The 56656-nt window shown below is 67.2% G+C and carries 45 protein-coding genes and 9 pseudogenes; 24 read left to right on the forward strand and 30 right to left on the reverse strand.

The window, feature by feature from the left end; all coding sequences use genetic code 11:
- Positions 1–323 precede the first annotated feature (323 nt).
- Entirely contained in the window at positions 324–866 is a 543-nt protein-coding gene (locus tag G205_RS22705) for a hypothetical protein (protein WP_009357901.1), read from the forward strand.
- Positions 863–1171 (forward strand): metallophosphoesterase family protein, encoded by a 309-nt coding sequence (locus tag G205_RS22710; protein WP_235046851.1) that lies wholly within the window; start codon positions 863–865, stop codon positions 1169–1171. Before G205_RS22705 ends, G205_RS22710 begins: the two co-directional genes overlap by 4 nt.
- A gap of 82 nt (positions 1172–1253) precedes the next feature.
- Here G205_RS22710 and G205_RS10040 read toward each other — a convergent pair.
- Positions 1254–2842 (reverse strand): annotated as a pseudogene (locus tag G205_RS10040) (alkaline phosphatase D family protein).
- Between the two features lie 221 nt (positions 2843–3063).
- On the opposite strand from G205_RS10040, the gene G205_RS10045 reads away from it, so the two are divergent.
- Positions 3064–3375 carry a hypothetical protein gene (locus G205_RS10045; protein WP_009372918.1) on the forward strand — a complete coding sequence of 104 codons (312 nt, stop codon included), beginning with the start codon at positions 3064–3066 and terminating at the stop codon, positions 3373–3375.
- A 97-nt stretch (positions 3376–3472) separates the two neighbouring features.
- Here the strand turns inward: G205_RS10045 and G205_RS10050 are convergent, their stop codons facing one another.
- From G205_RS10050 to G205_RS10060, 3 genes and pseudogenes are all read right to left on the reverse strand, one after another.
- Entirely contained in the window at positions 3473–3832 is a 360-nt protein-coding gene (locus tag G205_RS10050; RefSeq protein WP_235046852.1) for a hypothetical protein, read from the reverse strand.
- A 115-nt stretch (positions 3833–3947) separates the two neighbouring features.
- Positions 3948–4447 (reverse strand): annotated as a pseudogene (locus G205_RS10055) (GNAT family N-acetyltransferase).
- Entirely contained in the window at positions 4444–5313 is an 870-nt protein-coding gene (locus G205_RS10060) for a ribokinase (RefSeq protein WP_009372921.1), read from the reverse strand. Before G205_RS10060 ends, G205_RS10055 begins: the two are co-directional and overlap by 4 nt.
- A gap of 152 nt (positions 5314–5465) precedes the next feature.
- Between G205_RS10060 and G205_RS10065 the strand changes: the two genes are divergently transcribed.
- Both G205_RS10065 and G205_RS10070 read left to right on the forward strand, forming a co-directional pair.
- Complete coding sequence (locus G205_RS10065; RefSeq protein WP_009372922.1) at positions 5466–6908, forward strand: MFS transporter; 1443 nt, start codon at positions 5466–5468, stop codon at positions 6906–6908.
- Between the two features lie 36 nt (positions 6909–6944).
- On the forward strand, positions 6945–7946 hold the full coding sequence (locus tag G205_RS10070) for a nucleoside hydrolase (RefSeq protein WP_009372923.1): 1002 nt from the start codon (positions 6945–6947) through the stop codon (positions 7944–7946).
- Positions 7947–7980: 34 nt separating this feature from the next.
- On the opposite strand, the gene G205_RS10075 is transcribed toward G205_RS10070, so the two are convergent.
- The 3 genes from G205_RS10075 to G205_RS10085 all read right to left on the reverse strand — a co-directional run bounded on the left by G205_RS10075 (position 7981) and on the right by G205_RS10085 (position 11240).
- A complete protein-coding gene (locus tag G205_RS10075) occupies positions 7981–8628 on the reverse strand; it encodes a VldE C-terminal domain-containing protein (protein WP_235046853.1) in 648 nt (215 codons plus the stop codon).
- Between the two features lie 130 nt (positions 8629–8758).
- Complete coding sequence (locus G205_RS10080; protein WP_009372925.1) at positions 8759–9559, reverse strand: GntR family transcriptional regulator; 801 nt, start codon at positions 9557–9559, stop codon at positions 8759–8761.
- A 139-nt stretch (positions 9560–9698) separates the two neighbouring features.
- Positions 9699–11240 carry an alanine/glycine:cation symporter family protein gene (locus G205_RS10085; RefSeq protein ID WP_009372926.1) on the reverse strand — a complete coding sequence of 514 codons (1542 nt, stop codon included), beginning with the start codon at positions 11238–11240 and terminating at the stop codon, positions 9699–9701.
- A 243-nt stretch (positions 11241–11483) separates the two neighbouring features.
- Between G205_RS10085 and G205_RS10090 the strand changes: the two genes are divergently transcribed.
- Positions 11484–12068 carry a class I SAM-dependent methyltransferase gene (locus G205_RS10090; RefSeq protein ID WP_235046854.1) on the forward strand — a complete coding sequence of 195 codons (585 nt, stop codon included), beginning with the start codon at positions 11484–11486 and terminating at the stop codon, positions 12066–12068.
- A 141-nt stretch (positions 12069–12209) separates the two neighbouring features.
- Complete coding sequence (locus G205_RS10095; RefSeq protein ID WP_009372928.1) at positions 12210–12896, forward strand: acetate and sugar kinases/Hsc70/actin family protein; 687 nt, start codon at positions 12210–12212, stop codon at positions 12894–12896.
- Between the two features lie 43 nt (positions 12897–12939).
- On the opposite strand, the gene G205_RS10100 is transcribed toward G205_RS10095, so the two are convergent.
- Both G205_RS10100 and G205_RS22715 read right to left on the reverse strand, forming a co-directional pair.
- Positions 12940–13743: an alpha/beta fold hydrolase gene (locus G205_RS10100; protein ID WP_052014095.1), complete on the reverse strand. Its 804-nt coding sequence runs from the start codon at positions 13741–13743 to the stop codon at positions 12940–12942.
- Positions 13744–13802: 59 nt separating this feature from the next.
- Positions 13803–14188, reverse strand: a pseudogene (locus G205_RS22715) (TfoX/Sxy family protein).
- 279 nt (positions 14189–14467) lie between these two features.
- Between G205_RS22715 and G205_RS10105 the strand changes: the two are divergent.
- Together G205_RS10105 and G205_RS20600 are read left to right on the forward strand one after the other, a co-directional pair.
- Positions 14468–14671 (forward strand): cold-shock protein, encoded by a 204-nt coding sequence (locus G205_RS10105; protein WP_009372930.1) that lies wholly within the window; start codon positions 14468–14470, stop codon positions 14669–14671.
- A 125-nt stretch (positions 14672–14796) separates the two neighbouring features.
- Positions 14797–16074 (forward strand): plasmid pRiA4b ORF-3 family protein, encoded by a 1278-nt coding sequence (locus G205_RS20600; protein ID WP_009372931.1) that lies wholly within the window; start codon positions 14797–14799, stop codon positions 16072–16074.
- A 7-nt stretch (positions 16075–16081) separates the two neighbouring features.
- On the opposite strand, the gene ctaD is transcribed toward G205_RS20600, so the two are convergent.
- Both ctaD and G205_RS10120 read right to left on the reverse strand, forming a co-directional pair.
- Positions 16082–17830 carry an aa3-type cytochrome oxidase subunit I gene (gene ctaD, locus G205_RS10115; protein WP_009372932.1) on the reverse strand — a complete coding sequence of 583 codons (1749 nt, stop codon included), beginning with the start codon at positions 17828–17830 and terminating at the stop codon, positions 16082–16084.
- Positions 17831–17939: 109 nt separating this feature from the next.
- Positions 17940–18673 (reverse strand): annotated as a pseudogene (locus tag G205_RS10120) (FadR/GntR family transcriptional regulator).
- Between the two features lie 189 nt (positions 18674–18862).
- On the opposite strand from G205_RS10120, the gene G205_RS10125 reads away from it, so the two are divergent.
- From G205_RS10125 to G205_RS10135, 3 genes are all read left to right on the forward strand, one after another.
- Positions 18863–19408, forward strand: coding sequence for a gluconokinase (locus tag G205_RS10125; RefSeq protein WP_035752688.1), 546 nt, complete (start codon positions 18863–18865; stop codon positions 19406–19408).
- Positions 19409–19456: 48 nt separating this feature from the next.
- Complete coding sequence (locus G205_RS10130; protein ID WP_009372934.1) at positions 19457–20860, forward strand: GntP family permease; 1404 nt, start codon at positions 19457–19459, stop codon at positions 20858–20860.
- A 173-nt stretch (positions 20861–21033) separates the two neighbouring features.
- The gene (locus tag G205_RS10135; RefSeq protein WP_009372935.1) at positions 21034–21858 is read left to right on the forward strand and encodes an SDR family NAD(P)-dependent oxidoreductase; all 825 of its coding nucleotides are present in this window, start codon (positions 21034–21036) and stop codon (positions 21856–21858) included.
- Between the two features lie 122 nt (positions 21859–21980).
- On the opposite strand, the gene G205_RS22720 is transcribed toward G205_RS10135, so the two are convergent.
- Together G205_RS22720 and G205_RS10145 are read right to left on the reverse strand one after the other, a co-directional pair.
- Complete coding sequence (locus G205_RS22720) at positions 21981–22748, reverse strand: hypothetical protein (RefSeq protein ID WP_235046855.1); 768 nt, start codon at positions 22746–22748, stop codon at positions 21981–21983.
- Between the two features lie 122 nt (positions 22749–22870).
- A complete protein-coding gene (locus tag G205_RS10145) occupies positions 22871–24277 on the reverse strand; it encodes an aminotransferase-like domain-containing protein (RefSeq protein WP_009372937.1) in 1407 nt (468 codons plus the stop codon).
- Between the two features lie 90 nt (positions 24278–24367).
- Here G205_RS10145 and G205_RS10150 point away from each other — a divergent pair, with 90 nt between their 5' ends.
- Positions 24368–25210, forward strand: coding sequence for a DMT family transporter (locus tag G205_RS10150; RefSeq protein ID WP_009372938.1), 843 nt, complete (start codon positions 24368–24370; stop codon positions 25208–25210).
- 28 nt (positions 25211–25238) lie between these two features.
- Positions 25239–25859 (forward strand): FMN-binding negative transcriptional regulator, encoded by a 621-nt coding sequence (locus tag G205_RS10155; RefSeq protein ID WP_009372939.1) that lies wholly within the window; start codon positions 25239–25241, stop codon positions 25857–25859.
- Positions 25860–25866: 7 nt separating this feature from the next.
- Here G205_RS10155 and rlmC read toward each other — a convergent pair whose 3' ends face one another.
- The gene (gene rlmC, locus G205_RS10160; protein ID WP_009372940.1) at positions 25867–26994 is read right to left on the reverse strand and encodes a 23S rRNA (uracil(747)-C(5))-methyltransferase RlmC; all 1128 of its coding nucleotides are present in this window, start codon (positions 26992–26994) and stop codon (positions 25867–25869) included.
- A 316-nt stretch (positions 26995–27310) separates the two neighbouring features.
- Between rlmC and G205_RS10165 the strand changes: the two are divergent.
- Positions 27311–28746 (forward strand): annotated as a pseudogene (locus G205_RS10165) (amino acid permease).
- Positions 28747–28892: 146 nt separating this feature from the next.
- Positions 28893–29660, forward strand: a complete 768-nt coding sequence (locus G205_RS10170; RefSeq protein WP_035752691.1) for an IclR family transcriptional regulator — start codon at positions 28893–28895, stop codon at positions 29658–29660.
- Positions 29661–29673: 13 nt separating this feature from the next.
- Here the strand turns inward: G205_RS10170 and G205_RS10175 are convergent, their stop codons facing one another.
- From G205_RS10175 to G205_RS10185, 3 genes are read right to left on the reverse strand one after another with little or no spacing between them, the layout of a single operon-like run.
- The gene (locus G205_RS10175; protein ID WP_009372942.1) at positions 29674–30438 is read right to left on the reverse strand and encodes an IclR family transcriptional regulator; all 765 of its coding nucleotides are present in this window, start codon (positions 30436–30438) and stop codon (positions 29674–29676) included.
- A 39-nt stretch (positions 30439–30477) separates the two neighbouring features.
- On the reverse strand, positions 30478–31230 hold the full coding sequence (locus tag G205_RS10180) for a cyclase family protein (RefSeq protein ID WP_009372943.1): 753 nt from the start codon (positions 31228–31230) through the stop codon (positions 30478–30480).
- Positions 31227–31721 (reverse strand): YqfO family protein, encoded by a 495-nt coding sequence (locus G205_RS10185; RefSeq protein WP_009372944.1) that lies wholly within the window; start codon positions 31719–31721, stop codon positions 31227–31229. Before G205_RS10185 ends, G205_RS10180 begins: the two co-directional genes overlap by 4 nt.
- A 55-nt stretch (positions 31722–31776) precedes the next feature.
- On the opposite strand from G205_RS10185, the pseudogene mmuM reads away from it, so the two are divergent.
- Positions 31777–32732 (forward strand): annotated as a pseudogene (mmuM, locus tag G205_RS10190) (homocysteine S-methyltransferase).
- Positions 32733–32788: 56 nt separating this feature from the next.
- On the opposite strand, the gene G205_RS10195 reads toward mmuM, so the two are convergent.
- Positions 32789–33283, reverse strand: coding sequence for a hypothetical protein (locus G205_RS10195; RefSeq protein WP_009372945.1), 495 nt, complete (start codon positions 33281–33283; stop codon positions 32789–32791).
- A 247-nt stretch (positions 33284–33530) separates the two neighbouring features.
- Between G205_RS10195 and G205_RS10205 the strand changes: the two genes are divergently transcribed.
- Positions 33531–36491: an AfsR/SARP family transcriptional regulator gene (locus G205_RS10205; protein WP_083875041.1), complete on the forward strand. Its 2961-nt coding sequence runs from the start codon at positions 33531–33533 to the stop codon at positions 36489–36491.
- A 10-nt stretch (positions 36492–36501) separates the two neighbouring features.
- Here the strand turns inward: G205_RS10205 and G205_RS10210 are convergent, their stop codons facing one another.
- On the reverse strand, positions 36502–37053 hold the full coding sequence (locus G205_RS10210; RefSeq protein ID WP_009372948.1) for a dihydrofolate reductase family protein: 552 nt from the start codon (positions 37051–37053) through the stop codon (positions 36502–36504).
- 208 nt (positions 37054–37261) lie between these two features.
- On the opposite strand from G205_RS10210, the gene G205_RS10215 reads away from it, so the two are divergent.
- Positions 37262–37744 (forward strand): hypothetical protein, encoded by a 483-nt coding sequence (locus G205_RS10215; protein ID WP_009372949.1) that lies wholly within the window; start codon positions 37262–37264, stop codon positions 37742–37744.
- A gap of 18 nt (positions 37745–37762) precedes the next feature.
- Here the strand turns inward: G205_RS10215 and G205_RS10220 are convergent, their stop codons facing one another.
- The 6 genes and pseudogenes from G205_RS10220 to G205_RS10235 form a co-directional block, all read right to left on the reverse strand.
- Positions 37763–38671: a GGDEF domain-containing response regulator gene (locus tag G205_RS10220; protein ID WP_009372950.1), complete on the reverse strand. Its 909-nt coding sequence runs from the start codon at positions 38669–38671 to the stop codon at positions 37763–37765.
- A complete protein-coding gene (locus tag G205_RS22725; protein WP_338058410.1) occupies positions 38668–39147 on the reverse strand; it encodes an Hpt domain-containing protein in 480 nt (159 codons plus the stop codon). Before G205_RS22725 ends, G205_RS10220 begins: the two co-directional genes overlap by 4 nt.
- Before the next feature lie 6 nt (positions 39148–39153).
- Positions 39154–39783, reverse strand: a pseudogene (locus tag G205_RS22730) (response regulator); the annotation flags it as partial.
- Positions 39666–41627: an ATP-binding protein gene (locus tag G205_RS23770; RefSeq protein ID WP_052014097.1), complete on the reverse strand. Its 1962-nt coding sequence runs from the start codon at positions 41625–41627 to the stop codon at positions 39666–39668. The gene G205_RS23770 and the pseudogene G205_RS22730, both read right to left, overlap by 118 nt.
- Positions 41628–41770: 143 nt before the next feature.
- Positions 41771–43908 (reverse strand): annotated as a pseudogene (locus G205_RS10230) (putative bifunctional diguanylate cyclase/phosphodiesterase).
- Positions 43909–44153: 245 nt separating this feature from the next.
- The gene (locus tag G205_RS10235) at positions 44154–44423 is read right to left on the reverse strand and encodes a GlsB/YeaQ/YmgE family stress response membrane protein (protein ID WP_009372951.1); all 270 of its coding nucleotides are present in this window, start codon (positions 44421–44423) and stop codon (positions 44154–44156) included.
- Positions 44424–44640: 217 nt separating this feature from the next.
- On the opposite strand from G205_RS10235, the gene G205_RS10240 reads away from it, so the two are divergent.
- Complete coding sequence (locus tag G205_RS10240) at positions 44641–45507, forward strand: HAD hydrolase family protein (protein WP_009372952.1); 867 nt, start codon at positions 44641–44643, stop codon at positions 45505–45507.
- 6 nt (positions 45508–45513) lie between these two features.
- Here the strand turns inward: G205_RS10240 and G205_RS10245 are convergent.
- A pseudogene (locus tag G205_RS10245) lies at positions 45514–46928 on the reverse strand (UDP-glucose dehydrogenase family protein).
- Positions 46925–48097: a glycosyltransferase family 4 protein gene (locus G205_RS10250; protein WP_009372953.1), complete on the reverse strand. Its 1173-nt coding sequence runs from the start codon at positions 48095–48097 to the stop codon at positions 46925–46927. Before G205_RS10250 ends, G205_RS10245 begins: the two are co-directional and overlap by 4 nt.
- Before the next feature lie 259 nt (positions 48098–48356).
- Between G205_RS10250 and G205_RS10255 the strand changes: the two genes are divergently transcribed.
- Together G205_RS10255 and G205_RS10260 are read left to right on the forward strand one after the other, a co-directional pair.
- Positions 48357–49217 (forward strand): PRC and DUF2382 domain-containing protein, encoded by an 861-nt coding sequence (locus tag G205_RS10255; RefSeq protein WP_009372954.1) that lies wholly within the window; start codon positions 48357–48359, stop codon positions 49215–49217.
- 414 nt (positions 49218–49631) lie between these two features.
- Positions 49632–50945, forward strand: a complete 1314-nt coding sequence (locus G205_RS10260; protein WP_009372955.1) for a cell division protein PerM — start codon at positions 49632–49634, stop codon at positions 50943–50945.
- Between the two features lie 21 nt (positions 50946–50966).
- On the opposite strand, the gene G205_RS10265 is transcribed toward G205_RS10260, so the two are convergent.
- Entirely contained in the window at positions 50967–51398 is a 432-nt protein-coding gene (locus tag G205_RS10265) for a hypothetical protein (RefSeq protein ID WP_009372956.1), read from the reverse strand.
- A gap of 39 nt (positions 51399–51437) precedes the next feature.
- Here G205_RS10265 and purN point away from each other — a divergent pair, with 39 nt between their 5' ends.
- Positions 51438–52007, forward strand: a complete 570-nt coding sequence (gene purN, locus G205_RS10270; protein WP_009372957.1) for a phosphoribosylglycinamide formyltransferase — start codon at positions 51438–51440, stop codon at positions 52005–52007.
- Between the two features lie 142 nt (positions 52008–52149).
- On the opposite strand, the gene G205_RS10275 is transcribed toward purN, so the two are convergent.
- Positions 52150–53502, reverse strand: a complete 1353-nt coding sequence (locus tag G205_RS10275) for an MFS transporter (protein WP_009372958.1) — start codon at positions 53500–53502, stop codon at positions 52150–52152.
- 141 nt (positions 53503–53643) lie between these two features.
- Between G205_RS10275 and purH the strand changes: the two genes are divergently transcribed.
- Positions 53644–55329 carry a bifunctional phosphoribosylaminoimidazolecarboxamide formyltransferase/IMP cyclohydrolase gene (purH, locus tag G205_RS10280; RefSeq protein ID WP_009372959.1) on the forward strand — a complete coding sequence of 562 codons (1686 nt, stop codon included), beginning with the start codon at positions 53644–53646 and terminating at the stop codon, positions 55327–55329.
- Positions 55330–55609: 280 nt separating this feature from the next.
- On the opposite strand, the gene G205_RS10290 is transcribed toward purH, so the two are convergent.
- Positions 55610–56572, reverse strand: a complete 963-nt coding sequence (locus G205_RS10290; protein WP_009372961.1) for a trypsin-like serine peptidase — start codon at positions 56570–56572, stop codon at positions 55610–55612.
- Positions 56573–56656 lie beyond the last annotated feature (84 nt).

The following is a 56656-nucleotide window of genomic DNA, read 5'->3' on the forward strand; positions in this document are numbered from 1 at the left end:
CGGAACAGCGTCCTCGAACCGTTCCGGCATCCCCGGCACACCACCCAACAGCAGTGCCCGCCCTTGACAGCCTGCCGGGCCCTTACGAGTATCAAAGGGTGCCGGGCGGTGGCTGGGAGCCGCTACCCGGCAGGTGGTCCGAATTTTCGGAGGGTAACGGATGCGGTCAGCACTTCCCCGCGGCAGACGCTTCCGGAGTGCGGCCGCAGCCCTCGCAGCCGTTTTGGCAATTACCGTTTCGGGGTGCACCGGCGATCCCGATCCGCCCCCGCCAACTACCGCACCGGTGGACGTCCGCGTCGCCGCCGTGGGGGACATGAACGGTGAGGAGAACATCGACGGAGAGCCCGTCAGGCCGGAACGCCGCGGCGATCACCGAACTGGTGGAGAACAACGAGATCGACGCGTTCCTGGGGCTCGGGGACTTCCAGTACGACACCGCCTACTGCGAGGACCTGGTGGACTACTGGACGCCGCTCTGGGGCGGCACGATGAGCAAGCTGTACTGGGTGGCGGGCCCCAACCATGACTGGGAACCGGGCCGGAACGAGGACCTGGACAACTTCATGAACGGCCAGTGCCCGGGGTCCACGGCGAAGGCCGCCATCAACCAGGAGCTGGGCTTCATCGGCAACGGGAAGGCGTACTCGAAGGACTTCGGGAACTGGCACTTCGCCTTCTTGCCGTCCGGGCAGTGGCGGTACAACCCCCGGGAGGCCCGGGCGCTGACGAGGTGGCTGGACAAAGACCTCGCTGCCGCGAAGGAAGCGGGCAAGCACCTGGCCGTGGTGCACCACGAGCCTACTTCACCTCGGAGACGGAGGCGCATGAGCGGGCCGAGGACCACAAGCCCTGGATCGACGTGATGTGGAAGCACCGGGTCCGCCTGACCCTGTCCGGGTCGCAGCACAACTACGAACGGTCCTGTGCCGTGAACAACCGGGACCGGTGCGACGATGACGGGATCACGGCGTTCCAGGTGTCCACGGGCGGCATCGAACTCCGCCCCTTCACCAGCAGCCCGCGGTACATCGAGAAGCGGTTCAGCGACACCCACGGTTTCCTCCGGCTGACGCTGCGGACCGACGGGTCCTTCGACTGGAACTTCGTGCCGACAACGGGGGAGGGCACGGACGAGGGGACGCGCCCGGCGCCCGAGCCGGACAACTAGCAGGACAACCAGCAGGACGTACGACGGCGGGCTGCGGCAGGTAAGCCGGCGCCCCGCCGTCGTACGGGCGTTGTTCCGGTGGTTACCCCTGCGCCGACAGGCCGGGCACGCCGTCCTGGATCCGGAAGGAGGCCTTCGTGGACACGGGGGCGCCCGGCGTCGTGACGTAATCCAGTACCCGGAAGTCGGCGGTCATCGCGTCCCTGGTGATCTTGGTGTTCACGTAGCCGCGGTTGTCGTTGAAGAACTTCAGGTGCGGGTTCCAGGCCATCACCGGGTCCGTGGTGGAACCGGTGCCGTTGCCGGTGGAGGTGATGGAGGTGCAGACCAGCTCCGAGCCGACCACGGGGGAGGCCGGGTCCTTGTAGTCCACCTTGAGGTCGCAGGCCCAGTTGCGGTGCACGTCGCCGGTGAGGACGACGGCGTTGCGCACGTTCGCGTCGATCCAGCCCTGGGTCATGCGGCGGCGGGAGGCGGCGTACCCGTCCCAGCCGTCCATGGAGACGTCGTCGATCTCGGGGGCTGCGTTGCGGTCCCGTTCGGCAAAGAACACCTGCTGGCCCAGGATGTCCCAGCGCTGGGTGGACTTCCGGAACCCGTCCAGCAGCCACTTTTCCTGCTCGGCGCCGGTGATGCTGCGGTCCTCCGCGAGGCGCTCGGCCACGTTCTTCTTCCAGCCGTCGCCGGCGAGCTGGTCGTCGCGGTACTGCCGGGTGTCCATCATGTGGAAGTTGGCCAGCAGGCCCCACTGGATGGTGCGGTAGATCTTCATATCGAACCCGGCCGGCACCGTGGAAGCACGCAGCGGCATGTTCTCGTAGTACGCCTGGAACGCGGCGGCACGGCGCTGCCGGAAACGCTCGGTGGTGTCATTCATCTGGCCCGCGTCCGTGTTTTCCGGGACCTCGTCCGCCCAGTTGTTGTCCACCTCGTGGTCATCCCAGACCACCAGCCACGGTGCGATCGCGTGCGCTGCCTGCAGGTCGGCGTCGGATTTGTACTGGGCGTGCCGCTGCCGGTAACCGGCCAGCGTGACCGTCTCGGGGCCCTGGTGGTCGCGCGGGTTGCCGCCGCCGATCACGTAGCTGTCCTTCTTATACTCGTAGAGGTAGTCGCCCAGGTGCAGCACCAGGTCCGGGTGGTCCTCGGCCAGGCGGGTGTAGGCGGTGAAGTAGCCGTGCTCGTACTGGGAGCAGCTGGCGAAGGCCATCGCCAGCGCGGCTGGCGTTTCGTGCGGCGCGGGGCTGGTGAGGGTGCGGCCCACCTCGCTGATGTGGCGGCCGCTGCGGAACCGGTAAAAGTATTCGCCGCCGGGCTTGAGGCCCTTGAGCTCGACGTGGACCGAGTGCCCGGTTTCGATCCGGGCCTGCTCGACGCCGCGGGCCACCACGGTGCGCATGTTCCGGTCTTCGGCTACTTCCCACGCGACGGGGACCTGCCGCGATGGCATGCCGCCCAGCCCGTCCTCGGCCAGCGGGTCCAGCGCCAGGCGCGTCCAGATCACGAAGCCGTCCGGCCACGGCTCGCCCGAGGCGATGCCGAGCATGAACGGTCGGTGCGGAGTCCGGCGTCGTCAGCGGTGGAAACCGCGACGGCGGCACCCGGCAGGGCGGCGACCAGGCCTGCCCCGAGGCCGGCGGATATGAGGGATCTGCGGGAAATGTTGTCCATGCCTCCGACCGTAGGAAGGCCGGTTGGACAGGTTCCGAGAAGGACGTGAATGGCCGGTGAACAGCGTGGCAAGGCTGGCCGACGAGGCCCTACAGCCTGCGGCGGTAGGCCCTCCCGGGTCGTAGCCTTGCAGAAAAATTGCGTTGCGGGGGGCGTCCTGCCGGAGCTTAATGATCCTGGGCACGCCCGTGCCCGCTCATAAAGCAGGGAAGGAAAAGACGATGTCACGGATCAGGACGCCAATCATGGTTGGCGTCATAGTGCTAGGAACAGGCCTTGGATTCGCTCCGGCCGCATCGGCCACTATCCACCCGATCGTGGAATCCTTTGACTGTGCCAGCGACGTGGCCTTCGACCATCATCCCCTCGGGGACGTAGCCGATCCGGCCGGTGTTACGCCTGGCTATGGCGAACATTCGACGAACAGCGACCTCGCTTCGCTGGACGCCACTTCCAAAGGGTTCACCGATTTCTCCAGCCCGTCGTGGTTTGGCCACAAGCTGGACGGCGAATGCGGGCACGTGAACCGCTGAGAAGTGAGTCGGCAACTGCGTAATCGTCAGGACGAGGATGGCCCCCGTGAGGTTGGGCCATCCTTTTTGCTTTGTCAGCGTTGGGCTCCCAACAAAGCTACAGATTGCGGCGGTTCAGCGCGTCGAATTGTTCCTGCCAGTCGGCCAGGTCCCGGTCCACGTAGCGCCGGTGCGCCGCGTTCCACTTGGGCATGATGTCCGGCGTCAGTTCAGGGGCCGGTAGTTTCGGCGCGGGCGGTTTTGGCGCGTGCGGTTTGCGGGCCGGCGTGGCATTCCGTGGGGGAGCAACCGGCCTCGGTGCTGGCCGGACGTTGCGGTTCGGGCCGGCAACCGCCTTCGGGCGGGTCGCAAGGCCGACGAGGGACACAATCCCGATGATCGTGTGGCCGACGACCCAGATGACTCCGAAGAGAACCGCAAGGGCGAGAAGGAAGCCGACCCAAAGCAGGATACCCATAGCTGAGAAGAGCACAACCATGGCCTATTTTATCTTCTGAACCCCCGCTTTGGGGCGGGAATCCGGGCTGCGACCGGGTCGGTTTCGACAGGCTCAACCACCGGTTTCGACGGGCTCAACCAGCGAGGTCCAGCCGGAACACCCACAGCAGCACGTCCTCGCCCGGCACATACCAGTCCCGCTCCGGGGCGCGGCGGAAGCCAGGGACTCGTACAGGGCGTGGGCGCGCTCCATGAACGTGGCGCTGGTGATGCTGATCGCGCCGATCTCCGGCAGTGACCGGGCATGCTCGATGACGCGGCGCACCACCGCCCTTCCGACGCCACCGCCTTGGATGGCGGGGTCCACGGCGAGCATCCGGAACTCCAGCTCCCCGTCTTTCGCGATCTCGCTGTAGGGCTGGCCGGCGAACGTCAGCGTCACAGCCGCAACCACCGAATCGGACTTCTCGGCAACCCACACCTCGGCATGCTCGGCCCGGTGTTCCACGTCCTCGAGCACGCCCATGTACGGGTGGTCTGCGGCGAAGTGCCCGGCGGAAAGGTAGGCGTCCCGCGTGACCCGCCGGACGTCGTCGTAATCCGCCGGGGCCGCCGGCCGGAACGTCAGGCTCACTGTCCGGCCACGTCCGCCGGCGAAACCCGTGCCACGTACGAGGCCAGCGGGGCCAGCGCGGGCTGGGATGACGGGTCGCCCACGGCGTCCGCGCCCACGGCGTTGGCGACGGCAAGCGCCGCTGCGTAGTCCAGCCCGGATCCGAGCGCCAGCACCAGGGCCGCGCAGAACGCGTCGCCCGCACCAACGGTGTTCACCACGGTCGCGGCGGCGGCCGGCGCCTCGGCGACCTTCCGGCCGCGCTCAAACATGGCGGACCCCTCGCCGCCGTACGTCACCGCCACGAGCTTCGCACCGGCAAGGGCGGGAATCAGGGCGTACTCGCTCTCGTTGACGATTACCAGGTCGCAGCGCTCCAGCAGTTCCGCTGGCAGGTCCATGGCCGGGGCCGCGTTCAGCACGAAGACACCCTGCGCCTTCCGGGCCGCCTCCAGGACCACTGGCAGGCCCACCTCCAGCTGGCACAGCACCGTCTCGTCCGGGCCGAACTCCACGTCGTCCACCGAGAGGTGCGAGTTGGCGCCCGGGCACACCACAATCTGGTTTTCGCCGTCGCTGTCCACCACGATCAGCGCGGTGCCGGTCGCCTCGGGCAGGACGGCCACATCGGCGGTGTCGACGCCGGCACCCGCCAGGGCATCCAGCATCCGCTGGCCCTGCGCATCCTTGCCCACCGCACCGACCATGCGGGCCGTGCCGCCCAGCCGTGCCACGGCCGCGGCCTGGTTGGCGCCCTTGCCGCCGGGCTGCTCGGAGAGCACACCGCCGCCGATGGTTTCACCGGCGGTGGGAAGCCTTTCGGCGGTGGCGATCAGGTCCAGGTTGATGCTGCCGACCACGGTGACGGCAGGAAGTCGATTGCTCATGGAAAGTCTCTTTCGGAGGGGTGCCGGAAGGGGCAGGAACAAAATTCAGTGTACGGCATGGGTTGTACTTGTCAGTCATACATGGTTGTATAACAACTCGAATCTTGCCAAACAAAGATGCAAGAACCCCTGCTCGAACAAAGGAGTTTGATGTGAACACCCCAGCCCCGGCGGCCGCCGCACCTCCCGCGGACGCCGCATCCGCCGTCGTCCTTCCCGAGGGGGACGCCAAATTCTCCGGCCGCCGTGCCGCCCTGCTCATCTCCACCCTGCTGCTCGGTGTGCTGTCCTTCCAGCTCAACGCCAGCATGGTCACCCCCGCGCTGCCGCAGATCGCGGCCAGCTTCGGCCGGAACGCCGACGCCGCGGCCCCGGTCCAGTCCATGTTCTTCCTGGCCGGCGCCATCGCCGGGCCGGTGATCGGCCGGTGGAGCGACTTCATCGGCCGCCGCGCCGCCCTGCTGCTGGTCCTCGGCATCATGGGCGCCGGCACCATCCTCTGCATCACCGCGCCCACGCTGGAACTGCTCATCACCGGCCGGTTCCTGCAGGGCGTCTCCAGCGCGGTCTTCGCCTTGGCCTACATCGTCCTCAGCGAGAACCTGCAGGCGAAGGTGTTCGGCACGTCGGTGGGCATCATCGCTGCCATCAACGGGGGAGTGGGCGGCGTGGACGGCTACGTGGGCGGGCTCATGGCCGAGACGCTCGGCTTCCGGTCCATCTTCGTCGTCGTCCTGGTCCTGACCGCTATCGCCGCCGCCTGCATCATCCGCATCGTTCCGGCCGGGCGTCCGAGCGGCATCCGCGGCGCCATGGACTGGTGGGGCGCCGGCTCGCTCTCGCTGTTCCTCGTATTCACCACGTACTTCGTCTCCGGCGGATCCGCCGCGGGCTGGACCGCGCCCGGCACCCTGGCGCTGCTGGCCGCCACCATCGCGTCCTTCGCCGCGTTCTGGTTCATCGAAAAGCGGCGCAGCCACCCGCTGATCGCCGTCCACCACCTCCGCTCCCGCCAGGTGTGGCCGGTCATCGCCACCACCGTCCTGACGCTTGCCGGCATCTTCGCGGTCATCAACTTCACCGTGGTGCTGCTCAGCCAGGATCCCGACGGCGGCTTCGGGCTTTCGGCGTCCGTCTCGGCCCTGCTGTTCCTCACCCCCGCCGCGCTGATCGGCGTGTTCGCCGCGCCGCTCGCCGGCTGGCTGGCCGACCGCCGCGGCTGGATCAAAACCCTGCGCGCCGGAACCGGACTGAGCCTTGCCTGCGCCATCGCCGCGGCCGCGTTCTCGGAGAGCCAGGTGGCGGTGCTCGTGGCCGTCGCGGCCCTCGGCATCTTCTACAACGGTTTCTTCCTCACCGCCATCAACGGGCTCTCGGTGCTGCTTTCGCCCAAGGAAGCCCCGGCCGCGCTGCCCGGCATCAACGGTGCCTCCTTCGGCATCGGGGCGAGTCTCGGCGTCGTGCTTGTGGCACCCTTCGCCGCCCTGTCCACGTCCGCCGGGTACGCCACCGCCCTCTGGATCTCGGTGGGCATCACGGCCGCCGCATTCATCGTCAGCCTCTTCGTTGCCGCCCCCAAGGGCGAGACCGTCTGATCCCTCATTCCCTTCACCGAACCTGAAAGAAGACCCATGACTGCCACTGCCCCGTTCTACCTGGACTGCGACACCGGGATCGACGATGCCCTCGCCCTCGCCTACCTGCTCGCCGCCCCCGCCGCCGACCTGGTGGGGATCGGGGCTGTCAGCGGCAACGTCAGTGCCGCCGTCGGGGCCCGCAACACCCTGGACCTGCTCCAGCTCGCCGGCGCCGCGGACATTCCCGTTGCCCTTGGTGCGCATGATCCGCTGGCCGGCTCCTTCGGGGGAGGGGCGCCGTGGGTGCACGGGGAGAACGGCATCGGGGAGGTTTCGCTGGCCGCCTCGCCTGCTCCGCTGGCTTCCGAGTCCGCGGCGGAGATGCTGGTGCGGCTGGCCCGGACGTATCCCGGGACGCTGCGCGTGCTTGCCATCGGCCCACTGACCAACATCGCCGAGGCCCTGCGGCTGGAGCCCGCGCTGCCTTCCCTGGTGCACTCTGTGACGGTGATGGGCGGGGCCGCGCTGGCGCCCGGCAACATCACGCCCGTTGCCGAGGCCAATATCTGGAACGATCCCGAGGCCGCCGCCCTGGTGCTCGCCGCAGACTGGGACATCACGCTGGTGCCGCTGGACGTGACCATGGGGTCCGTCCTCGAGGATCACCACCGGCAGGAGCTGCTGGCCTCATCCGCGCCCGTGCCGCGGGCGCTGGGGGAGATGCTGGGCTACTACTTCCGCTTCTACGAGGGCATCTACGGCCGGCCCTGCTCGGCGATGCACGATCCGCTGGCCGCGGCGCTCGCCGTCGGCGCTGTGCAGGCGGCGGTGGCGCCGGTGGTGCGTGCCGCCGTCGACACCTCCACCGGACCCTCCCGCGGGCAGACGGTCTGCGACATGCGCGGGCTGTACGCCGGCTACCCGGAGGTGCGGGGTGCACGGTGCCGCGTGGTGCTGTCGCTGGAACAGGACTTCGCGCCGCACCTTGTGGAGACGCTGCTTGGGCACTTTTCGATGGTTGAGTCTGCCGGATCCCTGGTGGTTGCGCCGGTCTAAACCTCGAGTGATGTGGAGGGGAGGGCCAGCTCCCTTAGCCGGGACTTCCGCCCAGCACATCCACATGCACATGGTCGAGATGGCGAAGGATCTCGTTACCGGGTTCAGGTGCGTCGTAGTCCCGCCACTGCGCCCGGGAGCTGTGTGCGCTCCAAAACCGGTCGTCGAAGATCACGTACTGGATGTCCAGGTCCTCGGCGTGGGCGACGAGCCAGTGAGCCAGGATCCACCCCTGACGGCGGTTCTCCTCAGTCACCGGGCGGAAGAAGACGTCGATGGCGCGGCCGTCGTAGTGCGTGGAGTCCGCCCCGTGGCCCTGGTCAACACCGCCCGGGGCGAACCCGCCCAGGCTTTGGTTGCCGAACGCTTCGGTCAATGCTCCGCGCAACTGCTCGGCGCGGGGTGTCAGGCCGGTGGCGCCGATGTCTTCTACCGGCAGGTCCCTGGCGGCCGAGCCCCGGCAGGCCAGGGAAGGGCCGGCACCGCCGGAAGGACCGTCGGCCAGCCGCTGCAGCACCGCCGAGTCGATGCCGGAGGTGTCCGGCGCCGCAACTCCCCGGGCCTGGAGTGCCACCGCAGTTGTGGCCAGCTTCGCTTGGTCCCGGCTCAGCCCCACTTCCCCCTCCGGCGTGTCGACGACGCACTCCGGCCGCCAGAGCAGAGAGCCGTCCCCGGTGCGCAATCCACTGAGTATGGCGGGGCCGAAGACAGCCAGCAGTGTCGCGAGCCCTACGAGCAGAAAAATGCTTAAGAGCAGCCGACGCGAGCCGTGCTGGCGCCGATGGGTCTTGTTGCCGTTCATCGGCAGTCTCTTAGGACGGGAACGACTGCATGATGGACAGATGCCCTGCCCGGGCGGCGATCAGGCATTTGGCCAGGTAGAAGGGCCGGTTGTTCTGGCGGACGTACTGGGTGAGGACCAGCACCGGGTCCGAGCCGCGGAGGTCCAGCAGCTTGGCGCGGCTGGGGCCCACCTGGCTCAGGCTGATCTGGCATTCGCCCGGACCCGGAACCCGGCCCAGCTGGGTGGTGAGTGCGGCAAGCAGGGTCGCGCCGCCGTCGTCCTTTATTTCGAGGGGTGTGGCCGCGCCCTTGCCGAGGCTGACCGCCTGGGCGGTGACGTTTTCCTGCAGGTGGGCGATGGCTTCGCCGTCGCGGAGGAGGACGGATTCCCAGAGCCAGCATTCGGCGCCGGGGTCGACGCCGATGCCGGGGGCGACGAACTCGGAGGCCTCCTGCCGGACCACCTGGACGCGTTTGACCTCGATCTGCTGGCCCGGGCTGCCCAGGACCTCCTCGAACGGGCGGATCCGTTCGATGCCGATGCGGGGGAGGGTGTCCGAGACGAAGCGTCCGACGCCGCGCCGCGCCCTGATCAGGCCGTCCTCCTCGAGGAGCATGAGGGCTTCGCGGACTACAGTGCGGCTGACTTTCATGTCGGCGCCGAGTTCGGTTTCGGTGGGGATCATGGAGCCGGGCGTGAGGAGGCCGTTGCGGATGGCTTCGGCGATGCGCGAGTAGACGGCAACGCGGAGCGGCGATCCGGGCTGGGCTGCCACCGGCTGGGACAGGAACCGGGCGGCGTCCTGATGCACGTTTGCCTCGCTTTTCATGGTGGATCCGGGGAATTCCAGCCTAACAAGTGCTACGCGTTTGTTGGACAAGCCTGAGCGGGGACTAAGCGCCACCAACGCAGCAGGCCGCGCACCGCGCGTGGACGCGGCACACGGCCTGCTGCATCTGGGGTGTGCGCTAGCTGCGCGCGGATTCCTTCTCGCGCTCGGCCGTCTTGTAGGACTCCCAGAAGGTGGCCCCGGTGATGCCGAGGGGCCGCGGGTCGAAGACGGGGTCGAGGCCGAGCTTCTGCTGCCGCTCAAAGTCCTTGAGCGCCTTGAAGGCGGGCTTCTGCAGGACCAGGATGCCGACGATGTTCAGCCAGGCCATGAGCCCGACGCCGATATCGCCCATCACCCACGCGTCGGCGGCCGTGTTCACGCAGCCGTAGGCGGAGGCAACGAGGATGGCCACCTGCAACGCGACGGTGGTCGCGCGGCCGAGGCTGGTCCGCAGGCCCGGAATCATCTTGGCCGACGAGCTGCCCAGGAGGAAGCGCAGGTTGGTCTCGGCCATGTAGTAGTAGGCGATGACAGTGGTCAGGCAGAAGAAGACCAGCGTGATCGCGATGAACGCGGCACCGACGCCGGGGAAGACGGAGTCGAAGCCGGCCTGGACATATTGCGGCCCGACGACGGCGCTCGCCGAGAGCAGCCCGCCCTCGGCAAGGACCTCGCCGTCTTCGCTGCCGCCGGAGAAGACGCGGTAGGCGCCGGTGGAGAGGATCAGGAAGCCGGTGGCCGAGCAGACAAACAGTGTGTCGATGTACACCGCGAAGGCCTGGACCAGGCCCTGCTTTGCCGGGTGCGAGACTTCGGCGGCAGCGGCCGCGTGCGGGCCCGTGCCCTGGCCGGCCTCGTTCGAGTAGACGCCGCGCTTGACGCCCCACATGACGGCCAGGCCGATGATGGCGCCGAGGGCGGAGTCCATGCCGAAGGCGCTGCGGAACACCAGCGAGAGGATTTCCGGCAGCTGGGCGGCGTTGATGACGACGACGATCAGGGCGAGCAGGATGTAGCCGGCGGCCATGAACGGCACCACGAACGATGCCACGCTGGCGATGCGCTTTACGCCGCCCATGACGACAAGTGCCAGGAGGATGACGGAGCCGACGGCCACGACCCACGACGGGATGGTCCAGGCGCCGCTGATGGCGGTGGCCATGGAGTTGGTCTGGACGCCCGGCATCAGGACGCCGCAGGCAAGGACAGTCACGGCGGCGAAGACGTAGCCGTAGACCTTGAAGAAGCCGGCGCCCTTGGTGTGGGCGAAGGCGCGGGAGAAGTAGTAGGCCGGGCCGCCGCGGTACTCGCCGGTCAGCGGGTCGCGGGTCTTGTACATCTGGCCGAGGGTTGATTCGACGAACGACGTGGACGCGCCCAGGAAGGCGACGGCCCACATCCAGAACAGGGCGCCCGGTCCGCCGAAGGCAATGGCGGTGGCGACGCCGGCGACGTTGCCGGTGCCGACGCGTCCGGACAGGGACATGGCCAGGGCCTGGAACGAGGAGACGCCCGAGGCGGACTTCTCACCGTGGAGGAGCTGCTGGAACATGCCCTTGACGTGGCGGACCTGAAGGAAGCGTGTCCGGACGGAGAAGTAGACTCCGGTGGCAAGGCAGAGATAGACGAGCCAGTCGCTCCAGATCACGTTATTGATGGCTGATAAGGCATCGCTCATAAGTGTGGGTTCCCTCCATAAAGAGCGTGTCAGATGCGGGTGGTGCTTCTGCGCCACCGGTGGATGTCGTGGCGCGCACCACACAAAACCTGTGAAGCTTCTCACAAAGCGCCGGGGGAGTCCATTTGGCCCACCCTAGGCGAATAATGGTGGGCAACCAGGAAAGGAGTGGTCATGGAACCTGGGATGCGCCGCTTTCAGCACCCCTGCTTTGCGCGTGCCTTCGCACGGGGGGTGGAAGGGATGGACCGCCGCGGGGCAACTGAGCACCGCCGGCGCATGCTGGCCGGCCTGCACGGTTCAGTCATCGAAATCGGTGCGGGGACTGGATCCTCTTTTGCGCTCTACCCGCCCGCTGTCACCCACGTCCTGGCGCTGGAACCCGACGACTATCTGAGGAGCCTGGCCCAGGAACAGGCCGCCAATGCCAGTGTCCCAGTGACTGTGGTCTCGGCTGCAGGGGAGCACATCCCTGCCGAAAGCGGAAGCGCGGACGCCGTGGCTGCGAGCCTCGTTCTGTGCAGTGTTGAGGACCAGGCCGCCGTTCTCGCGGAAATCCGGCGCGTCCTGCGGCCCGGCGGAACTCTTGCCTACTACGAACACGTCCGTTCCGACCGCCCTTTCCTTGCAGCAGTGGAAGACCTGATCACGCCCGTCTGGCGGCGTTTCATGGGCGGGTGCCACCTCAACCGGGACACGCTGCAGGCCATCACCGCAGCAGGTTTCACGGTCCAGGACAACGAGCGGTTCAGGTTCGTGGTGCAGCAGCTGAACCCGCCCCTGGCCCACATCCTGGGCACCGCCACGAGCCCCGGGCCGCCCGGCTGACACCACCGGTGCGTCGCAGTTCAGCAGCAGCCGGCCGACGAAGACGGGGGCTTTTGACCCTACTTCAGGTTCCGGCGCCGCCCCTAGCCTGAGAGAAGAAGGGCGGCGCACGGCCGCCTGCCGGACTCCGGGAGGCACAGGGTGAAATCGGCAAACACAAGCATCGTCGGAGGCATCGTCCTGATGCTGGTGGGTGTGCTGTGGCTCCTCGACCGGCTGGGCGTGGTGGAGAGTGCAGCCCTCCTGGCGCCGCTGGTCTTCGCCGGCGCCGGGGTGTTGTTCCTGTCCCTGTTCGCCCGACGCCGGGAGAACTGGTGGGCGGCCATCCCCGGTTCGGTGTTCCTGGGCCTGGCTGCCGTAGCCACCGCCACGCGGTTCACCGGGAACAGCGCGGCCGGCGCCTTCCTGTTCCTCTTCATGGCCGGGGGCTTCGCAGCCGTCTACCTTCGGGAACGCGGGAATTGGTGGGCCCTGATCCCGTGCGGGGTGATGCTGACACTTGCACTGATCGTGACCATCCCGCAGCAGCTGCAGGGTACCCCCGTCGCGGCCGTCCTGTTCCTGGGGCTGGCGGCCACTTTCGGTGCGCTGTCCCTCGTCCCGGTCCGGACTGCCGACCGCGTGGAGCGCATGAAGTGGCCCTTGATTCCGGCTGCAGTCCTTGCAGTGCTGGGAGTGATTTTCGCGCTGCAGTCGATGGCGCAGCTCATCCCCCTGGACTTCGCCGTCCCCGCGGTCATGATCCTCGCCGGGATCACCCTGATGGTTTACGCCTACTTCGCCCGTCACGGCAGGCAGCACAACATCCAGGGACCCAGCGCCGGCTGACCCTCAGATCCCCGGCGGCTGGCATGCCGGCTGGGGCGCCGACTTACCCGGTCCGGGATTCCGCGGCCACGTGCCGTCCACCGGTTTCCGCCTCGGCCAGTTCCCAGTGCCGCCGGAGCCCGTCGGCGAGCCGCTGCGGCTCGATGCGGTGCGGCGGGTCGAAGTGGTGGCGCCGGGGGAAGACCTCAAGGTGGAAGTCCGGGAAGAAGACCCGGGCAAGCCTGGCTGCAGTGTCACCGTAGTCATCCGGATGGCTCAGGCCGCCGAGGGCGAAGAAGACGGGGTGGCTGAAGGCGGCCAGCCGGGACCTGTCCAGGTCGTAGTTGTCGAAGTTCCTGAGGAACGCTCTGATGCCCGCGGGACGCTTGGCCATCCAGGGCGGCGGGGGACCGGGCTCCGGCGGCGGAAGGACGACGTCGGGCCTTACTCCCAGCCGCATGAAGGCGGGGAGGAACTGCTCGGGAGGGAGGGATTCCAGGTGCCTGTACCCCTTCCGGTGTTCGGCGTAGGCCGGGCTCCAGTCCCAGTTCCCCGCCCAGGCCGGCTCGAGCAGGGCCAGGCTCTGCAGCCTTTCGGGGTGTTTGGCGGCCACCGCCAGCGCTACGGAGCCGCCCCCTGAGTAGCCCGCCAGGTGGAACGTGTCCCAGCCCCGCGCGTCCGCCTCGCGCAGGACACCAGCAACCTCCGTGTCCAGGGTCCAGTCCGCGGGCGGTGCATCGCCCCTGTAGAGCTCGAGGTCTTTGGCGACCGCCTCCACGCCCGGCCCGAGGGCCTCTATAAGGGCCGAGTAGGCCAAGGGTGCGGGCAGGACGGCACCGGGTAGCAGGATGGCCCGAATCGGTTGCATGGGAAAACCCTACGCCGCAACCGGCAGTAAACAAGGGGGCTTGAGACGCGGCTGCGCAGCTACTTCCCGGCGGTCTTCGGCGCCCGGACCTTGGGTTCCTTCGCCGGGAGCGTGGACACGAATTCGTAGGCTTGGTGACCCAGGCCTTGGCCCGGGCATCGTCGCCGTCGCCCTCCTCGTTCCACACCTCGGGAAGCCCGGAGTAGCCGGCCATGGGGCGGTCTGCCGGACCGAAGGGGACAGTCCGTTCAGAGGATTCCAGCATCACCCGGTCCTCGTCCGAGAGCTTCACGCCGATGGTGGGGCCGAAGAGCCCGGCAAACATGTTGCCGTTGACGAACGCGCCCAGGTTGCCGAACATCGGCTTCACCACGACGTCGGGCTGGTCCGGCACCACCGACCGGAAGCGTTCCTTGTCTTCTTCGCTTGCTTTGGGCATCTCCATGGCTGGTTCCCCCGTTCAAAGAGTGCTGCTCGATGTGAGTGCAGACTATGCCATTCGCCCGGCCGGTCGAGGGGCCTGCCGGTGCCCTGTGACGTGCTTGGCTAGGCAAATCTGAAAAGTCCTGTAGTGTTGAACCCGTTGTTGTGTTTGCATTTGGTAGTTCAGGCAGTACGCGCGGTCGAAAGTCCGCGTTCTTCTGAAGTAGCGGTTTTGAACACCCCACACCGGAGGGCCCGAAAGTCGGGACTTTCCCTCCACCTTCACGAAGGACAAAAAATAATGGCTACTGGCACCGTCAAATGGTTTAACGCTGAAAAGGGCTTCGGCTTCATCTCCCCGGACGACTCCTCGCAGGACGTTTTCGCGCACTACTCCGCGATCAACTCCAACGGCTTCCGCTCCCTCGAAGAGAACCAGAAGGTTTCCTTCGACACCGAGCAGGGCCCCAAGGGTCCCCAGGCCACCAACATCCAGGCTCTCTAATTTCCTAGAGTTCCGGGACCGTTAGGTTTCTCGAAGCAGGGCTTGCCGTCATGGCAAGCCCTGCTTTTGTTAACCCGGCTGTGCTGCTTCTTCCTTCATCCCATCCTCCTGACAGAATGGCCAGCATGGACAGCACCGAAACCGTTCCGGCCCTCGACCTGCGGATCAGCATCGAAGATACCGAACCGCTTATCTGGCGAAGGCTGCTGGTTCCTGAAGCGCTGACAGTGGAGCAATTCCACCTGGTCGTCCAAGCCGCCTTCGGCTGGGAAAACCGCCATCTATACGGCATCCAGACCACGGACAGAACTGGCAGGAAGCGGACAATCACCGATCCCGACGACGGCCAGGACGGTTTCCGCGCAGAGGCCCCATCCGGCGTCGTACTTTCCGAGCTCCTGGACCCGGCGAAGGCGGGCATGGCCTTTGACTATGACTACGACTTCGGCGACAACTGGACACACCATGTGGAGCTGGTGGGCAGCGGCAAGCTTAATCCGGCCGAGCTACGGTTCGTGGATGGGGCCAACCGTGGCCCGGTGGAGGACTCTGGCGGACCGTTCGGCTACAGGCAGTTGATGGAGGCCTTGGCGGATGATCACCATCCGGAGCATTCCGAGGCACGGTCCTGGACTTTTCAAGTGACAGGCGAGTTTAGGCCGTTCGACCCCACGGCTCTGGATCCAGAGGCCATCAACCGCCGGCTCCGGATGCTGAGCCTGCAGTGGTGGCCGCAGCCACTCACTGATCAGGAACGCAGCATGGCGCTGGGCCCCATCTTGTGGTTCCTGCACGCTGCCTCCGGTGACGGGCTGGAGCTGACCAAGGACGGCTACCTGAAGCCTGCTGTGGTCAAACAGGCGCTGGAAGAGCTGGGGTGGGACAGCAGGATCGTCGGCAAAGGCAACCGTGAGAGCCAGACCCCGCCCATCCTCGAACTGCGGCAGCACATGCTTGACTGGAAGCTGCTGCAAAAACGGAAGGGCCGGCTGCTCCTGGCGCCGCGCGGGCGCCACTACATCGGCCGTCCGGACGAGCTTTGGGACTACATGGTGGAGACCATCGCGCTCCCGGAACACCCTGCCGTATACCTGACCACCCGGCTCTATATGGACTGGCTCATCAGCGGCATCGCACCGCCGCTGACCGAGCGGGTTGACGTGATCCGCAGTGAACTGGAAGCGGCAGGCATGGTCACCCGGTCCGGTCATCCGATACCGGCGGAATGGGCCGTGGACATTAACCGGACGGTCCGCTGGAACCTCAAGTGTCTGCAGCTCATGGGTCCAAAAAAGAACTACTTCGACCGGGCACTCGTCACCGACGGCGGCCTGAAGTTCGCCCTGCAGGCCCGGGAGTTCGCCGGGCAGCACGTTCCCGAGGGTCTGCTGCTCCCAAGATAGCTTTCAGCTATTCGTCGGGGTTTGGACTGCGGACATCCTTCTCGCCGATGTCGGCCGCACCCAGGGCGGCGGCTGCGGGGCTGTGCGTGGTCTCATGCTCGCGAACGCGGATTTCAGGGTGGTGCAGGTCCAAGGCCGGACGTTCTGAGCGGATGCGCGGGAGCGATGTGAAGTTGTGCCGCGGCGGCGGGCAGGACGTGGCCCACTCGAGCGAGGCCCCGAAGCCCCAAGGATCATCCACCGCAACCTTGCGGGTGCTGCGGGACGTGATGAAGACGTTCCAGAAGAACGGAATCAGCGAGGCACCCAGCAGCATGGATGAAATGGTGGAGAACTGGTTCATCCAGGTGAAGTTGTCCTCCACCAGGTAGTCGGCGTAGCGGCGGGGCATGCCCTCAACGCCCAGCCAGTGCTGGATCAGGAAGGTGCCGTGGAAGCCCAGGAAGAGCATCCAGAAGTGGATCTTGCCCAAGCGCTCGTTCAGCATCCTGCCCGTGAATTTCGGCCACCAGAAGTAGAACCCGGCGAACATCGCGAACACCACGGTGCCGAACACCACGTAATGGAAGTGGGCCACCACGAAGTAGGAGTCCGAGACGTGGAAGTCCAGCGGCGGGGAGGCCAGGATGATGCCGGTCAAGCCGCCGAACAGGAACGTGATCATGAAGCCGATGCTCCACAGCATGGGCGTCTCGAACGTCAGTGAGCCGCGCCACATGGTGCCGATCCAGTTGAAGAACTTCACCCCGGTGGGCACCGCGATCAGCATGGTCATGAACGCGAAGAACGGCAGCAGCACCGAACCGGTGACGTACATGTGGTGCGCCCATACAGTCATGGACAGCGCGGCGATGGAAATCGTGGCGTACACCAGCCCCTTGTAGCCGAAGATCGGCTTGCGGCTGAAGACCGGAAAGATCTCGGACACGATGCCGAAGAACGGCAGCGCGATGATGTAGACCTCGGGATGGCCGAAGAACCAGAACAGGTGCTGCCACAGAATGGGCCCGCCGTTTTCCGGATTGTAGATGTGGGCGCCGAAGCGGCGGTCCGCACCGAGCGCGAACAGGGCTGCCGCCAGGGGCGGGAACGCCATGATCACCAGCACGGAGGTGATCAAGGTGTTCCAGGTGAAGATCGGCATCCGCCACATGGTCATGCCGGGGGCGCGCATGCAGATGATGGTGGTGATGAAGTTGACGGCGCCCAGGATGGTGCCGAAACCGGAGAGGGTCAGCCCGAAGACCCACAGGTCCCCGCCCAGCCCCGGGCTGAACGTGGTGTTGGACAGCGGGGTGTAGGCGAACCAGCCGAAGGACGCGGCACCCTGAGGGGTGATGAAGCCGGACACGGCAATGGTGGAACCGAACAGGAAGAACCAATATGCCAGGGCGTTGAGCCGCGGGAACGCCACGTCCGGGGCGCCGATCTGCAGCGGCATGATGAAGTTCGCGAACCCTGCAAACAGGGGCGTGGCGAACATCAGGAGCATCACGATGCCGTGCATGGTGAACAGCTGGTTGTACTGCTCCTTGGTCTGCAGGATCTGCATCCCGGGTTCGAAGAGCTCCGCCCGGATCAGCAGGGCCATCACACCGGCCAGGCAGAAGAACACGAACGACGTGATCAGGTACAGGAACCCGATGGTTTTGTGGTCCGTGGTGGTGATCCAGTTGACCACCACGCGGCCCTTGCTCCGCGGAACGACGGCAGGCGCCGTTACTGATCCTGTACGTGACTGTCCGGTGATGGCCATTGTGCACCTCACAGCTGTTCCTGCACGGCAGGGCCTCTTGCATGGGCCCTACTAGCAGGCTACTCAGGATCGGGACAACCGGAAAGAGGCCAGACGGCCTTCCTGTTACCTAGTGCAGCCCCATCGCCTCGCGCACCTCGTCCAGGATGTGGTGCATGGCCCGTTCTGCCACCACGGTGTCCCCGCGCGCCACCGCCGCCGCCACATCCTCGTGCGCCTGCAGCGCCTCATTCCGCGGCTTGAACGGCATCAGCCTTGCCTGGTGCGGCTGGTCAACACCTCAGCCACCATATCCTCCAGTGCCCGGAACATCTCGTTGCCGCAGCTCCTCAGCAGCAGCTGGTGGAACTTGATGTCCGCGGCAAGGAATGCCTGCAGGTCGCCCGCCTCGCCCAGCCTGCGCAGTTCAGCCCCCAGGGCAACGAGCTGGGCACGCTCCGCCGCGCTCGCCCGGCGCGCGGCCCCGGCAGCGGCGATGGGTTCGACGGCGATGCGCAGCTCGGTAAGGCTGCTGTACTGTTCGGCACGCCGCTCGGAGGCAAGGCGCCACCGCACGAGCTTGGGATCGTAGACGTTCCAGAGACCAGGCTCCTGCACCACGATGCCCACCCGGCGGCGCGAGTAGACCAGGTTCATGGATTCCAGGACTTTCATGGTGTCCCGGGCAACCGTGCGGGAAATGCCGTATTCCTGCTGCAGCCCCTCAAGAGTCAGCCGGCTGCCGGGGGCCAGCCTGGCGGAGGCGATGGCAATGCCGACCGCCTCCAGGACACGCTCATGCATCGCGGGGGAGGCCCCGCCGTCGTTCGCGTCATCCGCGTCCTGTACTGTCGCCGTCGACATTCTTTTCCGCCTTCCCGCGCCGGAGCGCAACCTCAGGATAGCCAAGAATGCTGAAAAGGTATGACTTGTGACACGGAAAGATAGTATCTATCGATCAAAAAGGTGATACCTTATGGCGTAGCCCACTTCATCACGGGCACGCAGCGAGCTTCTTCGAAAGCCAACGACGTCTTCTCCGGAGGTATGACCATGCAGTATCCACCCACGCACCTCGTGGTGATGGGCGTTGCCGGATCCGGCAAATCCACCCTCGCAGCAGCCCTGTCCAAGCAGTTGGGCTGGGCCTGCGCCGAGGCGGACGAATTCCACCCCCAGGCCAACATCGCCAAGATGACGCAGGGCATCCCGTTGCAGGACGAGGACCGCTGGCCGTGGCTGCGCGAGATCCGCGACTGGATGACCGCGCAGGCCCAAGCCGGCTGCAGCACGGTCCTGACCTGCTCGGCGCTCAAGAAGAGCTACCGAAACCTGCTGTCCGAAGCCGAGGGCCGGGTCCTCTTCCTCCATCTCGACGGCGGCGCGGACCTGATCAGCCAGCGCATGCAGGGCCGGGAAGGCCACTTCATGCCGCCCACGCTGCTGCCCAGCCAGCTCGCCACGCTGGAGGCGCTCAGCCAGGAAGAGCTCGACGCCGGAAGCCTCCGCCTCGATATCTCCCGCTCGCCGGAGGAGCTGGTTGCCGCCGTCGTGCAGGCACTGAAGCTTCCCTCCGGACAGGCGCCCTGCGCCTCCTAACGCCCCAAACCCAACCCCAACACAAAAGTTCTGTTTCAAAGGAGAACCATGACCATCGAAGGATGGACCCAGACGCTGGGAGCAGGTCCCCTGCTGCTCATCGCCGCAGCCGCGATCCTCGCGCTGCTGTTCCTGATCATCAAGCTGCGCGTGCACGCCCTAATCGCCCTGATCCTGATCAGCCTCGCCACCGCCTTCGCCACCGGCATCCCGGCCAACCAGGTGGTCCCGGTGCTGATCAACGGCTTCGGCACCACGCTCGGCACCGTGGCACTTCTGGTGGGCCTGGGCGCCATGCTCGGCCGCATTGTCGAAACCAGTGGCGGCGCCAAGGTGCTGGCCGACTACCTCATCGGCGTGTTCGGTGAAAAGCGCGCCCCGTTCGCGCTGGGCCTCGCCTCGCTGATCTTCGGCTTCCCCATCTTCTTCGACGCCGGCCTGGTGGTCATGCTGCCGGTCGTCTTCGCTGTCGCACACCGCCTGGGCGGGGGAGTGCTCCGCTACGGCCTGCCCGCCGCCGGCGCGTTCTCCGTGATGCACATCTTCCTGCCGCCGCACCCGGGCCCGGTCTCCGCCTCCGCGTTCTTTGATGCCAACATCGGCCTGGTGACCATCGCCGGACTCATCGTGGCCATCCCCACCTGGTACGTCACGGCCTACCTGTACGGCCTGTACACCGGCAAGAAGCTGGTCCTGCCCGTGCCCGAAATCCTGGGCCACGCCTCCGCAGAGGCCGAATCCCACCCGCCGCGCTTCCGCACCATCGTGGGCCTGCTGCTCCTGCCGCTGGTCCTGATCTTCATGAACACCGGCCTGAACACCCTCGCTACCTCCGGCGTCCTGCCTGAGGGAGTCAAGGACGAGCAGTGGTACCAGGTGCTCCGTACCCTCGGCGAAACCCCGGTTGCCCTCCTGATCGCTGTCCTGGTTGCCCTGTTCGTGCTCGGCGCCAAGCGCGGCAAGGACGCCGGTGCCCTGGAGAAGCTGCTCGAGTCCTCCCTCGGCCCGGTCTGCTCCGTCATCCTGATCACCGGCGCCGGCGGCATGTTCGGTGGCGTGCTCCGCACCTCCGGCATCGGCCAGGCACTCGCCGACGTCCTGGGCAACCTGGGCATCCCGCTGATCCTGGCAGGCTTCCTGATCTCGTCCATCCTCCGCATTGCCCAGGGTTCGGCTACGGTTGCCCTTACCACCACCGCCGGCCTCATCGCCCCCGCCGTGGCAGCGGCCGGGCTGAACGGCATGCAGGTGGCCGCCATGGTCCTGGCAGTTGCCGCCGGCTCCGTGGTGGTGTCCCACGTCAACGACTCCGGCTTCTGGCTGGTGGGCCGGTTCTTCGGCATGGACGTCAAGACCACGCTGAAGACCTGGACCGTCATGGAAACCCTGATCGGCGTGATGGGCTTCGCCATCGCCGCGCTGATCTTCCTGCTGGCCGGGCTGGCGGGCTGACCCCTTCCCAACCAGGTAGCGCCAACTGCCGTTTTGTATCCTCAAAACGGCAGGAGGCGCTACTTGCTTTTGCAGCGGCGGTCCGGCGGCGGGAACACCTGCCGGGCCGCCGTCGTTGTTTATCTTTGTGCGTCTCCGCCAGGAGCGCCGTCCGCCAGACCAAAGGAACTCACTTGACTCCTCGCACCATCGTGATCACCGGCGCCAGCGACGGCATCGGCGCAGCAGCCGCCCGGGCACTCGCGAAGGCGGGGGAGCAGGTTGTCATCGTGGGCCGCTCCGCCGAGAAGACCCGCGCCCTCGCCAAGGAACTGGACGCGGATTACTTCCTCGCCGACTTCGCCGAGCTGGACCAGGTCCGCACCCTCGCCGCGCAGCTGAAGTCCGACTACCCGCGCATCGACGTCCTCGCCAACAACGCCGGCGGCATCATGGGCAAGCGCACCCTCACCGTGGACGGCAACGAGTCCACCTTCCAGATCAACCACCTGGGCCCGTTCCTGCTCACCACCCTCCTGATGGACACCCTCACGGCCAGCAACGCCAAGGTCATCAACACCGCCAGCGCCGCGAACGGCTTCGGCAAGCTGGACCTCTTCGACCTCACTTCTGAGCACGGTTATTCCACCAACCGCGCCTACGGCACCGGCAAGCTCTCCAACATCCTCTTCACCTCCGAACTGCACCGACGCTACGGCGATCAGGGAATTACGACGGCGGCATTCCACCCGGGCGTGGTCCGCACCAACTTCGCCGCGGAGTCCACCAGCCCCTTCCGGCACGCCTACAAGACCCTGCTGAACCGGTTCATGCTGAGCCCGGAGCAGGGCGCGGACACCATGCTCTGGCTCATCAACGGCACCCCGGGCACCGACTGGATTTCGGGTGCCTACTACGCCAAGCGCGCCCTGGCCAAGGCCAACCCGCAGGCCTACGACGCCGAGCTGGCCCGGGGCCTGTGGGAGAAGAGCGCAGAGCTGGTCCGCGCCGGCGGCTAGAGGTTTCGGCCTGACCGGAATGCGTGACTTTTAGTGTGTCAGCGTTCCAAACCGAGTCGATCCGGGGATTCCCGTCAGCCCATTGAGTCAAAAGTGACGCATTTTGGTCAGGGATCAGTAGATCATTCGCATGCTAAGCCATCGCCGTCCCGGTCCAGGCCATAGATGTCGCTGCCCGTGACTTGTACTGGACCTCGCACGTAGGCTGGCCCATTGCCACTGCCCCCAGCGCAGTCGACGTCCGACGCAATAGGGACGCACCCTGAATAGTTAGGGTCGCATCCTGAAGGCGCGGCAGCCGCCGGTGGTGCCACGTATTGCGGTGCAGGTGCAGGTATTGCGGCAGCCGCTGACGCCGCGGCCGCTTGGGCTGCCGCCGCGTCCTGTGCGGCCTTTTCTTCGGCAGCTTGCCGGGCAGCAGCCTCGGCTGCTGCCGCATCTGCAGCCGCCTTGTCGGCGGCGGCTTTCTCTGCGGCTGCCTTTTCTTCGGCCGCCTTGGCCGCTGCAGCTGCGACGAGCTTTGCCTTGAGGCTCTTGGCCTCCGAAGCCTCGAGCCAGAGAAGTCTGCCGGCTTCGTCTTTGGTGCAGATGTAGGTGGCGCCTTCTGAAGTCCTTTGACTGTCAACGGTGACACAGGACGTCTTGGCGATGGGTGTCGGCTTGGGAGTCGCCGTCGGAGCAGAGCTTGCTGTTGCCGTGTTTTCGTCCGCCTTGACTGCACTGACCGATGCCGGTGCACCTCCGCATGCGGAAACCAATAACGCCAGAGTGCCGGCGATTGATGCCGCGGTAATGCTCCTTCTTACCGTTGTCCGTGCGCCACCGACCCTGGAGATCTCTCCCACATTGTGCCCGCGTTGCGGCTTGCCAACTGCTTTAGTTGTGTTCATTGATGTCCCCAAGGCTTGGTCCGGATGCGAAGCGCAGAGCCAGCGTAGACATCCAACTACGGGCGGAGCCGTGTAAATGATCAAAGCTTGATCAATTCCTTGGTCAACCTTGAAGATGCGTCCTACCCCTGCCTTGCCAGGGCCTCGCCAATGAGTCGGGCGCCCTCCGGATAAGCGCCCGGGTTGGGCCCGGCGAAGTTCAGCCGGACAAATGCCCCGGGGGGTTCCGCGGGGAACCACTCGGTGCCGGCGGCGATGATCACGCCGTTGTCCTCGCAGTCGCGGGTCAGCCGGGGCAGGTCCGTTCCGTCCGGCATACGCAGCCACAGGTTCAGCCCGCCCTTGGGCAGGAGCTCGACGTGGGCCTGCGGAACGTGCTCGCGGATGCTGGTCACGAGGAGGTCCCGCCGCGACTGCAGCTGCTGGCGCAGGCTCCGCAGATGCGTCTGCCAGCCCGGCTGTGTCACCACATCCAGCGCCGCGGCCTGCAGCAGTCCGCTCACGTACATCGACTCCGCCGCCCGGTGGGCCAGGATGCGCTCGCGGGCGGGACCGCGGGCCACCACCGCCGCGACGCGGATGGCCGTGGAAACACTCTTCGTCAGCGACCGGATGTAGACCACGTGCCCCGCATCATCCCTTGTGGCCAGCGGCACCGGATCCGAGGTGATGCCGAAGTCGTGCGCCCAGTCGTCCTCGACCACAAATGCACCGTGCGCGCGGACCACCTCCAGCACCTCCTCCCCGCGCCCCGGCGCCCACTGTGCACCGGTGGGGTTGGCGTAGTTGGGCTGCGCGTAGAACACCCGGGCCCCGGTTTCCGCAAAGGCCCGGGCCAGTTCCGCCGGATCCGGTCCCTCCGGCCCGCTCGGCACCGGAACCACGCGCACGCCGGTCTGGGCCGCGGCAAGGATCGCACCCCAGTACGTGGGCGACTCCATCAGCAGCGGCTGGCCGGCGCCCACCAGCGCCCGGAAAATCGAGCTGAGCCCGCTCTGGCTTCCTGGCAGCACGATCACATCACTCGGCGTCGGGGGAGTGAAGCCGGCAGGAGTAGCGGAACCCAGTTCATGGGCAAACCATTGCTGCAGTTCCGGCATCCCGGCGGCAGGCGGGCGGGACAATGCGGCGGTGCCGCGCGCGGCCCGGGCCAGGGCGCCCCGGACCAGCCGCTCGGGCAGGAGTTCCCGGTCCGGGTATCCGGCGTGGAACGAGATGGCGCTGTTCGGTACATCCCGCATGGTGCTGGAGGAGGGCAGGACCGACGACGGCGACCGCAGCGCCGCCGTCTGCCAGCCGAAGTCGGAGGGCCGGGCCGTCCGGACAGCACGCACGAAGGTCCCCACGCCCGGCCGGCTCTCGATCAGCCCCTGCGCCGTCAGCGCCTGCAGCGCCTTCTGGACGGTCACCGGGCTGGCCTGGTACTCGGCCACCAGTTGCCGGGTGGAGGGCAGCCGGGCACCCGGGGCAGCACCGGAAATCCACTCCCGGAGTGCCAGGACGATCCGCGAACTGCTATCGTTGTTCATGAAAGACAATAGTAGCGCTACCGTCCAAGTCCGCCCACCGGTACCGCCCCGTGCCAAGGCGCAGACCGGCTCTGGTGGGGACTGCTGGGTGTGGCGGCATTTTCCTTCACGGTTCCCTTCACCCGCGTGGCCGTTGAGGGCCTGGATCCGCTGTTCATCGGCTCCGGCCGCGCCGTCATCGCCGCCGGCCTGGCAGCCGCGGCCCTGGCACTCACCCGGCAGGGGCTTCCCCGGCCGCGGACCTGGGCCAGGCTCGCGCTGGTGGCCGGGGGCGTCGTCGTCGGCTTTCCCCTCCTCACCTCCTACGCCCTGACCGCAGTACCCGCCGGGCACGGTGCAGTGGTCATCGCGCTTCTGCCCGCCGCCACGGCCACGGCAGCCGTGCTGCGGACGGGCGAGCGGCCGCCCCTGGCGTTCTGGCTGGTCACCGGCCTCGGCTCGCTGGCGGCACTCGGCTTCGCGTTCCTGCAGTCCGGCGGCATCGGGCACCTGCACTCGGCCGACCTCCTGCTGCTGGGCGCCGTGGCCTGCGCCGCCGTCGGCTATGCGGAAGGCGGCCTCCTGGCACGGGAAGTGGGCTCCTGGCAGACCATTGCCTGGGCCTTGGTCCTTGCCGCCCCGCTGATGCTGGCCCTCGCCGCCGTGTCCGCCGCGGCCCAGCCGCCGCAGGCCACACCCGTCCAGTGGGCCGCCTTCGGCTACCTGGCCGTGGTGAGCATGTTCCTCGGATTCTTCGCCTGGTACCGCGGGCTGGCCGTCGGACCCATCGCCCAGGTCAGCCAGGTCCAGCTCCTCCAGCCCGTCATGAGCATCTGCTGGGCCGCACTCCTGCTCGGCGAGGCCCTCACCTGGAGCACCGCCCTCGGCGGCCTTGCCGTGATCGCATGCGCCGGCGCGGCCGTGCGCGTGCGGCTCAACAGCCCCGCTTCCTGATAACCCCCAAACCCGAAAGGACCAACCCATGTACATTCCCGCCCACTTCGCCGCCGGCCCCGACGCCGTCCTGCACCTTCTGGCCCGCCCGGCGGCGGCCAACCTGGTCACCATGACGGAGCACGGCCTGCAGGCCACACTGTTGCCGTTCGTCTATGTACCATCGGTAGGGGAGCACGGCGCACTGCACGCCCACGTCGCGCGCAACAACCCGCAGTTCTCCAGCCTGCCAAATGGTGAGGCACTCGCCATCCTCCAGGGGCCCGACGCCTACATCTCGCCGTCCTGGTACCCCTCCAAGGCTGAGCATGGGCGCGTGGTGCCCACCTGGAACTACTCCACCGCCCATGTCTACGGCCGGCTGGTCATCCATGACGACGCCGGGTGGCTGGCACGGCACGTCCGGAGCCTGACGGATCTGCACGAGGAAGGCAGGGGCAAGCCATGGAGCGTGGACGATGCACCGGAACGGTTCATCGCCGGGCAGCTGCGCGCCATCGTGGGGGTCGAGCTGCTGATCACCCGCATCGAGGCCAAGGAAAAGCTGAGCCAGAACCGCTCCGCAGCCGACGCCGCGGGAGTCGTCACGGGCCTGCGGGCGGCCGGGCAGGAAGCCAGCGCCGCCGCCGTCGAACGGGTGCGCGGCTGACGGAAGGTCAGCCGGCGCGCTCGAGCAGGACCATCACCTCGTAGTGCATGGTCTGCGGGAACATGTCCAGGACCCGGGCACGCCGGGCCGTGAACGAGGGGAGCGCGGCCAGGTCGCGGGCCAGTGACTGGGCGTTGCAGCTGGAGTAGACAACATGCTGCACGTCCGAGGACTCCAGCCAGCCGCAGAGCTCCTTGCCGATGCCGCGCCGGGGCGGGTTGACGATGACCAGCTCCGGCGAACGGTCCGCCCCGAGAGCAAAGGCCGTGGCGTCGCCGGCCTGGAACCCCACCCGTTCCAGGCCGGCCTCTTTGCTGCTGAGCTTGGCTGAGACGATGGCTTCACGGCTCGTTTCGATCCCGGTGACGTCCCGCCCGGGTCCGGCGCAGTGCAGGGCGAAGCCGCCCACGCCGCAGTACAGGTCCCAGACCGAGGCCGGATCCAGCTCGTCCACCCACTCGCGGCCCTGCCGGTACAGCGCAGCGGCCATGGGGGTGTTCGTCTGGAAGAAGCTTTGCGGCCGCAGGTGCAGGTCCAGTCCGTTGACCCGCATCCGCAGCGTGGACTGCTCCGTCAGCAGGATCTCCCGGTCGCCCTCCAGCACCGCCTTGTGTTCAGGGTGCAGGTTGACCGAGACCACCTTTACCTGCGGCAGCGCGGCTAGGAGCGAGGGGAGGTGTTTCCGGATCCGCGGCAGCAGCTGCTCGGAGCGCAGGACCAGGCGGAGCATCACCTCTCCGTCGGGGGACTCGGTGATGATGATGTGCTTGAGCTCGCCGCGGCGCTGCGGAACGTCATAGGGTGTCAGCCTCGCCTGGCTGATGAATCCGGCCAGCACCGGAAAGCAGTCCAGCAGCCCGGGCGAGCAGACGCCGCACTCGCGCAGGTCCACGCCCTGGCCGTCGGCATCAAGGATCCCGATGGTCGGGTCTTGCGCCGTGCCGCCGACCACCATTTTGGCTTTGTTGCGGAAGCCGGACTCCTGGCTCCCGACGGGCAGCAGCCACTCCAGTTCGGTGTGCGGTGCCAGGAGCATCTCGCAGTGCCTCTGCTTGCCGGCGAGCTGCTCCGCGTAGGGCACGCCCATCTGGGTACAGGAGCGGCAGGCGGCGGCGTCGAAGTAGGAACAATGCATGACCGGACAATTTTACCCGCCCGCGGAAACGGCGACGGCGGCACCCGGCTGAGTGCCGCCGTCGTACGCCGTCCCGGGGCAGTTTGAGGCCGGAAAGTGCTGGATCTGTGCTGGCCGACGGCGTGTCCGTGCCAATGTGCCCCGGTTCCGCAGCTCCAACACGGCACCGCGTAACAGCGTGCAATATAAGCATGCAGCCATGTATTTAGTGACTGTTTCTTCGGTGGTCGTGCTAGTTTCGGCACTGCCGCCGTTCACTTCTTCGGTGACCACTGCCGCAGGCGCGCGGTGCCCCACATCCCTACTGGAGACGCCCATGGAACCCTCTTCACCGCTGACCCTGGCCTCGCCGCCGGTTACATCCCCAGTAGAGTCGGGGCTCCGCCGCTCCATGGGACCTCGGCACCTGGTGATGATCGCCATGGGCGGCGTGATTGGCTCGGGACTGTTCCTGAGCTCCGGCTACACCATCTCGCAGGCAGGCCCGCTCGGCGCCGTCATCGCCTACCTCATCGGCGCCTTCGTGGTGTACCTGGTGATGGCCTGCCTCGGTGAACTCGCCATCGCCTACCCGGTGTCCGGCGCGTTCCACATCTACGCCGCCCGCTCCATCGGACCCGCCACGGGATTCGCCACCGCCTGGCTGTACTGGCTCTGCTGGGCCGTGGCCATCGGCTCCGAATTCACTGCCTCCGGCCTGCTGATGCAGCGCTGGTTCCCGAACGTAGAGGTCTGGGTCTGGTGCCTGGTGTTCGCCGCCGTCCTGTTTGGCCTCAATGCCGTGTCCTCGAAGTTCTTTGGCGAGGCCGAGTTCTGGTTCGCCATCGTTAAGGTGGCCGCAATCATCGGCCTCATCGTCCTGGGCGGCGCGGCCCTGTTCGGCTTCCACCCGCTGAGCGCGGACGGCAGCCACCCCCACCTGTTCGAGAACTTCAGCACCGAAGCCGGCCTCTTCCCGAACGGCTTCACCGGCGTCCTGGTCACCGTGCTCGCCGTCTTCTACGCCTTCTCCGGTTCCGAACTCATCGGCGTCGCGGCGGGCGAAACGAAGGACCCGGCCACCAGCATCCCCAAGGCCATGCGCACCACGGTGATCCGGCTGCTCATCTTCTTCGTCGGCGCCATCACCGTCATCGCCGCCACCATCCCGTACACCGAGGTGGGACTGGACGAGAGCCCGTTCGTGACAGTGTTCTCCGCCGTGGGCATCCCGTTCGCGGCCGACATCATGAACTTCGTCATCATCACCGCACTCCTGTCCGCCGGCAACAGCGGCCTCTTCTCTTGCGCGCGCATGCTCTACTCTCTCGCCGATGAAGGCCACGCGCCAGCGCCTTCAAGAAGCTGACCCGCCGCGGCATCCCGCTGGTGGCACTCGCCGTCAGCATGGTGGGCGGCCTCGCCTCCCTGGTCAGCAGCGTGGTGGCACCGGAGACGGTCTATCTTGTCCTCGTCTCCGTGGCCGGCTTCGCCGTGGTGGGCGTGTGGATGTCCATCACCGCCTCGCACTTCTTCCACCGCCGGGCATTCGTCCGCAGCGGCGGCAACGTGGCGGACCTCGCGTACAGGGCGCCGCTGTTCCCGCTGGTGCCCATCCTGGCGTTCACCCTGTGCGTCGTTTCGCTGGTCGGCATCGCCCTCGACCCCACCCAGGTGGCCGCGCTCTACTTCGGCATCCCCTTCGTGGCCGCCTGCTACGCCTGGTTCTACTTCCGGCACGGACGCAAGGCTGCCGCCGGCATCCAAGGCTAGGCGCGGACGACGGCGGCCGCCCGGCGGGGTGCGTTCAGGCACCTGGCGCAGCGGGCGCCGTCGTTCCTTGTCCCGTTGTTTCCGGATCGGACGTGGCGCGGCCATGGAAGAATGGGGCGGGATTACCGGCCGGGAGGGGCATGAGCGTGGAATCGTCCGCCGAGGCGTCGTCGATGGCACAGGGACTGCGCCTTGTGCGGCTGGTGGCGGACCGGGAAATCCGCGGCCGGCAGCTGCTGGGTGTTTCGCAGCTCGCCGCCGAGCTGGGCATGGACCAGAGCCGGGTCTCGCGCCTGGCCCAGGAACTGTGCGACCTTGGCCTGCTGGAGCGGGCTGACCGCGGCCCGTTCCGGACCGGCCCCCGTTTCTTCACCCTCGCCGCGTCACTCAACACCGGCTGGGTCCGGCAGGCGAAGACCGAGCTCGAGGCGCTGGTGGCCGCCCTGGGCCTCCGGGCAAGGCTCTCCGTCCGGGACGGCTTCCGCGTGATTCTGCTCCGTGCCTCCAGCAACGACGCCGTTCCCGGAAGCTTCGTGAAGCCGGGAATGGTGACGCCGGTGTGGTGCACCGGTGCCGGCCGGGCGCTGTTGTGGGATCTTGACCGCCCCGCCCTGGACGCGCTGCTTGGCGGGGTGAATTTCATCGGGATCGGCGGTCCGGGGGCTGCCCACACCACTGCCGAGGTCTGGGAGCTGATGGAACGGGACCGGGCGGCCGGGTATATTGCAGCCGACCAGGAATTCGAGCACGAGGTGGTGGAGCTCGCCGTGCCCGTGCGGGCTGCCGGCGGCGGCATCACCGCTTCGCTGAGTGTCCTCGGGAGCCGGGCGGAGCTGGGGTCCGGTGCTGCTACCGCCGCCTCGGCCCTGCGTGCCGCCGCCGAGCGGCTTGGGGCTTCTCCGGCCGTCGGCTGATTGGCTTGTGTAGCTAGGCCTGTTGCCGGTAGCCGAGCCGGGCCTCGAGCCACTGTCCCTGCGCCACCAACGCCGCGGCGCAGCTGTCCCGCTTGGGTTCCAGCCGGTCCTTGATGCCCACAATCTGCAGCGCCGCCACCACGTCGCCCTTGAAGTCGCGGACCGGGACGGCCAGGGAGTAGAGTCCCGGCTCGGCCTCCTCATCAACGATCGAGTAGCCGCGTTCCCGCGCTGCCTCCCGCCGGGCAAGGAAGTCTTCAATGCCGGTGGGAGTGTTGGGGCCGTGGCGGACAAAGTCGACGCCGGCAAACACCGTCCGTACCTCCGCCTCCGACGCTTCCCACAGGACGGCCTGTCCGGCGTCACTGCAGTAGGCGGGGTACGGGCGTCCCAGCCAGGATCCCACCAGGTTGCTGCTGGCGGGGACGCTCTCCCCGATGGTGACGGTGCTGTCGCCGTGCAGCACGCCCAGGAAGCAGGCCTCGTCGACAGCTGAGGCGAGGCTGTCCAGCGCTGTGCCGCCGTCGGCCTGCAGCCGGCGTTCGGTCAGGAGCTGGGCGTCGGTGAGGAGCGACCAGTCAAGGGCGTAGGTGCGGGACGTGCGGGAGAGGAACCCCTCGTGCTCCGCGCTGCGCAGGTTGCGGGAGACCTGGCTGCGGTCCCTCTCCAGGTCCGCCGCGATGTCCGCAACGCTGCCGCCCGGAAGCCCTGCTGCATGCCGTGCCCCTACGGCCAGGACGGCCTGTATTCCGCGGCCCATGCTGGAGGTTTTCGACATGGATTTGAGTCTAGTGGAGCGGCGTTCCTGGCCCCCGGTTCAGCAGATGGCAAACACCCGCGCCGGGAACCCGCTGCCTCCCAAAGGCTTGGCCCAGGTTGCGACGACGGCCGCTCCGGCCTCCGGCAGTCCGTCCAGGTTGGCCAGCAGTTCGATCTGCCAGCGGTCCTGCTCCAGCACAAAGGTTTCCAGGCTGAAGTCCTGCCGGGAGGTGGCCAGGCCGGGGTCCGTGTCGGTCTGCTCGTGGCCGACAGCGGCAACCGACCGCTCGTTGAGCAGCAAGGCCAGCACTTCCCGTGACCAGCCGGGCGTGTGGCTCAGCCCGTCAGCGTCACGGTTGGCCATCGCGTCGACGTCCGGCCAGCGGCGGCTCCAGCCGGTGCGGAGGGCCACGAAGCTGCCCGCCGGGATGGTGCCGTTGCGGCTTTCCCAGTTGTGCACGTCCTGCAGGGTTGGGATGGCATCCGGATCGTTTGCCACCCGATGGGAGATATCCAGGACCACCAGGGGCAGGATCATTTCCTGCACCGGGATCCGGTCCAAGGTCCTGCCGCCCCGGATGAAGTGCGACGGCGGGTCCACGTGGGTGCCCCACTGGCCCACGATCGAATACCGGTGGGCGGTGAAGCCGTCCCCCTTTTCGAGGTCGAAGAGGGCTTCCCGCTCTTCATCCGGGAACGCCGCAAAGTGGGGCTGGCCGGGGTGGAAGGCGTGGGTCAGGTCAACGAACCGCCGGCCCGAGAGAACCGACTGCAGTCCTTCCCACAGGGAGGTGGTGAGGGTGTCCGTCATGATGCTGCCGCTCCTTTGGTGATCGGTGCCAGTGCCGTGCTGGTTACGCTGAGGGGTCCTTCCAGTTCAATCACCGGAACTTCCCAGGGGTGGATGTCCACGATCTGCCGCATGAACCGTTCAACGGCTGCGTCCTCCAGGGAGGCAGCGAAGTAGGTGGTGAAGACGAAGGTGGGGGACAGGGTCTGCTCTCCGACGCGTCCCAGCGTTGGGTTGGCTCCCTCTGCGGTGGTGAACCCTTCGAAGCCAAGGCCGGATTCGAACACGTGCTTGTAGTTGCCAAAATCGCCCAGTTCCTGGAACTGTGCCAGGGCCTGGAGCAGGGCTGCGATGCCCGGATCGTTCCGGAAGGCGTCCGCTTCCCCCTTGGCCAGCTGCGCAAACGTGGTGCCGCTGATGGGCCAGTGGACGCGCAGCTTGCGCACCGCGTGTAGTTGAACGTCCAAGAACCAGTCCTCTTTCCTTCCGCCGGGCTGGCGGATGCCTGCCATCGTGGCAGAAAGAAACAATCATTACAAGCATAAGAAAATGCGTATTATGACTACTATGCCTCTGAATGCGCCGTTGTCCACCCTGCTGGAATCCGGGGAGCTCCTTCCCGCCGACGGCGCCCTGGCGACAGAGCTTGAGGCCCGGGGCTGCAATCTTGACGACCCGTTGTGGTCTGCCAAAGTCCTGCTCGAACAACCCCACCTGATCAAGGACGTCCACCGCGACTACTTTGCGGCGGGAGCGAGGATCGCCACCACAGCCAGCTACCAGGCCACGCCCCAGGGGTTTGCCCCGCGGGGAATGAGTGAGCGGGAGGCACTGGACCTGGTGGCCCTGTCGGTCCGGCTTGCGGACGAGGCCCGCCGGGAGCACCTTGCCGCCCATCCGGAGGCCAAGCCGTTGCTGGTTGCCGGCTCGGTGGGACCTACGGCGCCTATCTTGCGGACGGTTCCGAGTACCGGGGGGACTATTCCCTGGCTCCCGCAGAATTCCGCGACTTCCACCGTCCGCGGATCGCAGCCCTCGTCGGCGCCGGTGCCGACGTTCTCGCATGCGAGACGCTCCCGTCCTTCGCCGAGGCTGAGGCGCTCCTGGCACTCAGCAAGGAGTTCGGCGTCGAGGCCTGGTTTTCCTTCTCGCTCCGGGACGGCGGGCACATCAGTGACGGCACTCCGCTGACGTCGGTGGCCACACTGCTCGACGGCGAGGCCACCGTGGCCGCCGTCGGCGTGAACTGTGTGCCGCTGGAGCTGGTCACCCCGGCGCTCGCCGCCCTGGGGGCGGCCACCAGCAAGCCGCTGGTGGCCTACCCCAATTCAGGCGAGACGTACGATCCCGTCACCAAGACCTGGAGCCCTGCCCCACCGTCCGACCCCGCAGGGCTTGGGCATCCGGCCAACCTTGCCGAGGGCAGCGCAACCTGGCAGGACCTCGGTGCCCGGATCATCGGCGGGTGCTGCCGGACAACCCCCGGCGACATCGCGGCCGTCGCGGAACGCCTGCGGGCGTAGCTCTGGCGGTACGCCCGCGGCATACTTACCAGGCAGCATGTTCCCATGCTTCACGGTTACCCAAGCAGGGCACACAAGTCCGTCACCCGGCCCGTGCCCGTGAACTTACCCCCAACCTCATCTTCGTTCTCATCCAAGATCCAGCTGACCGTCCCGATCGTGAGGAAGACGCCCACTGGATGGTCGTTTGCGTCCGGCACCGTGATGAAGTTGCGGCCGGTTGCAGTGAACAGTTGATTTCCATTGCTGAGGGGCGTTGTATGCGTTAGCCCCGCCGTGCCTTCGAAGGTCACAGACTCTCCGGATTCACCGGTGACTGTGATGCTCACGCCAGGCCATATGGTCTTCGTGCGGCCACCCGGCAACTCGATGACTGCGTACTTCCCGGCCGCAGCGACGGTCAATTCGGAGTCCGGACAGGGTACGGCGAAAGTGCCGGTGGGAATTTCTTCAAATGAACGTTCTGCAAGCGCAGGCTGGGCCGGCGCCACGAGTGCGCCAGTTGCAAGGGCTGACAACGCCAGGCTGCGGATAATGCTGGTGGTTTTCATGGGACGTCCTCTCGGAGATGGCTGATGGTGAGCCAAGGATTGCCCCCCTCACTTAACCGGCCCTTAATTGGGGGCCCCCTTTATTGGTGCAAACCATTGGTCCCCTGATCCCGGGGGAGCATGATGGGGGTGATGCGGCTGGCTTCCGGGCCAAACCGGATCACGGGCAGGCGCTCTGGGGTCGCTCGTCGATGAGTTCCGTCGGAACCGGCTGGAAAGTCCGGGGCTGCGGCTGGTCGGTTGAGGAGTGCTGTGCGATGGTTGCGTTGCGGATACGGGCCTTGGGCCCGTCGACGTCGTCATTGCCGGTGAACCGGTCCCCGTGCGCGCCGCGAAGCTGCGAATAGTCCTCGAATGCCTGGCGTTGCGGGCAAACTGCGTGGTCAGCTCCGATTTCCTGGCCGAGGCCCTTTGGGACGGCCATCCCCCCGCGCAGCCGGGCCCTCAGCTGCAGGTCTACATTGCCAACCTGCGACGCATCCTCGAACCCGACCGGCCCAAAGGAGGAGCACCACAGCGCATTGCCAGCCGCCCCGGCGGGTACTCCCTGTCCGTAACGGCAGACGAACTGGACATCCTGCAGTTCCGCGAACTCATCTCTGCAGGGGAACAGGCTGTCGAGGCGGGCGACCTGGTTGGCGGTGCGGAACGCCTCCGCGCGGCCGTGCAATTGTTCACCGGCCTGCCGTTCCCGGATCTTGCCGACGCGGAGCTGTTCCAGCCGGAGCTGGACCAGTTGGAGGAAGCACGGCTGGATGCCTACCAGGATCTCGCCGACGTCGAACTTGCCCTGGGCAGGCATGGAAGCCTGGTGCGGGAGCTGCAGCGGTTGGTGCAGGAGCATCCGTACCGGGAACGGCTGTGGGCAGCGCTGGTCGTTGCCCTGTACCGCTGCGACAGGCAGGCCGACGCGCTGGCCGCCTGCCGGGAAGCACGGCGGGCCTTCACAGCCGGCCTGGGCATCGACCCGGGCGCGAGACTGCGCGAGCTGGCGGCGCTGGTCCTCCGGCAGGATGCATCGCTGGACGCCCCCGCCAGCGAGGGGAACCCGCGGGCACGGCAGCGCCTGGACAACCTGCCCAACGAACTGACACCCCTGGTGGGCCGGGAAGCGGAATTGGGGGAGGTGTGTTCGCTCTACCGGAAGGAAGGCTGCCGGCTGGTGACTGTCACGGGGCCGGGCGGAACGGGTAAGACCCGGCTGGCTTTGGCCGCTGCCGCGCAGCTTCGCGAGCGGATGGCCGACGGCGTGGGCTGGGTCAACCTGGCACCGCTCACCCAGGTGGAACAAGTCCCGGGTGCCATCGCCGCCACCCTGGGCCTGGCGGACCGGGCAGGGGAGGACCCGCTCAAAGTGGCGTCCCGCTTTCTCCGGACCCGCCGGCTCCTGCTGGTACTCGATAACTTCGAGCACCTTGAGGAGGCCTGGCCGGTGGTGCTCGATATGCTCACGGCGGCCCCTGACCTCCGGATACTTGCCACCAGCCGCCGGCGTCTTGGACTCCGTGCCGAGTATGAGTATGAGCTCGCACCGCTGGCTTTGCCGCCGATCGACCCGCCGGCGCCTTTGCCGGAACTGCGTGAGGTCCCGGCCCTGAAACTCCTTGTCGCACGCGGGCGGGCAGTACGGCCCCATTTCGATATCGACCAGGACAACGCCGGTGTACTGATCCGGCTGTGCCATCGCCTCGACGGGCTGCCGCTGGCCATCGAACTTGCGGCAGCCCGGCTGCGGGACCGCAGCGAGGAAGACCTGTTCCACGACCTGGAATTCAACCTTGCAGAACTGCCCGAAGCGTTCCGTGACCTCCCCGACCGTCAAAGGACACTTACAGCCACCCTTGCCTGGAGCTACGAGCTGCTGGGTCCCCAGGAACGGCGCCTCTTTGACCAGCTCGGCGTCTTCGCGGCCGATCCGGCCGAAGTTGCCGTGGGCGGAGTATGCAGCGGGGTTGCGGATACGAACACTTCGATCGGGGTTCTTGCGCGCCACAGCCTGCTGCGCAGGTACAGGGATTCCATGGGAACGAGCCGCGTGTCCATGCTGCATTCGATCAGGGAGTTTGCCCGGAACCGGCTGGCACAGCTGGCGGACGAGCAGGCGCTCCGGTGCCGGCACGCAGACTTCTACCTCCGGCTTGCCCGGACGCTTGGGCCCCGGCTGTGGGGCCACGGAGAGCATAAGGCCTTTCGGCTGTTGACGGCCGATGCCGCAGAGCTGCGGTCCGCACTGCTGTGGGCTGCCGGACCGGGCGGATCGAAGGACGTTGCGCTGCAACTGGTGGGCGAGCTGTGGCACTACTGGGAGCTGACGGGTGATGTTACCGAGCAATACCGGATTGCCGTGGAGCTGGTGGAGGAAACTGAAGGGGTCCCGGCAGCCGTCCTGGCACCGGCGCTCAGCGGCGCGGCCACGCTGTGCTGGACGGTGGGCAGGAACGATCAGGCGACCCGGTTCCACTCCAGGGCTTATGATGCGTTCCGCGAAGCAGGCAACAGCAAGGGCGTCGCCTGGACGGTCATGTGCCTTGCCGTCCAGGAAGCACAGCGCAGCGAGATGGCAACCGCGGAGCGGCTCGCCATGGACGCCTTGTCGGCTCCAGGTGCCACTCTTCGTACGCAGGTGGCGGCCCTGGTGCTCCTGTCGCGGATCGCTTTCTACTCCGGTGACCATCCCCGGGCGCTGGAACTATCGCGCGAGTGTGCCGCCCTCGCACGGCCCATGGGGGACAGATGGCTCCTTGGCATAGCATTGACCAACTTCGCCGAAAGTCTGCAGCACACCGGAGACTTCGGTGCGGCCGAAACCCTGCTGACGGAAGCAATTGCGGGTGTGGTGGAGCTCGGGGCGCAGGGAAACCTGGTGGGCTACCTGGAATCCCTTGCCGGAGTCCACGTGGAAAATCAGCGGATCGAACCTGCCATCCGGCTGCTGTCCGCTGCCGACGCCTACCGTGCTGACCATGGGCTTCCGCTGGTAACCGACGAGCGGCGCCGCGTCGAGTCCATTATCGAAGCCGCACGGAACGGCGCCGGTCCCGTCAGGTTCGGCCTGGCATGGGCTGCAGGAAGGTCCTTGACGTTGACGCAGGCTGCGGACGAGGTGCTTCGCGGCAGGAGCAGGCGGGATGGCTCCCTGCCTGTCGATGGCCATGCGGATCCGGTGACCTACGCCGTCGACGATCTTCCTGACACGGCACCCTGGTAGCCCGGGCGCTCTATCCCTCCAGCCGGCCGTAGGTGCTCACCACGTTGCCCTTGCTGGTCCGCCTTTCGTCCTGCAGCACCAGCCGGGTTGTCGGGTCGCCGTCCTGGAAGAGCCGGCGGCCGCTCCCGGCGACCACCGGGTGGGTCATCAGTGTGAGCGAGTCCAGGAGCCCGGCGAACAGCAGTTGCCGGGTCACGGAGATGCTGCCGCAGACGGCGATCTCGCCGCCGTCGCGCTTCTTCAGCTGTGCCACGAATTCCTCCAGCGGTGCATCCATCAGGTGGGAGTTCTGCCAGCCGAGCGGTTCGGTGAGGGTCCGCGAGGCCACGTGCTTCTCCACGGGGTTGATGAAGGCGGCGAAGTCCTCGTCCACTGACGCGTTCGGCCAGTAGCCGGCCCACTCCTGGTAGCTCACCCGGCCCAGCACCACGGTGTCCACATTGTCCATCATCCTGGTGAGGCCTTCACCAAGCTCGTCATCGAAGCTGTCGAACTGGAATTTGTAGGGATCTGACACCACGCCATCCACGGAATGGAACAGGCCGGCAGTAACTATGCGCATATGGAAGCCTCCTAAAATCGGGCGGACAAATTCACCGTAACGGGGCTGCCGGCAGCGGGGAAGATCGAGCACAAAACAACCGACGGCGCGGCCGCCAGTTATGTTCATCACTCAGTACGGTGTCTTGCCGTGTTTCGCCTTAATCCAGCCCCATACTTGTGTTGATGCGGCCACTTTCCGCAGCCCCCGGCCAGGCAGGAGGAAGTGCATGGAAACCCTGAAAAAAGTCTTGACCAACCAGTATTTTCCCGCCGCTGCTGTATTGACGGCAGTGATCCTTTTCTGGGCCGTGGGACTCCTGGGCGGGCTGTCCCTGCTGCATAACAACCAGCCGCCACTGACCACGCTGACCTGGATGCTGTTCGTCTACGGCGCCGCGGTCCTCACACCCCTCGCCGGCATGCTGGCCGCCGCGGACCTGCTCCGCCGGTGGCGCCGCAACCGTGCCGCCGCCGTTGAAACCGCCGTTGAAACCGCCGACGGCGGTGCCTACGTCAGTGCGGCAGTTCCGGAGCGCGCCGCTGAGGCAGCGCTTCCTGCCGAAGCGGCCGGTGCGCGCCACGAGCAGAACCAGCACGCCGAAGGGCCGAACCAGTACGCGGAACGGCCGGCCCAGCGCCAGGCGGCCGCTAAGAGGCCCGGCATCAAAAAGCCCGCCCCGAAGAAGGCCGGCAGCAAGAAAGCAGCCTGACCGGAGCGCAAACCGGGGTCAGCCTGCCAGTTCCACCCGGTTCCGGCCGGCCGCCTTCGCCGCATAGAGTGCCGCGTCCGCTGCACCCAGCAGTGCCTCCGGTTCTCCGCCCTGGGCGGGGGAAAACGTCGAGATCCCGGCGCTGAGCCGCAACTGGCCTGACGGGTCGCCCCGGTGGGGGATGGCAAGATCCCGCACGGCGTCCAGCGCCCGCTCCATGCAGGCCTTCGCGCGCAGCAGGCTTTGGTGCGGGAAGACCAACAGGAACTCCTCGCCGCCGAACCGGTACACCCCATCGGACTTCCTGGCCTGCGCCCTCAGGGCCGCGGCCACGGCGCGCAACGCAAGGTCGCCGGCCTGGTGCCCGTAAACGTCGTTGTACGCCTTGAAATTGTCCACGTCGCACATGGCCAGGCTGTACTGCTCCCCGTAGCGGACGCTGCGGGCATGCAGTTGCTCCAGGTCCTCAGCCAGCTTCAGCCGGTTGTGCAGCCCGGTCAGGGGATCGGTGCGCGCCTGCTGCGACAGCACCTTCCGGTAATGGGCGAGGTCCGCATGCAGGGTGGTGATCCGCAGTGCCACCAGCAGCCGGGCCCGCAGCACGAAGGGATCCAGCGGTTTGGTGACGTAGTCGTCAGCCCCGGCCTCGATCCCGGCCAGCACGTCATCACGGGAGTCCTGCGATGTCAGCATCACAATGTACGTGTACAGGTCCGCGCCCCGGGACCGGATGGCCCGGCAAAGGGCCAGCCCGTCCATGCCGGGCATCATCCAGTCCGTCACCACCACATCCGGCTGGTGCTCAAGATACAGTCCCCACGCTTCGTCGCCGTTTGCGGCGGCCAGGCAGTCATGCCCGGCGCGCTCCACGGCGGCCTGGGCCACCAGCAACGAACCCGGATCGTCATCGGCAACGAGGACTTTCATCCGTCCACCTCCAGCGCCGCGTCCAGTTCCGCATCCACCCGCCGCAGCTCTGCTTCAAGCCGGCGCACCAGGTCAATCCCGCCGTCGTGGTTTCCTGCCCGGCCCAGCCCCTCCAGCTCCGCGCAGATGGCAGCGGCCCTGCCGGCGCCGATATTGGCCGCCGAGCCCTTCAGGGCATGCGCCGCCCTCACCAGCGCCTCGCCGCCGCCGTCGTCCAGCGCGGCCTGCAGCGCAGCGATCCGGCCGGGCACGTCCTTCCGGAACGCTTCCACCGTGGCGGGCAGCAGCCCCCGGCCGTCGTCGGGGCCCAGGCCGCGGAGCATGGCAAGCCGGTCCTGGTCAACAGCCCGGCGCTCTGTCGCGGCGCGGACGGCGCCGGTGACCGCCAGGGCTTGCGCGGCAGGTTCAGGAACCCACCGCGCCAGCGCAGCCTGCAGCGCTGCCGCATCCACGGGCTTGGCCAGGTAGTCGTCCATGCCCGCGGCGAGGCACCGTTCCCTGTCCCCGTCTAGTGCGCCCGCTGTCATCGCGATAATGGGCAGGCGGAAAGTTCCGCCGCGGCTGCGGATCACACGGGTGGCCTCGAACCCGTCCATGACGGGCATGTGGCAGTCCATCAGGACTGCTGAATAGCGGGTGGAGGCGGTGGCGTCCACGGCTTCGGCCCCGTTGGAGACGACGTCCACCGTGTAGCCGAATTTGTTGACCGTCGCCTGGGCCACCAGCTGGTTGACCTCGTTGTCCTCCACAATCAAGATGCGCCCGCGGTGGTGGCTGTCCCCTGGGGCCGCGGCCTGCAGGAGGCCGGACGCGGCGGCAGGCTGGACGCTTTCGCTGGTGGACATGAGGCGGACCAGCCGGTTGTAGAACTCGGAGCTGCGGACGGGCTTCATCAGCCACTCGCGGACCCCGGCCCCGGTGATTTCGGCCGTGTTCACCTGCATGGTGGAGGTGAGCATGATGAGTTCGATGTCGGCAAGGCGGGCATCGGCCTTCATGCGCCGGGCAAGCTCCAGGCCGTCGGTGTCCGGCATGCAGAAGTCCAGCACGGCCAGATGGAAGGGCTCTCCGGCGGCGCTCGCCTGCCGGGCCCGGTCCAGTGCAGTGGCGGCGTCCGGCACGGCCTCGGGCTGGAGCCGCCAGCCGCGCAGCTGGGACTCCAGGACCAGGCGTTGGTGGCGTTGTCGTCCACCACCAGGACGCGCAGGCCGTTGAGGAAGCCGGCAGCGGGAACGGGATCGGTGGACGGCGGAGCCACGGGGAGCGGCAGCCGGAACCAGAAGGTGCTGCCCTTGCCGGGAACGCTGTCCAGCCCGATGTCGCCGTCCATCGCCTCGGTGAGCCGGCTGCTGATGGCCAGGCCCAGTCCGGTCCCCCCGTAACGCCGGGTGGTGGAGGCATCCGCCTGCGAGAACGATTCGAACAGTTTCCGGTGGTGGGCGGGATCGATGCCGATGCCGGTGTCCCGGACCTCGAAATGGACAGCGGAAATGTTTCCGGGGGCGGCCTCGGGATTCTGCGTCGTCACCCGGATGGAAACCTCCCCGGACGCCGTGAACTTCACCGCGTTGGAGGCGAGGTTCAGCAGGATCTGCCGGATCCGGCCTGAATCGCCCTGCAGGCGCGCCGGCACATCCGGCTCGCAGTAGCCGATCAGCTCCAGGTTCTTGGCGAGGGCCGGCTCGGCCAGGAGCCCGGCCACCTCTTCCACGAGGACCCGGGGGTCGAACGGACGGATATCCAGGTCCACCTTGCCGGCTTCCAGCTTGGAGAAATCCAGGATGTCGTTGATCAGGGCCAGCAGCGATTCGCCGGCGCCCCGCACGCCCTGGGCGTACTGCTTCTGGGTCTCGTCCAGCGGTGTTTCGAGGAGGAGGGCGGTCAGGCCCACCACTCCGTTCATCGGGGTCCGGATCTCATGGCTCATGGTGGCCAGGAACTCCGATTTGAGCCGGCTCGACTCCATTGCCGCTTCCCGTGCCGCCTCCAGTTCCCGGGTCCTGGCCGCCACCTCGTCCTCCAGGCCACTGGTCAACCGGATGTTCTCAAGGACGATGAGCACCTGCCGGACGAGCACGCACACCAGCAGCGCAGCCCCCACCACAACCAGAAACGGCTCAAGTCCGGACAGGTGCGGGACCGCGAACAGGAGCACGGCCAGCACCAGCGGGGCATACGGGAGCAGCTCCAGCGCCAGAGTGTACCCGGTACGGGCCGTGCCGGCGCTTTCCACGTACGGTGCCATGGGCGCCAGCGCGATCAGGAGGAACGCGACAATCCATCCGAGGGCGAGCGGCGAACCCGTGGCGCCCGTGACGCCGTCGAACGTCATGCGCACATAGATGCTGTCTGTAACTGCGAGGACGAGCATGCCGCCGCCGAAGCACAGGAAAGGCAGGCGTTCGCCGGGCTGCCGCCGCATGGCCAGGACCAGCACGAGTGAGGTGATCACCAGGTCGACTACCGGATACGCCATTCCGGTCAACCGGGTCAGCGGATCACCCACCGAGTCGAAGGCGGGCCCCAGCGCGGTGTACCAACTGACCACCAGCACAGAACCTGCCACCACGGCGGCGTCCATCACCGCCCGGTACAGCGCCACCCGGTTGCCGGCGCGCCTCTTGAACGCGAACAGCGCGACGACGGCGGGCACCGAGTAGCCGATGAATCCGGCGTCGGCCAGGGACGGGAAGGGGTAAACGTGGTTGAAGGCCAGCCCGTAGTACGCGTACACGGCCATCCCGGCCGCCCAGACGAAGACGGCAATGGACATGAAGGTCCAGGCCCGGGCGTTCACTCCGCCCAGCCGTGCTGCCCGGGCGCAGCTTGCCCCGGCCAGCAGCGATGCCGCAAGGATCAGGACATCTCCCGTCACCAGCGCATGGGGCGTGCCGCTGTTCGCGGCGAAGTACAGCGCGAGCGCCGCAAGCGCTGCGGCCGCCAAGAGGCCCAGCATGCCCAGGCGCGCCCTGCCCGCGGTGGGACTTCGTTCCAAGAGACCAGCCTGAGACACGGACGAACCCTTCCCCCTACCGGCGCCCTGAGCCCCCAGCCGGGCCCACCCGAGACCTGGGTGGAGACGCCTCCCTATGATATCCCTCACACCTCAAGGGCTGCTGTCCGGCTGCACCGGGAATCTACCTTCTTGAGAGCCTGGAGGGCTTCCTCGGCCCGCCGCAGGGCGTGGTCCAGCCGTTCACCGGGCTCGGGGAGCGAGAACAGGTACCCCTGCAGGGAATCGCACTCCAGCGCCGTCAGGTAGTCCGCCTGCGCCGCCGTTTCGACGCCCTCCGCCGTCACCGTCAGCCCGAGGCTGTGGGCCATGTTGATCATTGAGCTCAGGATGGGCAGCCGTTCCTCGCCGGTGCGGACCATGGACACGAAGGACTTGTCGATCTTCACCGTATCCACGGGAAGGTCCTGCAGCCTGCCCAGGGAGGAGTATCCGGTTCCGAAATCGTCCAGGGCCACCCGGGCGCCCGCGTCCCGCAGTGAGCTGAGTTGCTTGATCAGGCTGCAGTCGGCGTCGAAAAAGACGCTCTCGGTCACCTCCAGCACCAGCTGGTAGGCCGCCACGCCGCTGGCCTCTGCAAGGTGGAGCACCCCCTGGGCAAAGTCCGGATCCTGGAGCTGGACCCCGGAGACGTTGACCGAGAGGGACCGCGAGGGATCCTCGCTGAGCCACCCTGCCAGCTGCACCATTCCCAGCGCCATCACCTCCGCGCCGATTTCGTTGATGAGCCGGTGCGCTCAGCCAGCGGGATGAAGATCGACGGCGGGATGCGCTCGCCGCCGCGGTCCCACCGTGCCAGCGCCTCGAACTTCACCACCTGTCCCATGCGGTGCGAAACGATGGGCTGGAAATCTACGCTGATCTGACCGCGCGGAACCGCGAGCTGCAGGGCGCTTTCCATGTCCGTGCGCTGCACGAGCGCAGTCATCATGTCCGGGTGGAACCGCAGGAACCGGTTCTTGCCGGCCGCCTTCGCCGCGTACATCGCGATGTCAGCCTGGCGCAGGAGTTCGGACGGGCCCACGCTGTCCTGGGCCAGCGACGCGAGCCCCAGGCTGAGGCTGGGGCGCAGCACCGCGCCGTTGATGGTCAGTGGTACATGCAGGCAGCGGACGATGCAGGCAGCGATCTCATCCGCGTCGGGGCAGGCGGTGAGCAGAACCACGAATTCATCGCCGCCCAGGCGTGCGACGACGTCGGCGGTGGGGACGCAGCCGCGGAGCCGGCGGGCCACCTCCACCAGCATGTCGTCGCCCGCCTGGTGGCCCAGGATGTCGTTGACTTCCTTGAAGTCGTCAAGGTCCAGCAGAAGGACGTCCACGGCCTTCAGCCGCGGCTCCTGCAGCGACTCGGCCAGGGCGTCATTGAACACAGCCCTGTTGGCCAGCCCGGTCAGGGGATCCTGGAATGCCATGGCCCGCAGTTTCTCCGCCTGCGCCGCGAGGTCCAGCATGGCCTGCTGGGCCTGTTCCTGGGCCTTCCGCCGGGGCGTCACGTCGCGGAAGCTCCACACCCGGCCCACAACGTTCTCGCCCACCCGTTGCGGCCGAGAGTACCGCTCGAAAGTCCGGCCATCCTTGAAGTCCAGGACATCGTGGCTTTCGGCTTCCGGGTCCTCCTCCAGTTCCGTCAGCCGGGCCATGAAGGCAATGGGGTCCGCCACCTGCGAAACGATGAGCCGCATGACGGGTTCCTCGCTGTCGCCCTTCAGGAGCTCCGCGGGGATGTTCCACATGGTGAGGAACTGGTCGTTGTAGCCTGCCACGTGGCCCTCGGAACTCATGACCAAAATCCCGTCGGCGGTGGACTCCAGGGTGGCCGTCAGCAGGGACATGGCCTCCCGCAGGTCCGCGTCCGCGGCCTGGCGGTGTGACGTACCCCGGACGGACAGAAGCAGGCGCGTGCCGGCGGGGATCCCGTCGTCGTGCCCCGCCTGCCCAGCCTGGCCTGGTGCGTGATCGCGTCCGCCGGACGGCACCAGGGAGCACGCTACCTCCGCAGGGAACTCCGTGCCGTCCCGCCGCAATCCCCGGACCTCCTGGGGCGGTGGATAGCCGCCGGGCTCGAGGATGATCCGGCGGAGCAGCCGGTCCACGTCGTCGCCGAACCCGGCCGCCAGCAGCTTCCGGTAGTTGCGCCCTGCCAGTTCCCCGCGTGGAAACCCGAAGAGCCGGGCCGCCGCGGCGTTGGCGATGGTGATGGTGCCGTCTGCTGAGAGCGCCAACAGGCGTCCGGATTCGCGTCCAGGATCGCGCTGAATGCCCGGACCGCCAGATTTTCCGTGTGGCTCGAATCAGCCATGACACCACCCCCCTCGCACATCATAAATGCGGACCCGGGACTTTCGCCCGGGAGGGGGAAATCGGTTCCCATTAGTTATCCGGAAGTTTGCTCCCGGAAGGACGGGACGCAAAAACGCCGTCCCCCGATGGAGGACGGCGTTTTTTGCGTTGGGGAAATATGGTGCGGCTACACCCTGCGGTGGCTGCGGTTGGTGACTGCCCCGTAGACCAGCAGGACGATGACGGAACCGAGGATGGCCAGGAGCCAGGTGCGGATATCGAAGAACTCCGCCAGCCCGCCGCCGAAGATCAGTGAACCGATCCAGCCGCCGAGGATGGCCCCGACAACCCCGAGGACCAGGGTGACCACCCAGCCGCCGCCTTGGCGGCCCGGCAGGATTGCCTTCGCAATAGCGCCAGCGATCAGGCCCAAAATGAGAAATCCAAGAATGCCCATGTTGTCACTCCTTAATCAGTAAGTTGTGCCGGGCCCCCATATTCCGGTGTGCTAATTCAATCAGTGTGCTTACATGCCTGCAAGGCCTCAAAGATCACAGGATGACTGTCACTTTTCCCGCCGCATGCCGGCTTTTCCAGCCCGGGGCTGGCCGGAAATGCCGGTTGCCGCCTTGGATAGGATGAAACGGTCCCCGCAACAGACCAAGGAGTCCGGCATGTCCAGCCAGCGAACCGTCCGGCCGCGTGCCATATTCCTCGACATCGATGGTACGTACGCCGACCATGGGCTGGCCCCGGAAGCCCACGTTGAGGCCGTCCGGACAGCGCGCCGGAACGGCCACCTGGTGTTCGTGTGCACCGGACGCCCGCTGTCCATGGTGCCCGGCCACATCCTCGCGGCGGGGTTCGACGGCGTGATCACCGGCGCCGGAGCCCGGGTGGAAATGGACGGCGAGGTGCTCAAGGACTCCCGCTTCGAACCGGATGTGGCCGCCCGGATCGTCGAGACCCTGGATGTCCACAATGCCGCCTACATCCTGGAAGCGCCCGAGGCGCTGCACGGGCGCACCGGCGTGGACCGGCGCCTGCGGGAGGTGCTGGGACCCGTCTTCGCCGGACGCCCGCAGCACGACGGCGTCCTGAGCACCGACGTTGATCCGCTTGAGGACATCCTGGGGCCCATGCAGTACAGCGACGACCTCAGGTCCGTGTCCTTCGCCAAGATTTCCTGCTTCGACTCGCCGGTGCCGCTGACCGGCCTCATGCACCACTTTGGTCCCGAAGTGGGGCTGATCCCGAGTTCCCTCTCCGCGCTGGGCGACCGCGCCGGGGAGATCTACATGGCCGGAACGCACAAAGCCGTGGGCATCCAGGTGGTGGAGCAGCGGCTGGGGCTGAAGCGCGAGGACATTGTGGCGATCGGGGACAGCGCCAACGACATCGAGATGCTGGAGTACGCCGGCACGGGCATCGCCGTGGAGGGCGGCCACCCGGGCGTGCTGGCCGTCGCGGACAGGGTGACCCCCGGTCCCGCCGGCAACGGTGTGGCGCTCGCGTTTGCCGAACTGGGGCTGCTGACGTAGGAGGGCCTACCGTGCCCGGGAGGCCGGGACGCGGTCGGTGGCAGGAGCGGTGGTCGCGGGTGCGGCGCCGCCTGTAGGCATCCCGGCATTCGTGCCGAGGCCGCGCACAACCCAGCCACCAGCCCGCCAGGCATCGGCGTCCAGCACGTTGCGTGCGTCCAGCACCACCCGCCGTCGGACCAGCCCGCCCGCAGCGCTGGGGGAGAGCTGCCGGTATTCGTCCCATTCGGTCAGAAGCAGCACCAGCTCCGCGCCCTCCAGCGCGCGCCCGGTGGAGGTTTCGAACCGCAGCCGGGGGTACCGCCGCCAGGCATGGTTGACGGCTTTGGGATCCGTCACGGTCACGTGTGCCCCTGCGGCCGCGAGCCTGTCCGCCACGTCAAGGCTGGCGAGTCGCGGATATCATCAGTGTCCGGTTTGAAGGACGCCCCCAGCACGGTCACCGACCGGCCGGCCAGGGTTCCGCCACAGAGCTCCGCTGCCAGGTCCACCGTCCGGGACCGCTGCCCGAGGTTCACCGCATCCACCAGGCGCATCCAGTCCTCCACGGCGGCGACGCCGTGACCGGCTGCCTGCGACCGGAAGCTGCGGATGTCCTTGGGCAGGCAGCCGCCGCCGAACCCCAGCCCGGCATGCAGGTACCGGTTCCCGATCCTTGGGTCCAGGCCCATCGCCTCGCTGAGTTCGCCCACGTCCGCCCCGGAGGCGTCGCAGAGTTCGGCCACGGCGTTGATGAAGCTGACCTTGGTGGCCAGGTAGGCGTTCGCTGCCGACTTGATAAGTTCCGCCGTCGCGAAATTGCAGACCAGCCGTGGAATCCCGGCACGGAGCAGCGGCTCATACACCGCGTCCAGCGCGGCTGTCACGCCCAGCGGCGCGCCGGTTGACGGATTGAAGGCGGCGCCCCGGCCGCCGTCCACTCCATAGACCAGCCGGTCCGGCACCAGCGAGTCCTTCACCGCGGTGCCCTGCCGGAGGAATTCGGGGTTCCAGCCCAGCAGCACGTCCGGCCGCCGGGCCAGGACTCCGCGGAGCATCTCCACCGTGCCCACCGGCACGGTGGATTTACCGACGACGACGGCGCCCGCGGCAAGGTGCGGCAGCAGCGTTCTCGCGGCGGAAACCAGGAAGGTGAGGTCGGCGGCGTCGGACGTTTTGTCCTGGGGAGTCCCTACACAAAGGAAGTGGACCTGCGCATCCTTCGCGTCGGCGGCATCGCTGGAGAAGCGCAGCCTGCCGTTGCTGCGCCCGTCCCGGAGCAGTTCGTCCAGTCCCGGCTCATGGAAGGGGGCGGCCCCGCGGCCCAATTGTTCAACTTTGGCGGGATCGACGTCGATACCCACCACCGTGTGGCCCATGGATGCCAGGGTGGCGGCGTGGACGGCACCAAGGTAGCCGCAGCCAATGACCGAGATTTTCACTGAGCTGCCCCTGTCTTTGAAACGGATGTCCATGAACCGGATGCCCGTCCTGCCGGTGCTTCCGCCAGCACGTCGTTGTAATGGTTGACCAGTTCGGCGCAGAGGGCAGGCCAGGTCCTGTCCTGCACCGCTGCGTGGGCCATAGTGGCGAACGCCCGGCGTTTGGCGTCGTCACCCATCAGGTCCAGGACCCGGGCGCGCAGGGCGGACAGGTCGCCTGGTTCGTAGAGCCAGCCCGTCCGGGAATTCTCCACCAGGTCCAGGGGGCCGCCGCGGCCCGTGGCCACCACCGGTACCCCCGATGCCATAGCCTCCTGGATGGTCTGGCAGAACGTCTCGAACTCGCCGGGATGGACGAACAGGTCGAAGGACGCCACGGCGCGTGCCAGGTCCTCGCCGCCCAGGAACCCGGTGAAGGCCGCGTCCGGCAGGGCCTCCTCCAGGGCGGCCCGCTGGGGACCGTCGCCCACGATCACCAGTTTCGTGTTGGGAATCCCTGCCAGGGCTGCGAGGTCCTCAACCTGCTTCTCGACGGCGAGCCTGCCCACGTAGCCGATGATCCGCTGGCCGCCGGGGGCCACCGAAGCCCGCCACCCGTCGTCGCGCTTTGCCGGCGAAAACCGGGCGGTATCCACCCCGCGGCGCCACATCTGCACGCGGGGGATGCCGCGGCCGCGCAACTGGTTCAGCGCGAACGTGGACGGCGCCAGGGTGCGGGAGGCCAACAGATGGATGTTCTCGACCCGGTTCCAGGCCCAGTTCTCCAGGAACGGAACCCCATACCGGGCGGCGTAGCTGGGAACTTCGGTCTGGTAGATGGCCACGGTGGGGATCCCCAGCTGGTGCGCTGCCTGCGCCGCCCGCCAGCCGAGGACAAACGGCGAGGCTAGGTGGACCACGTCCGGTGCGTAATCGGCAAGGATTCTCTTGACCCGGTACACACCGCCCATCGCCACCCGGACGTTCGTGTATCCCGCCAGCGGCACGGCGGGCAGGCGGTGGACCGCGGCACCCTTGACCTGGTCCGGTGTTTCCCCGTCCTGGGTGGATGGCGCAATGACCAGGACGTCGTCGCCCCGGTCCTGCAGGTGGTCCAACACCCTAAGGATGGAGTGCGTCACACCGTTCATCAGCGGCAGGAATGATTCAGCAACAATTGCGATCCTCACCCCTCCACCGTGGGTGCCGGCCTAACGTAGCGGGGGAGAACGCGTGACCCGGAGGGAAAGCTTGGGTGAACGGCAGAAGGTCCGGTTCAAAAAAATTACTAAGTAGGCTTTGCAATTGATGATAAGCATGCTTACGGTAGTGGGGCAGCCAGTACTCACAGCCTCAAGCAGCCGGGGCGGTGTCCGGCACGGGAACCCCCGTGCCGGACCATCCACAGCTGGCGAGACCCAAGTGCAACGACACATCCAAGGAGACGTCATGCTCAACCGGGAAAACATTGAAGACCTGCTCAACAGGAACGGCAACGTCGTCGGCTCCGACGGCGAGAAGATCGGCTCGATCGGCCAGCTGTACGCGGACGACGATACGGGTGAACCGACGTGGGTCACCGTAAAGACGGGACTTTTCGGCACCTCCCAGTCCTTCGTTCCCGTTGAAGGCGCGCACACCCAGGGCGATGACCTGGTGGTTCCGTACACCAAGGAACACGTCAAGGACGCACCGCGCGTGGACGTGGACGGCCACCTCACCCCCGAGGAAGAGGACCGCCTCTACACCCACTACGACCGCGGCGCCCGCACCTACTCCGACGCCCGGGACGACGTGGACCTCCAGGGCGACGCCGACCTCAACGCCGGTACCCCGACGGCCGGCATCGGCCGGGACCGGGATCTCACTGACCGCGACCTCACTGACCGCGACAGGGGCACGGTGGGCCATGACACCTCAGGCCCCAATACCGACGACGCGATGACCCGTTCCGAGGAACGGCTCCACGTTGGCACCGAGCGCGAAACTGCAGGCCGGGCGCGGCTGCGGAAGTATGTCACCACGGAACACGTCACCAAGACCGTCCCTGTGCAGCGTGAGGAAGTCCGCCTGGAGCGCGAACCCGTCACCGACGCCAACCGCGGCGATGCGATGCGCGGACCGGACATCAGCGAAGAAGAGCACGAGGTGACCCTGCACGAGGAGCGCCCCGTGGTCGAGAAGGAAACCGTGCCGGTGGAACGGGTCCGCCTCGACAAGGACGTTGTCCAGGACGAGGTCCGGGTCGATGAGGAAGTCCGCAAGGAACACATTGACGCTGACGGCGTGGACCGCGACCGCCGCCTCTGAGTAACGGAAGTAAGAACAGTCGACGCCGGGAGCCTACTTGGAGGCTCCCGGCGTCGCCGTGCTTGCAGAATTCAGAAAAACGCTGGTGCAGCCTCCGCCGAAACGGCGGCTGCACCAGCCAGTAGGACGAATATCTTCAGAACTTAGTGTTCATCTCTCATTCGCGGCTCCTGTTTCCCGGCTTACGGTTTCCGGGCCCTCGCCGGCCTGCTCTCGATGCCGCTGTTCGTTCACCGGACGGAGACCAGCCGTACTCTCGAGGCACCCTGGGGGTGCCGGTGTTTGCAGTAAATCCCATTTTACGGCGGACCCTGCTAAAAAGCGCCGGGAAAAGCCGTGCAACCAGCGGTTGATGCTGGCCGCAAGCCTGTCGCTTCCAGGCCTGGCGGACCCGCCGTGACACCATGGAACACGATGAAACTGCGCGCCGACCAGACCGGAGACCGTGGCCTCCCCATGCCCCTGTGGCTGCAGGGTGCCCTCGAAACAGCCCAGGCGGCTGTCATTTCCGCGCTGGTGGTGATCGCGCCGATCATTGCCGTCTGGGCCACCGCAGGCTTCCAGGACGGGCATTTCGACACCCTGGCCCGGCTCGCCGGGCAGTCCTGGCTGCTGGTCCACGGTGTGCCGCTCGCGCTCACGGCCGCGGGGTCGGACACCGCCGCGCACGGTGACGCCGGCCTCCTGACACTCGTTCCCCTGGGGCTGACCCTGATCCCGTTCCTGCTGGCGTGGCGTGCGGGCCGGCGCCTGGCGCGGGCGTCCTACACGGACCAGCTCTGGCAGGCGCTGCTGGGATCGTGGCTTGTCTACTCCGCCTTCGGTGCGGCCACCGGATTCGTATGCCGCACAGCGGACGTCGGCATCAACCTGGGGCACGCCATGCTGGTTCCCCTGGTTCCCTACGCCCTGGGAATGGTGATCGGCGCCCGCCGCGAGGCCGGGTCCTGGAGCCGGCTGATCAGCGTCGACGCTGTGGACTGGATCTCACGCACCAGCCAGCATTCCCGCTGGGCGGGCTCCTACTTGGCTTCCGCTGCCAAGGCCGGCTTTGTGGCCGTGGTGTCCGCCCTGGCGCTTGCCTCGGCGCTGCTGGCCGTGGACTTGTTCATCCACTGGAACCTGGTGGTCGCCGTTTATGAAGCGCTCGACGCCGGCGCCATCGGAGGTGCGGCCCTCACCGTTGCGCAGCTTGGCTACCTGCCCAACCTGGTGGTCTTCGCCCTCGCATGGACGTCCGGGGCGGGTTTTGCCATGGGGGTCGGCTCGCAGGTGGGTCCCCTCGGCACCGCCGTCGGACCGCTGCCCTCCATCCCCGTGCTGGCGGCCATTCCGAGCGGGCCGCTCGATTATGCCGTCGTTGCCCTGATCGTCCCGGTGCTGGCCGGCGTCCTGGCGGGGTGGTGGTTCCTCCGGGAAGGCGAGAACCATTTTGACGAGTGGCTTGCCATCAAGATCCGGGCGCGCTGGTTCACGGCCTCCATCTCCACCCTGGTGCTTGGCGTGCTGACCGGGCTGGCTGCCGGGCTGCTGGCTATGGCGGCGGCCTGGCTGGCCCGTGGTTCGGCAGGCATCGGGCGGCTGACGGAGATCGGCCCGGACCCGTTGTGGACGGGAGTCTGGGTGGCCGCCGAGGTGGGTGCCGGCGTCGTGATTGGCTATGCAGCGGGTCCCTGGCTGGAACGCGAGCGGGCCGCCAAAGAAGAGGACGCCGAACTGGTCCACTGAAGTGGACGCCCGGGGTAGATGCTAGGGAAGCTGCGCGGGCAGCGACTTCTCAAGCTGTATGCGGCAGGCAGTCTGGGCCTGGTCCGTCAGCGCCCGGCCCACGCACGCCTGATATTCGCGGATCTCGTCGAAGAACACCGCCGTCACGACGATCAGCAGCACCAGGATGGCCGAGACCACCATCCCCGAGATGGTCCCGATGAGGACGAGCTTGGACTCCCGCAACCGCACTGCCCGGACCAGCAGGACCACGCCCAGGGCCAGGCTGGCGGCCGTGAGGATGGCCGTGAGCCAGAGGTAGTTGACGTCCAGCTGGTAGACGAAGAACGCGCCCAGGACCGAGACGACGAACATCCGGAACAGCGTGTGGGTCCTGGCGAGCGAGGCTTTTGCCGCCTCGCTGAGCGGAGCTCTGGTCCGCTGCTGCTGCGCCGGTTCGGGGTTGCTGTTCATGTTTTCCAGCCTACGCGAGGCTGCCCATAAGCTAGACCAATGCGCATCGTAGTCCTCGTTTCCGGCACCGGGTCCAATCTCCAGGCAGTAATTGATGCGGTGAAGGCCGGCGAACTGGACGTCGAAATCGCCGCCGTGGGGGCCGACCGCCCGGGGACCTACGGCGTGGAACGCTCCGCAGCCGCCGGCATCCCCACGTTCGTGGTGGACTTCAAGGCCTACCCGGACCGCGCGGAGTGGAACAGCGCGCTCACCAAAGCTGTGGCTGCCTTCGAACCGGATGTTGTGGTGTCTTCCGGGTTCATGCGGATCGTGAGTCCTGAGTTCATCGACGCGTTCAACGGCAAATACCTGAACACCCACCCGGCGCTGCTGCCGGCGTTCCCCGGGGCCCACGGTGTGCGGGAAGCGATGGCGTACGGCGTGAAAGTCACCGGCTGCACGGTGCACTGGGCCGACGCCGGCGTGGACACGGGCCCCATCATCGCCCAGGAAGCCGTGGCCGTCGAGGACGGCGACACTGAGGAAACCCTGCACGAACGCATCAAGGTGGTGGAGCGCCGGCTCCTGGTCTCCACGCTGGCAGACCTCGCCGCCGCCCAAGCCTGACCCGGGGACCTGACCCGGACCCCTGACCCGCCGTCGACGCGCAGGTTACTTTTCGACGCTCACATGCACGGGCGCAACTGAAATATACGGTGCGCACATGCATATGCGTGTCGGCAGCGGATTTGCGCGTCGAAGGCAGCCTTTACTCGAGGCGGCGCTGCTTGGTCTCGGGGGAGAAGAACGCCATCCACAGTACGGCCAGCAGCACCAGTCCGCCGGCCAGGGCGAAGGATGTTGCGAGGCCCAGCTCCGGCCAAAAGTAGTTGGCGAAGATGAGCGGTCCGAAACCTGCCCCAAGCCGTGAGAACGTGGACGCCCAGCCGAAGCCGGAGCCGCGCAGCTCGGTGGGGTAGAGCTCGGACACGTAGGCGTACAGCACCGGGATGGCCACCTGCACCACGAACCCGAACACCAGCAGCCAGAACACCGCCGCCGTGGGGATGTCCACCACGAACGCCACGATCACCAGGGTCAGCGCGGACAGCGGGCCGGTGATGGCAAGGATCCACTTTCGGCCCACCCGCTCCACCAGGAGCGCGGCGACGATGACGCCCAGCAGTCCCACGGCGGCCATGGACGCGGTGGTCACGAACGCCTTGTACTCGGCGAAGCCGGCGCCGATCAGGATCCGCGGCATCCAGGTCAGGGACAGGTAGTAGACCAGCAGGATGCTGAAGAACAACGCCCATGCCGCAGCGGTGATCTTCCAGTTGAACTGCCACACGGACCGCAGCTGGGTCCACGCGCTGCCGGCCGAGAGCCGCGGGACGTCCTTGGCATCCGGCAGGCTGTAGGCGCGGGGCTCGGCCCCGGTTGCTTCCACCAGGCCGTCGATGACTTTTGCGGCTTCCTCCCGCCTGCCCTGGCGGATCAGGAACAGCGGCGACTCGGGCACGCTCCGCCGGACCCAGAAGACGAGCAGTGCGGGCAGGACCATCACCAGCATGGTCAGCCGCCAGTCGCCGTACAGGGCCACCAGGCCGGCCGACACGAAGCCGGCGAGGGCGGCTCCAATGGGCCACCAGCCGTCCATGGCCGTCAGCACCTTGCCGCGCTGCTTCCGCGGCGTGAACTCGCCCACCAGTGCATAGTCCACGGGAATGCACCCGCCCAGGCCAAAGCCGGCCATGAACCGGAACACGCAGAACCAAATGAAGTCGGGGGAGAAGGCGCCGAACACGGTGAAGAGCGAGAAGATCAGCAGCGTGGCCGTGAATGCCTTCTTGCGTCCAATGGTGTCCGCGATGGTGCCCCAGACGAAGGCGCCGAGGGCCATGCCGATGAGGTTGGATGTTCCCACCCATGCCACTTCACCCGGTGTCAGTGCCCAATGCGTGGAGAGCAGCGGAATGAGGATGCCGTTCAGGGTCACATCCCAGGCATCGAACATGAACCCGAGCCCGCCGATCAGGAAGATCCTGCCCTGGACTTTCCATCGCCAGGGCAGTTCCTGGACCACCTGTTCGCCGCTGGGCACAGTGGTGTAAGTATTCATCGCAGCCTCCTGGGAAAACTCTAGCCGCGCCCGGGGGCGTTCACACTCAGGCGGACACGCGGGGCAACCTGCGCTTCGCGATAAACTGGGCCTATCCCCACCAACCGCGGCACTGTTCCGCGAGATAAGACGGAGACATTTGTGAGCTTCACGCAGCATGAGCGCGTATCCATTGACCGTGTTCCCATCCGCCGGGCGCTGATCTCGGTTTACGACAAGACCGGTCTGGAGGAACTCGCCCAGGGCCTGCACGCAGCGGGAGTGAAGCTGGTCTCCACCGGTTCCACGGCCAAGAAGATCGCCGCCGCGGGCATTCCCGTGCAGGAGGTTGAGGAAGTCACCGGTTCACCGGAGATGCTGGACGGCCGCGTCAAGACGCTGCACCCGCGCGTCCACGGCGGTATCCTGGCGGACCGCCGCGTCCCCGCCCACATGGAAACGCTCAGCCGCATGGAGATCGAGCCCTTCGACCTGGTGGTGGTGAACCTCTACCCGTTCGTGGAAACCGTCAAGTCCGGCGCGGCCCAGGACGACGTCGTCGAGCAGATCGACATCGGCGGCCCCGCCATGGTGCGGTCGGCAGCGAAGAACCACGCCGCCGTCGCCATTGTGGTGGACCCCTCCTTCTACGGCCAGGTGGTTGCCGCAGCCGCTGAGGGCGGCTTCGACCTGAAGACCCGGCGCCGGCTCGCCGCCAAGGCGTTCGCCCACACCGCTTCCTACGACAACGCCGTGGCCACCTGGACGGCCAGCCAGTTCCTGGACGAGGACGGCGACGGCGTCATCGACTGGCCCGCCTACGCCGGCCTCTCGCTGGAGCGCTCGGAGGTCCTGCGCTACGGCGAGAACCCGCACCAGCAGGCCGCGCTCTACGTGGACAAGGCCGCCCCGGTGGGCATCGCCCAGGCGGACCAGCTGCACGGCAAGGCCATGAGCTACAACAACTTCGTGGACGCTGACGCGGCCCTGCGCGCAGCCTTCGATTTCAGTGAGCCCGCAGTGGCCGTCATCAAGCACGCCAACCCCTGCGGCGTGGCCGTGGGGTCCGCGGACGCCGCCGACCCCATCGCCGATGCGCACGCCAAGGCGCACGCCTGCGACCCCGTTTCCGCGTTTGGCGGCGTGATCGCAGCCAACCGTCCGGTCACCGCCGGCATGGCCAACACCGTCAAGGACATCTTCACCGAGGTGGTCATCGCGCCCGGCTTCGAGCCGGAAGCCGTCGAGATCCTGTCGAAGAAAAAGAACATCCGCCTGCTCTCCCTGCCCGAGGGCTACGGCCGGTACCCCACCGAGTTCCGCCAGGTTTCCGGCGGCATGCTGGTCCAGGTCACCGACAAGGTGGACGCCGACGGCGACAACCCCGCCAACTGGACCCTGGCCGCCGGTGAGGCGGCGGACGAGAAGACCCTCGCGGACCTCGCATTCGCGTGGACCGCCTGCCGGGCCGCGAAGTCCAACGCCATCCTGATCGCCAATGACGGTGCCGCCGTCGGCATTGGCATGGGCCAGGTCAACCGCCTGGACTCCTGCCGCCTGGCGGTGGAGCGGGCCAACACGCTGGGCGTGACGGTGGAGTCCGACGTCGACGGTGCGGGCGGCGCCTCCAACGCCAGCGGATCGAACGCCCCTGAGCGCGCCCGCGGCGCCGTGGCAGCCTCCGACGCGTTCTTCCCATTCGCCGACGGGCTACAGATCCTGATCGACGCCGGCGTCCGCGCCGTGGTGCAGCCCGGCGGTTCCGTCCGGGATGACGAAGTGATTGCGGCAGCCAACGCGGCCGGTATCACCATGTACTTCACCGGTGCGCGCCACTTCTTCCACTGATCCCCACCGGCCCCCTAACGGCGTGGGCCCAATTAAACGAACGACGGCGCCTGTCCCCGCGTAGGGGGCAGCGCCGTCGTTCGTGTTGGGGCACATGTCCTAGGACCCGGCTTTGTCAGCGTCCGCGTCCCTCTGCTTGAGACGCGGACCCTCCGCCGGGAGCCGGAGCTCCCGGGGCCTGGCTTCTGCCATCCGCTGCTTTGTCCAGTACTCGAGGATTTCCTCGTGGGTCTGGGCTGCGTCTCCGTGCGTGACGGAGCCCTCCCCGGCTGGCTCGCTGCTAGGAGATCGCTGCACTTTGGTACGTCGCCTGGATGACCGTGCCCCAGTACGGGCCGTACATGACGTTGGAGCCGCTGTAGCCGTAGCTGTTGATCGAGTTCTGGACGCCGGAGGAGCTGGTGCCGATGAACCACGGGCCGCCGGAGGAACCGCCGGTCATGTCGCAGGGGATGCCCTGGGTGCCGAACTGCGGGTTGTTGGCGTCGTTGCTTGCCGTTCCTGTGCAGCTCTTCAGGGTCTCGCCGTTGAAGGGGCGGGCTGCGGGGTAGCCGAAGGACTTGTAGGTGAGCCCGCGTGCCTGGTTGAAGGCGACGCCGGAGCCACCGACGACGTCAGTCAGGTTCTTGCCGCCTAACTGGTTCATGACGGCGAAGCCGGTGTCGTAGGCCATGTCCCCGTTTGCGCTCCACTGGGTGGGGGCGAAATACTTCCGCGCCGTCCACTTGCCGTAGGGGGCAGCACCATTTTCATAGGCAGGAACGAAGATGAAGTTCGTGGCGAATGCTCCCGGGCCTTCATTGAGGCAGTGCCCTGCCGTGGCCACCGTGCTCTCGTTGACCGAGGAGACAGCGTTGCCGGAGCATACGTAGTTCGCGCCGCCCAGGGTGAAGAAGACCTTGCCGATGTGCTTCACCGGGGCTTCGCTGGCTGCGATGGTCTGCTTGCCTCGAGTGGGGCTGACCTGCGAGCCCTTGCCCTTTTCGACGGGGACGGCGGAGCGGTTGCCGCGCTCCAAGGCCTTGCCGGCCAGGACGTCGCCCGGGATGGCTGCCTTCATCTTGTCTGCTGTCCAGTACTCTGCCGCGCCGGTGTCCTCGACGGTGACACTGGCAGTGGCCGGCGTGTTTTTGTCATCTGTGGCGTCCGGCGCGGCCGAGGCTCCGCCAGCCGTGGCAACTGCCAGAACGGCTGCGGCTGAAAGGCTCAGGAGGCCCGAGGCGAGAGACCTGGTGCGTGTCATTGGTGTCCTGTCTGAACGGGGTAGCGGCCCCGGTGCGGGCCGGAGAGTGACGTAGCGAATTTACCCGTCACATGACAAGTTTGT

It is taken from the genome of Arthrobacter nitrophenolicus (assembly GCF_000332815.1).
Lineage (GTDB): Bacteria > Actinomycetota > Actinomycetes > Actinomycetales > Micrococcaceae > Arthrobacter > Arthrobacter nitrophenolicus.

What these genes read in the sequence shown, in the direction of transcription:
- G205_RS10105 (WP_009372930.1), top strand. Translation starts at nt 14,468, where the DNA reads ATGGCTACTGGCACCGTCAAATGGTTTAACGCTGAAAAGGGCTTCGGC.
- G205_RS10090 (WP_235046854.1), top strand. Translation starts at nt 11,484, where the DNA reads ATGGACCGCCGCGGGGCAACTGAGCACCGCCGGCGCATGCTGGCCGGC.
- G205_RS10235 (WP_009372951.1), bottom strand. Translation starts at nt 44,423, where the DNA reads ATGGGCATTCTTGGATTTCTCATTTTGGGCCTGATCGCTGGCGCTATT.
- G205_RS10210 (WP_009372948.1), bottom strand. Translation starts at nt 37,053, where the DNA reads ATGCGCATAGTTACTGCCGGCCTGTTCCATTCCGTGGATGGCGTGGTG.
- G205_RS10155 (WP_009372939.1), top strand. Translation starts at nt 25,239, where the DNA reads ATGTACATTCCCGCCCACTTCGCCGCCGGCCCCGACGCCGTCCTGCAC.
- G205_RS10100 (WP_052014095.1), bottom strand. Translation starts at nt 13,743, where the DNA reads ATGCAACCGATTCGGGCCATCCTGCTACCCGGTGCCGTCCTGCCCGCA.
- ctaD (WP_009372932.1), bottom strand. Translation starts at nt 17,830, where the DNA reads ATGGCCATCACCGGACAGTCACGTACAGGATCAGTAACGGCGCCTGCC.
- G205_RS10260 (WP_009372955.1), top strand. Translation starts at nt 49,632, where the DNA reads ATGAAACTGCGCGCCGACCAGACCGGAGACCGTGGCCTCCCCATGCCC.
- G205_RS10255 (WP_009372954.1), top strand. Translation starts at nt 48,357, where the DNA reads ATGCTCAACCGGGAAAACATTGAAGACCTGCTCAACAGGAACGGCAAC.
- G205_RS10185 (WP_009372944.1), bottom strand. Translation starts at nt 31,721, where the DNA reads ATGGCAGGCATCCGCCAGCCCGGCGGAAGGAAAGAGGACTGGTTCTTG.
- rlmC (WP_009372940.1), bottom strand. Translation starts at nt 26,994, where the DNA reads ATGCATTGTTCCTACTTCGACGCCGCCGCCTGCCGCTCCTGTACCCAG.
- G205_RS10175 (WP_009372942.1), bottom strand. Translation starts at nt 30,438, where the DNA reads ATGTCGAAAACCTCCAGCATGGGCCGCGGAATACAGGCCGTCCTGGCC.
- G205_RS22725 (WP_338058410.1), bottom strand. Translation starts at nt 39,147, where the DNA reads ATGGACGACTACCTGGCCAAGCCCGTGGATGCGGCAGCGCTGCAGGCT.
- G205_RS10060 (WP_009372921.1), bottom strand. Translation starts at nt 5,313, where the DNA reads ATGAGCAATCGACTTCCTGCCGTCACCGTGGTCGGCAGCATCAACCTG.
- G205_RS20600 (WP_009372931.1), top strand. Translation starts at nt 14,797, where the DNA reads ATGGACAGCACCGAAACCGTTCCGGCCCTCGACCTGCGGATCAGCATC.
- G205_RS10290 (WP_009372961.1), bottom strand. Translation starts at nt 56,572, where the DNA reads ATGACACGCACCAGGTCTCTCGCCTCGGGCCTCCTGAGCCTTTCAGCC.
- G205_RS10050 (WP_235046852.1), bottom strand. Translation starts at nt 3,832, where the DNA reads ATGGGTATCCTGCTTTGGGTCGGCTTCCTTCTCGCCCTTGCGGTTCTC.
- G205_RS10085 (WP_009372926.1), bottom strand. Translation starts at nt 11,240, where the DNA reads ATGAGCGATGCCTTATCAGCCATCAATAACGTGATCTGGAGCGACTGG.
- G205_RS10265 (WP_009372956.1), bottom strand. Translation starts at nt 51,398, where the DNA reads ATGAACAGCAACCCCGAACCGGCGCAGCAGCAGCGGACCAGAGCTCCG.
- G205_RS10070 (WP_009372923.1), top strand. Translation starts at nt 6,945, where the DNA reads ATGACTGCCACTGCCCCGTTCTACCTGGACTGCGACACCGGGATCGAC.
- G205_RS10145 (WP_009372937.1), bottom strand. Translation starts at nt 24,277, where the DNA reads ATGAACAACGATAGCAGTTCGCGGATCGTCCTGGCACTCCGGGAGTGG.
- G205_RS10130 (WP_009372934.1), top strand. Translation starts at nt 19,457, where the DNA reads ATGACCATCGAAGGATGGACCCAGACGCTGGGAGCAGGTCCCCTGCTG.
- G205_RS10240 (WP_009372952.1), top strand. Translation starts at nt 44,641, where the DNA reads ATGTCCAGCCAGCGAACCGTCCGGCCGCGTGCCATATTCCTCGACATC.
- G205_RS10220 (WP_009372950.1), bottom strand. Translation starts at nt 38,671, where the DNA reads ATGAAAGTCCTCGTTGCCGATGACGATCCGGGTTCGTTGCTGGTGGCC.
- G205_RS10080 (WP_009372925.1), bottom strand. Translation starts at nt 9,559, where the DNA reads ATGAAAAGCGAGGCAAACGTGCATCAGGACGCCGCCCGGTTCCTGTCC.
- G205_RS10180 (WP_009372943.1), bottom strand. Translation starts at nt 31,230, where the DNA reads ATGACGGACACCCTCACCACCTCCCTGTGGGAAGGACTGCAGTCGGTT.
- G205_RS22720 (WP_235046855.1), bottom strand. Translation starts at nt 22,748, where the DNA reads ATGAACACAACTAAAGCAGTTGGCAAGCCGCAACGCGGGCACAATGTG.
- G205_RS10195 (WP_009372945.1), bottom strand. Translation starts at nt 33,283, where the DNA reads ATGAAAACCACCAGCATTATCCGCAGCCTGGCGTTGTCAGCCCTTGCA.
- purN (WP_009372957.1), top strand. Translation starts at nt 51,438, where the DNA reads ATGCGCATCGTAGTCCTCGTTTCCGGCACCGGGTCCAATCTCCAGGCA.
- G205_RS23770 (WP_052014097.1), bottom strand. Translation starts at nt 41,627, where the DNA reads ATGCTGGGCCTCTTGGCGGCCGCAGCGCTTGCGGCGCTCGCGCTGTAC.
- G205_RS10215 (WP_009372949.1), top strand. Translation starts at nt 37,262, where the DNA reads ATGGAAACCCTGAAAAAAGTCTTGACCAACCAGTATTTTCCCGCCGCT.
- G205_RS10045 (WP_009372918.1), top strand. Translation starts at nt 3,064, where the DNA reads ATGTCACGGATCAGGACGCCAATCATGGTTGGCGTCATAGTGCTAGGA.
- G205_RS10275 (WP_009372958.1), bottom strand. Translation starts at nt 53,502, where the DNA reads ATGAATACTTACACCACTGTGCCCAGCGGCGAACAGGTGGTCCAGGAA.
- G205_RS10125 (WP_035752688.1), top strand. Translation starts at nt 18,863, where the DNA reads ATGCAGTATCCACCCACGCACCTCGTGGTGATGGGCGTTGCCGGATCC.